The organism is Nostoc favosum CHAB5714 (genome assembly GCF_020829495.1).
Lineage (GTDB): Bacteria > Cyanobacteriota > Cyanobacteriia > Cyanobacteriales > Nostocaceae > Nostoc > Nostoc favosum.
Window position 1 is genome coordinate 1 of record NZ_JAIVFQ010000039.1, and the last position, 57,671, is coordinate 57,671.

General features: G+C 41.0%; 52 protein-coding genes and 6 pseudogenes. 18 read left to right on the plus strand and 40 right to left on the minus strand.

Annotated elements, in window-relative coordinates; all coding sequences use genetic code 11:
- From LC586_RS22235 to LC586_RS22245, 3 genes are all read right to left on the minus strand, one after another.
- On the minus strand, window positions 1-868 hold an 868-nt coding region (locus LC586_RS22235), incomplete at its 3' end, for an IS4/Tn5 family transposase DNA-binding protein (protein WP_267921712.1).
- A 172-nt stretch (window positions 869-1,040) separates the two neighbouring features.
- Entirely contained in the window at window positions 1,041-1,340 is a 300-nt protein-coding gene (locus LC586_RS22240; protein ID WP_229486858.1) for a hypothetical protein, read from the minus strand.
- A 136-nt stretch (window positions 1,341-1,476) separates the two neighbouring features.
- Window positions 1,477-1,704 carry a hypothetical protein gene (locus LC586_RS22245; protein WP_185592847.1) on the minus strand — a complete coding sequence of 76 codons (228 nt, stop codon included), beginning with the start codon at window positions 1,702-1,704 and terminating at the stop codon, window positions 1,477-1,479.
- 591 nt (window positions 1,705-2,295) lie between these two features.
- On the opposite strand from LC586_RS22245, the gene LC586_RS22250 reads away from it, so the two are divergent.
- The 3 genes from LC586_RS22250 to LC586_RS22265 all read left to right on the plus strand — a co-directional run bounded on the left by LC586_RS22250 (window position 2,296) and on the right by LC586_RS22265 (window position 3,486).
- Window positions 2,296-2,559, plus strand: coding sequence for a hypothetical protein (locus LC586_RS22250; RefSeq protein WP_229486859.1), 264 nt, complete (start codon window positions 2,296-2,298; stop codon window positions 2,557-2,559).
- 195 nt (window positions 2,560-2,754) lie between these two features.
- Complete coding sequence (locus LC586_RS22260; RefSeq protein ID WP_229486860.1) at window positions 2,755-2,946, plus strand: hypothetical protein; 192 nt, start codon at window positions 2,755-2,757, stop codon at window positions 2,944-2,946.
- Between the two features lie 306 nt (window positions 2,947-3,252).
- Window positions 3,253-3,486 carry a hypothetical protein gene (locus LC586_RS22265; protein ID WP_100904243.1) on the plus strand — a complete coding sequence of 78 codons (234 nt, stop codon included), beginning with the start codon at window positions 3,253-3,255 and terminating at the stop codon, window positions 3,484-3,486.
- 69 nt (window positions 3,487-3,555) lie between these two features.
- On the opposite strand, the gene LC586_RS22270 is transcribed toward LC586_RS22265, so the two are convergent.
- From LC586_RS22270 to LC586_RS22280, 3 genes and pseudogenes are all read right to left on the minus strand, one after another.
- Complete coding sequence (locus LC586_RS22270) at window positions 3,556-4,251, minus strand: MPN domain-containing protein (protein ID WP_229486861.1); 696 nt, start codon at window positions 4,249-4,251, stop codon at window positions 3,556-3,558.
- A gap of 1,737 nt (window positions 4,252-5,988) precedes the next feature.
- Window positions 5,989-6,548 (minus strand): annotated as a pseudogene (locus LC586_RS22275) (tyrosine-type recombinase/integrase).
- A gap of 81 nt (window positions 6,549-6,629) precedes the next feature.
- Complete coding sequence (locus tag LC586_RS22280) at window positions 6,630-8,189, minus strand: hypothetical protein (protein ID WP_229486862.1); 1,560 nt, start codon at window positions 8,187-8,189, stop codon at window positions 6,630-6,632.
- A gap of 9 nt (window positions 8,190-8,198) precedes the next feature.
- Here LC586_RS22280 and LC586_RS41390 point away from each other — a divergent pair, with 9 nt between their 5' ends.
- Window positions 8,199-8,348, plus strand: coding sequence for a hypothetical protein (locus LC586_RS41390; protein ID WP_229486863.1), 150 nt, complete (start codon window positions 8,199-8,201; stop codon window positions 8,346-8,348).
- An 89-nt stretch (window positions 8,349-8,437) separates the two neighbouring features.
- Here the strand turns inward: LC586_RS41390 and LC586_RS22290 are convergent, their stop codons facing one another.
- From LC586_RS22290 to LC586_RS22305, 4 genes are all read right to left on the minus strand, one after another.
- A complete protein-coding gene (locus LC586_RS22290; RefSeq protein WP_229486864.1) occupies window positions 8,438-8,683 on the minus strand; it encodes a hypothetical protein in 246 nt (81 codons plus the stop codon).
- A 213-nt stretch (window positions 8,684-8,896) separates the two neighbouring features.
- Complete coding sequence (locus LC586_RS22295; RefSeq protein WP_229486865.1) at window positions 8,897-10,339, minus strand: hypothetical protein; 1,443 nt, start codon at window positions 10,337-10,339, stop codon at window positions 8,897-8,899.
- Between the two features lie 877 nt (window positions 10,340-11,216).
- A complete protein-coding gene (locus LC586_RS22300) occupies window positions 11,217-11,522 on the minus strand; it encodes a fertility inhibition FinO-like protein (RefSeq protein ID WP_229486866.1) in 306 nt (101 codons plus the stop codon).
- Between the two features lie 12 nt (window positions 11,523-11,534).
- Window positions 11,535-13,046, minus strand: a complete 1,512-nt coding sequence (locus LC586_RS22305; RefSeq protein ID WP_229486867.1) for a helix-turn-helix domain-containing protein — start codon at window positions 13,044-13,046, stop codon at window positions 11,535-11,537.
- A 500-nt stretch (window positions 13,047-13,546) separates the two neighbouring features.
- Between LC586_RS22305 and LC586_RS22310 the strand changes: the two genes are divergently transcribed.
- Both LC586_RS22310 and LC586_RS22315 read left to right on the plus strand, forming a co-directional pair.
- A complete protein-coding gene (locus tag LC586_RS22310) occupies window positions 13,547-15,421 on the plus strand; it encodes a protein kinase domain-containing protein (RefSeq protein ID WP_229486868.1) in 1,875 nt (624 codons plus the stop codon).
- A gap of 93 nt (window positions 15,422-15,514) precedes the next feature.
- Window positions 15,515-16,525: a hypothetical protein gene (locus LC586_RS22315; RefSeq protein ID WP_229486869.1), complete on the plus strand. Its 1,011-nt coding sequence runs from the start codon at window positions 15,515-15,517 to the stop codon at window positions 16,523-16,525.
- Between the two features lie 13 nt (window positions 16,526-16,538).
- Here LC586_RS22315 and LC586_RS22320 read toward each other — a convergent pair whose 3' ends face one another.
- The 8 genes from LC586_RS22320 to LC586_RS22355 all read right to left on the minus strand — a co-directional run bounded on the left by LC586_RS22320 (window position 16,539) and on the right by LC586_RS22355 (window position 25,380).
- Window positions 16,539-18,677: a CHAT domain-containing protein gene (locus LC586_RS22320; protein WP_229486870.1), complete on the minus strand. Its 2,139-nt coding sequence runs from the start codon at window positions 18,675-18,677 to the stop codon at window positions 16,539-16,541.
- Window positions 18,634-21,012, minus strand: a complete 2,379-nt coding sequence (locus tag LC586_RS22325; protein WP_229486871.1) for a two-partner secretion domain-containing protein — start codon at window positions 21,010-21,012, stop codon at window positions 18,634-18,636. Before LC586_RS22325 ends, LC586_RS22320 begins: the two co-directional genes overlap by 44 nt.
- Window positions 21,013-21,057: 45 nt before the next feature.
- On the minus strand, window positions 21,058-21,702 hold the full coding sequence (locus tag LC586_RS22330) for a PAP/fibrillin family protein (RefSeq protein WP_229486872.1): 645 nt from the start codon (window positions 21,700-21,702) through the stop codon (window positions 21,058-21,060).
- Between the two features lie 301 nt (window positions 21,703-22,003).
- Window positions 22,004-22,465, minus strand: a complete 462-nt coding sequence (locus tag LC586_RS22335) for a hypothetical protein (protein ID WP_229486873.1) — start codon at window positions 22,463-22,465, stop codon at window positions 22,004-22,006.
- 51 nt (window positions 22,466-22,516) lie between these two features.
- Complete coding sequence (locus LC586_RS22340) at window positions 22,517-22,669, minus strand: hypothetical protein (protein WP_229486874.1); 153 nt, start codon at window positions 22,667-22,669, stop codon at window positions 22,517-22,519.
- 289 nt (window positions 22,670-22,958) lie between these two features.
- Window positions 22,959-23,252, minus strand: coding sequence for a hypothetical protein (locus LC586_RS22345; RefSeq protein ID WP_229486875.1), 294 nt, complete (start codon window positions 23,250-23,252; stop codon window positions 22,959-22,961).
- A 171-nt stretch (window positions 23,253-23,423) separates the two neighbouring features.
- Window positions 23,424-23,750: a hypothetical protein gene (locus tag LC586_RS22350; protein ID WP_306423278.1), complete on the minus strand. Its 327-nt coding sequence runs from the start codon at window positions 23,748-23,750 to the stop codon at window positions 23,424-23,426.
- Between the two features lie 127 nt (window positions 23,751-23,877).
- Entirely contained in the window at window positions 23,878-25,380 is a 1,503-nt protein-coding gene (locus tag LC586_RS22355; protein ID WP_229486876.1) for an aromatic ring-hydroxylating dioxygenase subunit alpha, read from the minus strand.
- 266 nt (window positions 25,381-25,646) lie between these two features.
- On the opposite strand from LC586_RS22355, the gene dinB reads away from it, so the two are divergent.
- On the plus strand, window positions 25,647-26,795 hold the full coding sequence (gene dinB / locus LC586_RS22360) for a DNA polymerase IV (RefSeq protein WP_229486877.1): 1,149 nt from the start codon (window positions 25,647-25,649) through the stop codon (window positions 26,793-26,795).
- On the opposite strand, the gene LC586_RS22365 is transcribed toward dinB, so the two are convergent.
- Together LC586_RS22365 and LC586_RS22370 are read right to left on the minus strand one after the other, a co-directional pair.
- Window positions 26,766-26,969 carry a ribbon-helix-helix domain-containing protein gene (locus LC586_RS22365; RefSeq protein ID WP_229486878.1) on the minus strand — a complete coding sequence of 68 codons (204 nt, stop codon included), beginning with the start codon at window positions 26,967-26,969 and terminating at the stop codon, window positions 26,766-26,768. The two genes, dinB and LC586_RS22365, sit on opposite strands and share 30 nt — an antisense overlap.
- Before the next feature lie 599 nt (window positions 26,970-27,568).
- The gene (locus tag LC586_RS22370) at window positions 27,569-27,712 is read right to left on the minus strand and encodes a hypothetical protein (RefSeq protein WP_229486879.1); all 144 of its coding nucleotides are present in this window, start codon (window positions 27,710-27,712) and stop codon (window positions 27,569-27,571) included.
- A 60-nt stretch (window positions 27,713-27,772) separates the two neighbouring features.
- Between LC586_RS22370 and LC586_RS22375 the strand changes: the two genes are divergently transcribed.
- Window positions 27,773-28,693 (plus strand): alpha/beta hydrolase, encoded by a 921-nt coding sequence (locus LC586_RS22375; RefSeq protein ID WP_229486880.1) that lies wholly within the window; start codon window positions 27,773-27,775, stop codon window positions 28,691-28,693.
- Window positions 28,694-28,867: 174 nt separating this feature from the next.
- Here the strand turns inward: LC586_RS22375 and LC586_RS22380 are convergent, their stop codons facing one another.
- Window positions 28,868-29,452 (minus strand): TetR/AcrR family transcriptional regulator, encoded by a 585-nt coding sequence (locus LC586_RS22380; RefSeq protein ID WP_229486881.1) that lies wholly within the window; start codon window positions 29,450-29,452, stop codon window positions 28,868-28,870.
- A 134-nt stretch (window positions 29,453-29,586) separates the two neighbouring features.
- Between LC586_RS22380 and LC586_RS22385 the strand changes: the two genes are divergently transcribed.
- Window positions 29,587-29,937, plus strand: coding sequence for a GNAT family N-acetyltransferase (locus tag LC586_RS22385; protein ID WP_229486882.1), 351 nt, complete (start codon window positions 29,587-29,589; stop codon window positions 29,935-29,937).
- On the opposite strand, the gene LC586_RS22390 is transcribed toward LC586_RS22385, so the two are convergent.
- The 3 genes and pseudogenes from LC586_RS22390 to LC586_RS22400 form a co-directional block, all read right to left on the minus strand.
- Window positions 29,911-30,972, minus strand: a complete 1,062-nt coding sequence (locus LC586_RS22390) for an IS4 family transposase (RefSeq protein WP_309143399.1) — start codon at window positions 30,970-30,972, stop codon at window positions 29,911-29,913. The genes LC586_RS22385 and LC586_RS22390 overlap by 27 nt on opposite strands.
- Window positions 30,973-31,278 (minus strand): hypothetical protein, encoded by a 306-nt coding sequence (locus LC586_RS22395; protein WP_229486883.1) that lies wholly within the window; start codon window positions 31,276-31,278, stop codon window positions 30,973-30,975.
- Between the two features lie 230 nt (window positions 31,279-31,508).
- Window positions 31,509-31,784 (minus strand): annotated as a pseudogene (locus LC586_RS22400) (cation-transporting P-type ATPase); the annotation flags it as partial.
- 159 nt (window positions 31,785-31,943) lie between these two features.
- On the opposite strand from LC586_RS22400, the gene LC586_RS22405 reads away from it, so the two are divergent.
- From LC586_RS22405 to LC586_RS22435, 7 genes and pseudogenes are all read left to right on the plus strand, one after another.
- On the plus strand, window positions 31,944-33,059 hold the full coding sequence (locus LC586_RS22405) for an ATP-binding protein (RefSeq protein WP_229486884.1): 1,116 nt from the start codon (window positions 31,944-31,946) through the stop codon (window positions 33,057-33,059).
- 263 nt (window positions 33,060-33,322) lie between these two features.
- Window positions 33,323-33,772 (plus strand): protein tyrosine phosphatase family protein, encoded by a 450-nt coding sequence (locus LC586_RS22410; protein WP_229486885.1) that lies wholly within the window; start codon window positions 33,323-33,325, stop codon window positions 33,770-33,772.
- 62 nt (window positions 33,773-33,834) lie between these two features.
- The gene (locus tag LC586_RS22415; RefSeq protein ID WP_229486886.1) at window positions 33,835-34,236 is read left to right on the plus strand and encodes a hypothetical protein; all 402 of its coding nucleotides are present in this window, start codon (window positions 33,835-33,837) and stop codon (window positions 34,234-34,236) included.
- A 130-nt stretch (window positions 34,237-34,366) separates the two neighbouring features.
- Window positions 34,367-35,653, plus strand: a complete 1,287-nt coding sequence (locus LC586_RS22420; protein WP_229486887.1) for an efflux RND transporter periplasmic adaptor subunit — start codon at window positions 34,367-34,369, stop codon at window positions 35,651-35,653.
- Between the two features lie 59 nt (window positions 35,654-35,712).
- A complete protein-coding gene (locus LC586_RS22425) occupies window positions 35,713-38,970 on the plus strand; it encodes an efflux RND transporter permease subunit (protein ID WP_229486888.1) in 3,258 nt (1,085 codons plus the stop codon).
- Window positions 38,971-38,973: 3 nt separating this feature from the next.
- A pseudogene (locus LC586_RS22430) lies at window positions 38,974-39,270 on the plus strand (IS1 family transposase); the annotation flags it as partial.
- 24 nt (window positions 39,271-39,294) lie between these two features.
- A pseudogene (locus LC586_RS22435) lies at window positions 39,295-39,528 on the plus strand (transposase); the annotation flags it as partial.
- 30 nt (window positions 39,529-39,558) lie between these two features.
- Here LC586_RS22435 and LC586_RS22440 read toward each other — a convergent pair.
- From LC586_RS22440 to LC586_RS22460, 5 genes are all read right to left on the minus strand, one after another.
- Window positions 39,559-41,748: a pentapeptide repeat-containing protein gene (locus LC586_RS22440; RefSeq protein WP_229486889.1), complete on the minus strand. Its 2,190-nt coding sequence runs from the start codon at window positions 41,746-41,748 to the stop codon at window positions 39,559-39,561.
- Between the two features lie 227 nt (window positions 41,749-41,975).
- Window positions 41,976-42,872 carry a DsbA family oxidoreductase gene (locus LC586_RS22445; RefSeq protein WP_229486890.1) on the minus strand — a complete coding sequence of 299 codons (897 nt, stop codon included), beginning with the start codon at window positions 42,870-42,872 and terminating at the stop codon, window positions 41,976-41,978.
- A gap of 15 nt (window positions 42,873-42,887) precedes the next feature.
- Window positions 42,888-43,229: a rhodanese-like domain-containing protein gene (locus tag LC586_RS22450; protein ID WP_190729540.1), complete on the minus strand. Its 342-nt coding sequence runs from the start codon at window positions 43,227-43,229 to the stop codon at window positions 42,888-42,890.
- 178 nt (window positions 43,230-43,407) lie between these two features.
- Complete coding sequence (locus LC586_RS22455; RefSeq protein ID WP_229486891.1) at window positions 43,408-43,803, minus strand: hypothetical protein; 396 nt, start codon at window positions 43,801-43,803, stop codon at window positions 43,408-43,410.
- Window positions 43,804-43,845: 42 nt separating this feature from the next.
- Window positions 43,846-45,171 (minus strand): NAD(P)/FAD-dependent oxidoreductase, encoded by a 1,326-nt coding sequence (locus LC586_RS22460; RefSeq protein ID WP_229486892.1) that lies wholly within the window; start codon window positions 45,169-45,171, stop codon window positions 43,846-43,848.
- A 206-nt stretch (window positions 45,172-45,377) separates the two neighbouring features.
- Here LC586_RS22460 and LC586_RS22465 point away from each other — a divergent pair, with 206 nt between their 5' ends.
- Window positions 45,378-45,767, plus strand: a complete 390-nt coding sequence (locus LC586_RS22465) for an ArsR/SmtB family transcription factor (RefSeq protein ID WP_229486893.1) — start codon at window positions 45,378-45,380, stop codon at window positions 45,765-45,767.
- Between the two features lie 65 nt (window positions 45,768-45,832).
- Here LC586_RS22465 and cobA read toward each other — a convergent pair whose 3' ends face one another.
- The 11 genes and pseudogenes from cobA to LC586_RS22520 form a co-directional block, all read right to left on the minus strand.
- Window positions 45,833-46,678 carry a uroporphyrinogen-III C-methyltransferase gene (gene cobA / locus LC586_RS22470; protein ID WP_229486894.1) on the minus strand — a complete coding sequence of 282 codons (846 nt, stop codon included), beginning with the start codon at window positions 46,676-46,678 and terminating at the stop codon, window positions 45,833-45,835.
- Between the two features lie 229 nt (window positions 46,679-46,907).
- Window positions 46,908-47,735: a phosphate ABC transporter ATP-binding protein PstB gene (gene pstB / locus LC586_RS22475; RefSeq protein ID WP_229486895.1), complete on the minus strand. Its 828-nt coding sequence runs from the start codon at window positions 47,733-47,735 to the stop codon at window positions 46,908-46,910.
- A 52-nt stretch (window positions 47,736-47,787) separates the two neighbouring features.
- Window positions 47,788-48,687 carry a phosphate ABC transporter permease PstA gene (gene pstA / locus LC586_RS22480; protein WP_229486896.1) on the minus strand — a complete coding sequence of 300 codons (900 nt, stop codon included), beginning with the start codon at window positions 48,685-48,687 and terminating at the stop codon, window positions 47,788-47,790.
- A gap of 5 nt (window positions 48,688-48,692) precedes the next feature.
- Window positions 48,693-49,634, minus strand: coding sequence for a phosphate ABC transporter permease subunit PstC (gene pstC, locus LC586_RS22485; RefSeq protein WP_229486897.1), 942 nt, complete (start codon window positions 49,632-49,634; stop codon window positions 48,693-48,695).
- A 57-nt stretch (window positions 49,635-49,691) separates the two neighbouring features.
- Window positions 49,692-49,891, minus strand: a pseudogene (locus LC586_RS22490) (IS5/IS1182 family transposase); the annotation flags it as partial.
- Window positions 49,892-49,903: 12 nt separating this feature from the next.
- Window positions 49,904-50,239, minus strand: coding sequence for a hypothetical protein (locus tag LC586_RS22495; protein WP_229486898.1), 336 nt, complete (start codon window positions 50,237-50,239; stop codon window positions 49,904-49,906).
- Window positions 50,240-50,259: 20 nt separating this feature from the next.
- Window positions 50,260-51,018, minus strand: a complete 759-nt coding sequence (locus LC586_RS22500) for a phosphoadenylyl-sulfate reductase (protein ID WP_229486899.1) — start codon at window positions 51,016-51,018, stop codon at window positions 50,260-50,262.
- Window positions 51,019-51,543: 525 nt separating this feature from the next.
- The gene (sir, locus tag LC586_RS22505) at window positions 51,544-53,325 is read right to left on the minus strand and encodes a sulfite reductase, ferredoxin dependent (protein ID WP_229486900.1); all 1,782 of its coding nucleotides are present in this window, start codon (window positions 53,323-53,325) and stop codon (window positions 51,544-51,546) included.
- Window positions 53,326-53,501: 176 nt separating this feature from the next.
- The gene (gene sat, locus LC586_RS22510) at window positions 53,502-54,674 is read right to left on the minus strand and encodes a sulfate adenylyltransferase (protein ID WP_438822923.1); all 1,173 of its coding nucleotides are present in this window, start codon (window positions 54,672-54,674) and stop codon (window positions 53,502-53,504) included.
- A gap of 348 nt (window positions 54,675-55,022) precedes the next feature.
- Window positions 55,023-55,487 carry a universal stress protein gene (locus LC586_RS22515; RefSeq protein ID WP_229486901.1) on the minus strand — a complete coding sequence of 155 codons (465 nt, stop codon included), beginning with the start codon at window positions 55,485-55,487 and terminating at the stop codon, window positions 55,023-55,025.
- Between the two features lie 1,373 nt (window positions 55,488-56,860).
- Window positions 56,861-56,941: an AAA-like domain-containing protein gene (locus LC586_RS22520; protein ID WP_229486912.1), complete on the minus strand. Its 81-nt coding sequence runs from the start codon at window positions 56,939-56,941 to the stop codon at window positions 56,861-56,863.
- Between the two features lie 17 nt (window positions 56,942-56,958).
- On the opposite strand from LC586_RS22520, the pseudogene LC586_RS22525 reads away from it, so the two are divergent.
- A pseudogene (locus LC586_RS22525) lies at window positions 56,959-57,477 on the plus strand (transposase family protein); the annotation flags it as partial.
- Window positions 57,478-57,671: the final 194 nt, after the last annotated feature.

A 57,671-nucleotide genomic window follows, 5' to 3' on the forward strand; every position in this document is an offset into this window, starting at 1 on the left:
GAGAAGGAGGATTTATTGATACTGGACAATACCTGATTTCTAAAGTCGCAGTTCTTTCTTTTCGCTTTTTAGTTTCAGGTAATTTAACCTCTTTGATAAACTGCACTTCCAGGGATGTTACATACTCCCATAAATAAGAGTTTTCTCCCGATAAACAACGATTTTGAGCGGCTCTGACAACTACACCTGTATTTTTATTTTTACGTTGAAGTGCGAATACTTCTGCAATATCTCCTTCACGGTCAAAGACATGAATCACTCTTGTGAGTAGTCCACCATCAGGCATTTCTAAACCCTTAAATAATTTGTTTACTTTCTGAAAAGCTTCAACCCATCGATAAGATTCTTTCTCTTTAAAAGCTCTATTTTTGGCAATTAAACGTTCTTTCTTTAATCGCTTTTTTTTTGCCGTAGATGTTTCCCCTGGTGGTGGAGATACCTTGTGCTGTCGATGCCACAATTTCTCCCATAATAGTCCTAGTGGCTGACCAAAATCTGGGTCTAGTGCTAAAGAAGTATGTAAAATTAGTCCGTTCCCACCATTACCTGTAGGCCCATAATCATCTCTTTTTTCTAAGATTTTTTTGTAATCAAGATAAGTTGTATCACCTACAGCTAATACTATTGGTATGCCATAAATTTCTAGAGAAGTCTGTTTAAAAGATGGTTGGGTCAATTTCTCAAAAGTTGTTTTGGGGTTAGAAAAGAATTCGTAACCACGTTTTAGGTCACTAGCGCTTTGAAATATTTGTGATAAAGGCTCACCATATTTTACTTTTAAAACCTCCGCAATCAAAACTGCTCTGTTGGTCAGACGTTTGTCACCAAAATCACAATTGCGGTACGGGTTTGCTTCTAATATTTTCATTTGCACCCCAAAATACTACACTACAAGCACCTTATATTAGAGGACGCAAATCATCTTAAGTTCAAAGGATTGGTTCGCGACGACGTATCGCGAACCAATCCCCTTTTCCACATCCCGTGAAAAGTCAGATTTTCAGATAGAGTCTAAATCCCATTTGAAATCTTTCCTATTTTTAATTTTTTCGGGTTTTCGATGCTCTTTGTCGAAACTCGCTTTCTATATCAGCTAAAGTATGCTCTCTAGCTAGAGAGCGAATCTCTTGAAGTACTGCGATGTGGCACTCGTATAGCTTGGCGTAACCATCTAATCCACCTGTCTTTTCATTGGTGAATTTCTTGAATTCCGGCAAGTACTTACGAGCTATATTCAAATAGGCTTGTAGTTGCCTTGCAGATACTTTTGGTGTCAGCAAGGACGCAACTTCTAATCTTGTTAGTTCTTCATGCTGGCAGGACAACCCCCTTGTTTCCATTAGTGCTTAGAACTTCTTGGAACTTCTAACTACATATAAAAATACCCGCTTTTTTGGGGTTGGTAATTGGCATTTGCAATAATACAGAAAATTCTTTGTGCGACCATTTACTGGGGAGTTATTTTAGAAAAAATCTTTACCCAGTAAGCATTTCAGAGATTAGATATCTTTTTCCTGGAACTTTCCCTTGATTTGTCCACTTTTCATCTAACAGGGCGCAAAGTTGATAGACAACAAAGTGCGGGTTCCGTTTCGCTTTTCCTTCTAGACTCCAACTACGAACTGTAAAGTCTGCGTATCCCAAAAGACGTGAAAGTTCCGGGTAGGTTAATTTCCATTTTTTCTTAAATTCTATTGGGTGCATAGCACTTATTCAGATATTTGCATGATGGCCTATTCTATATTTGTAGCATAATTAGTTCGTCTTTTATTAATGTGCCGTCTGGAAAATATGAGATATTTTGTCATCTTTTTTTACCTTAATCTTTGGGCATCAGACCATTAGCTACTACTAGCCAAAACGCACTTATCTATAATAAAAATATGTACTCAGATATATTAATTTTTACAAATCGTTTCAATTATAAAAACAAAGTTAATTAGAATGATGCTCCCCAGGCGATTGGCTAATATGGCAGGGGAGCATCAATGACTTGTCGCTGATTTGTCTTTGCATTTATTTGAAATACATCAACTACAAACAACTCTAATCCACTCGGAGCATCAATACTCGCACTATATTGTTCGAGAAATGCTCTTCTTCCCAAAACTGCCAAACTTCTACCATCTTTCTATTATTCAGAACGATATCAATATTCCATATCTGCCAATGGCAAAGAAATCGACAAAGGTACGGAAACAATCCGTACTTCCGCCTCTTGATTTTTCACTTTTATTTGTTATATATTACTAAATTTGCTTTGATTGTCTAGCTCTTGTATGACACCCAAACTTCATGAATAGCCCCTTTCCTTTATCACCTCCCCAAAAAGCAATCGAGTCATTATTAGCATTGCGAGATTACTACGCGCCTCTTGCAGAAGAGTACGAAAAATTATATACCTTAGCCAAAGCAAATCTCACTCATGTAGAAGCTCTATTATCTAACTGGCCTTTGACTGAGGAGGTGGATAATGATAATGAAGAATTCACCTCTGAAAAAGGAAAAAACTTCTTCTTATTCTTTTTAACTTTTTACACTCTTTTTGACTCGCGCTAAGAAACTGGCGATTGTCATTGGTTCCAAGAAAGCTATTTCCCTTACTGTGCGTTTTACTGATGACGGGCATCGATACACGAGGTTATGTTCTAGGTTAGCTTCAAGCACCAGGGCGACCGTCAGCCCCAATCTGAAAACGGATCTTCACTGGGAGCTGACGTATAGCACAAGTTAGCCTTGCGCCACCACACCACTATGACTACTACTAAAATTTACTCACTTATCTGCATCAACAACTCTATTTTGGTCGTATTTTACACTCAAGCGCATTGCTGGCAGTTTCGGATCATTAATGACGATGGTGCAGTGTTTGGCGAACAAAAGCTTTACTATACGCCTCTTGCGGCTCTTACTGCTGGGCGTGATTGGATATGCTTTGGTGGATGAAGAGGCGATCGCTATGTTCACCAATCCACCTCTGCCTGAGCAGTAGTTGAAAGAATATGAAGATGTAATTGTACTAAAATTTATTCCCCAAACCTTTTGCTCAGGTTGGGGTTTTTTGTTCGCTTGTTATATATTTGCATCTGTGGGAATCACCAAGAGTGCTTAGTTAGATGAATCATTGTGTTAATAATTGCAAACAAAGCGCAGATCAACTCACTGTCCAACTTACGAACAGCGATCACCTGGGCGTGAGCGCTTGAGCCATCGCATCCAAAGACTACTGCTTAACTTACACTTTTAAAATCTATGGCTATTCCAGCAACACAGTTAAAGATCGGGCAATCGGTGAAGTATCTAATCGGCACTCGAAGCGGTATGAGTGCGGCAATAACCGATATCAGCAAATCATCTCTTAGTCTCAAAAATACTCATATTGTTACTTTGACCTTTGATGATGATTCACTACCAAATCACTTAAAAACACAACAACTAACTGTTTATGACGAATTGCTTGAAGGTTGTGAAATAATCACATTTTAAAAAATGAAAATTGGTAACAGCAACAGTAGAGCGCACATCCGCTGCCACAAGTTGAAATTAATCAAAATACTAACTTGCTGGCTGATATAATCCCGTATTTTCGTTTAATTCCCACCCAATACCGGATCTATCTTTGCCCTTACACCATGCTACAAAAAGCGGTGGGGGGAGTTTAATTCGCTCCTTGCGTACACTTTCTTCACTGACGCCAAGTCTCTTGGCTAAACCTTCTTCAGTTAACGGTTGCATTCTAGGAGTATGCGCTTTGAAGGATGAATTATTGTAGTACGATTTCTGTCCTCGCTTTTGTTGGTTGTTGAGATAGTCTTGAATTTTAATGATCGCCTCAGCCAACTGTGTCATTCGGGCACACATCCCCTCCACTTTTTGTTCTAAATTGGCGAGATTATCAATTGCTGTGGTTTGGTTGCTATTAGATTCATTTAAAAACTCTGACTCGAGCTTATCAAGTCGTGAGCAAATAGCTCTTATCGTTTCATTATTTGGACTACTGTGACTTTTATTACTCACAATTAAGTACTTCTCTACACTTGCCTTAATCTTTGAGTCTAAGCGTTCGTCTAAATCGTTACCACCTATTGCATCAAGCTTATCTTGGGAATCGCCTAAGTAGAGATCGATAAATTCGAGCAGCGTCGCTGTTGCTGTTGTGCCTTTTGAGTTGCAACAGGCGATAAACTGCTCCCACTTCCTTTGGTCACAGTTGAAAGATGCCAGCTTTTTTTTACGCCCTGTATTGCTCATGTTCACGTGTCATCTAGGTAAACTGGGACTGGCCACGCTTATTAAATCGTGTAATTCATCATGATGAATTACCTTGATAGTATCATCGCCAAATGTGTCAGCGCATTCTTCAAGCGATGGTTTTTGTAAAGAGATGCTACTGCCAACGGCTACCATTGGCGATCAAAAATTATCTCAGGCTTAAACACTTGCAGGATTGCTTTATCTAATTTTTGCTCATCGAAACAGTGCTGAGTACCTAGTTAGATTGCTGAGTAAGAAAGCAATAATTGCATCCAGTACAGTAAGTCTGTACCCCTACGGGGATCTTGCTACGCATAGCGTCTCTAAAAGTTGCCCCTGCTTTTAAGCCCTGGTGTCCATTAAAGAATTAGTTGTCAGTTTTAAATAATTAGTGTCCAAACGCTCGATTTTTTAGCTCTGTGCAATTTAAATGATGGTCTAGCTCTGTAAATCCAGTTTTTTAAAATTAATGTCCCTTTCACTTACAACAAAGGCCCTCATTATCCACTCAAGCTTTTCCAGTAAAATCGCGATCTGGCTTCCCGAGCGAGTTTCTGACACTATACTTTGGGTTAGGCTGATACTAAGCCTAAGCGATCGCTGCGCCACGAGATAACCGCAATAGTCAATACCTTATTCGGATTTCCCAAAAAAAAGGCATTTAATCATTTAATTCTTGAGGAGTCAGTTTTAAGAGAAAAGGCATTTACTTGTTTAAAACCATTCAAAGAATATACGAGTTGCTAAAAGACCGAAATCTCCGTATTAATAAGCTTTATAGCCTCTTACACAGCAAGACATTAATTACTTAAAATTGACAAATAATTCTTTAATAGACAACATCATAAACTAACTCGCAATCACCTAAAGTTCCTTCGCCCATCAGGGAGCATCTTGGCTTCAGGCACTTACAAGTAATAAAATGCCCAGCCGTATCAAGGATATTTTGGCTACACAACTATATTTCTGGCGCTTTCGCCCTTCTCCCAAAGGGAGACGCACTCGCGTTCGGGGCGAAAGCTAGGCTCATAGCATTTTATTATTTGGATCTCCCTCACCCTGAAAATTGATTCAGGACAAGTTCGGAATCAATCGGAGAAAAGTTTGAGTTTTTGGTACGCAAGTTTTACCCGTCCGTTTTTTGAAGAATTTTTTATAGAGGAATTAAACCACTCTCAAAAAATAAACTTAAAATGACTCTATAGTTTTATGGCGTGATAGCGATTAGATAGCGGGCTATTCCGATAAGCTTGATTTGGCATGAAAGCAACAGATGCAGGAAAGAATTTTGTACAAGTTTCTTAAAATAAGCACCTTTGCCCGTTTTCTTTGACCCCAACCTACACCTGTAATATTTGTGTAGTTAACTGTTAGGAGTATGCTCTTTAACCTGTTGCATTACTTCTTAACTATAAAGTCATTTTTAGTTTATTTTTTTTATCGATTTTTAGGTTTTTCTTTTAAAGGTGTATTTTTAGGGGGAACCACAAAAAAAGATACCAGCCGTGTTCTTAATTGCTTGTTGTGTGGCGTGGATCTCGATCATACTTTTGTATCTTTCTTTATGAGCGGGTAAGTGCCTTACCACCCAAATCGGGAAAATTGGCTTGCATGAAGATGAAGCGATCGCCTCGCTCCTGTGCTACTTGGGACGTTTATCAAGCGTGCCAAGTAGCAAAGCGTGCCAAGTAGCAAAGCGTGCCAATGTTAGAAGTTAAAAAAACTTGCTGAAGGTTATCTCCTTCGGGGAGTATAGGAAATATCTAATTTTTCCACAGCCCTACGTTTAGGCTCCTCTCCTCGGCGGTCATACTTGGAAGTTGTCGCAGGCGTTGCATGTCCGGCTAATTTCTGGACAGTGACAATATCAGTGCCACAGTCTAGCAGGTCTGAGCAGAATGTCCGGCGAAAGTCATGGGGAGAAAATGACTCAACCCCAGCTTCAGTAGCCCGTTTTCGCACAATCAGCAGTACCGCTTGAGAAGTCATGCGTCGCAGCTGTACTTCTCCGCCTTTGCGAATCGGACACAACAGCGCTCCAGCTTTGCGACCCCGAAGCAACAGCCAATCTTCTACCAGCGTATGGCCGCAGTGTGCTGATAGCGTAGCGCTGCCCAGTCGAGAGTATAAGCATCACACTCCCCATTGGTGAGTAAAGAAGCGATTTTGTTTAATGCCTCTTCCATTGTCCGCTTAGAACCTAGCGACAGCACAGACAGGTACACCGCAGCCGGGTGAATTGTCAAAGATGGGGGATTGGTCAGAACTAATGATGTAACTGACTGGCGGGGCATTTGCTTATCAGAACTGTCCTTCTCATAAGTAATTTTCCCACCAATGGCGACACCGCGATCGCCTTGCTCCCAATTAATCCCTCACCCCTCCATTGGCAACACCTCTTCATTCAGCAAGGCATAAAATTCCGGGACTTGAGATTCCACAAGTCGCAGCTCATTTGCCGCGATCGCCTCAAGTTCCAGTACCGTCTCCCAGCGCAAATCACTCTGCCATCGCTTGAGAATGCCTTTGATTGCGTCCACTCCACGAGAAATACCAGAGCGAAGTATTTCTACGCAGTGGAGTAGCGTAATTCGATCGGTCGGAGGCGGTTCGGGAGCAGGGGAGCAGGAGGGCAGGGGGGCAGGGGGGAAAGAAATTATACAAAAACTCTCCTCAACTCCTCTGCTCCTCTGCTCCTCTGCCCCTCTGCTCTCATCGGTAGTATCCTCCCCTTGGCAATGGGAGTTCCCTATAGCATCAGGGGGGGGGACGGATACGGGCTGCTGATTAGGGTTTACACTATACACAGCAGGGGTTTGGGGGGCATAATAGGTTCGATTTTCTTTTTGATTACGCTTTTCTACGCGATGAGCAATTACATGCATTGCAAATTCTAATTCCTCTTTAGATAAAGAGAAAAGTTTCACCTGTTGACCCCGTTTACCCTGCTTACGGAAAGTCAGTTTTAGCCCCAGCTGCTCTAGCATTATGGCCAGCAACCAAATAGGTTTACAGTCACCCGGAATAGTAAACCCAAGAATTGCTTTGACCTGAGCTGCACAATGTATAGCGATCTCCCTCATCTTGAGTAAGGTGGAATCGTCGGCGGTAAATTCCTCACCCCTCACTAGGCGCTTAAGAATCTGATGCAGTCCCAGGTTAAATCTAGCCAGCCAGCGTGCGGAATAATTGCCCCAGTCGATGCACAAAGGTAGATTGTCGCGCTCGGTGCGGTCTTTTTGGGTGACAATTGTTGGTGGGGTAGGATAAGTTTGCCCAGTTTTGGGGTCAGTAAACGATTCTTCGGGTGGGGCTAAAATGGCCTCAAGTCCAGCGATCGCTCTAATTAAGCGGCCACCTTTATCCATTTCTACGAGTGATTCGGTTACTTCGATGCCGTAAGAATCAGAAATGCGGAACTTTTCACATTCAAAAATTTCATTAGGGTCAAGGTAATCTTTGCTCTGACGGGCGCGGTACTCACTCAAAGAAATATTCTTAGCCTTGGCAACAGCCGAATTGTGGGCACTATCCAAAGCTTGTGCTGCTGCTTTTAGACTTTCAAGAGATTGAGGATCTGAATCATTTCCCACATATATAAATGTATTGCCCATTTCTGTGAGGAGCGATCGCAAGTCATCGCGCAGATTATTGAGAGAATAGTGGCGGTTAGCCATAATTTGACAATAGGCATCTAAGGCCCAATCTTTCTCCGCTCCCCGCTTACCCGTTTCTCTGTCAATTCGCAACAGAAAAGCGGTCATTTCATTGGTTTGGAGCAAGCGCTCTTTAATCTTGGATGCGTTTGTATCCTTGTAACCAAAGGGAGGACGCGGGGCCACCCAAATATGAAACGGGACTTTTGGACGATAACGGTACAGTTGCTGGGCACACTCAGTAGCTGTCTGGCTTACGCCGTGAAAGACACCGAACACTAAATCAAAATGATACTCAGAAATATCGACACCAGTCCCCAGGCTAGGGGAAGTGAACAAGGCATCAAAGTTTTTGACGGCGTTGGTGATATCTTTGATGAAAGCGACATTCTCATCACTGCCAGAATTATCGGAATGAACCGACCAAATGCGCCATGAAGCCCTACGGGCTGGGTAAGGGGTAAGGGGTAAGGGGGAAAGGGTGGAGGAATCTGTTAATTCTTCCTTTTCCCCTTCCCCTTTCCCCTTTAAAGAGCCAAGTTCACTTGGCGAACTACTAGATTCTTCGTATTTGATAGTAAAGGATTTGTCGAGTTTTTTGATAAAACGCTTACCGCACTACCAACTGTCATCTCATGGTATTCGGCAAGCGTGAGATTGTTTGGGTATTCAATTGGGTGTTCCCTCTGCTCAACTGATACCTTGCAATCTGGTTTAGGCTCAAAGAACTCTTTGTTGCCACCGTTAAGTGCAATATAAGTTGTTGTATTCACTTTTCTCCTAAATTTTTCCATGACTTTGTGAGCGACTTGCAGCACCTATGCCGCAGTCAACTCGCTTCGCTCCAATTCAAAATTCAAAATTTAAAATTCAAAATGATAACCACATAAATAAATTTAGGGGCTTGCATTCTTATTAAAGAATTCAAAATTATTTCTTTAATTTTGAATTTTGCATTTTGAATTTTGAATTTCATTAAATGGTCATCAAGTATCCGCATTATCAGTTATCACTGTTAACTGTTCACTGTTTTTTTGGGCTTGTGTGATTAAATCAGTCTCCTGGGTGGTAAGTTCAGCCCAGTAGTCAGGTTTTATCACCTCGTATTTTTCAGCCACAGCCCAAAATTCCTGCCATGTAAACTCAATACGTGCAAGTACTTGCCTAATTTCCCTAATAGCCTGGGGTAATAGTTGTAATTGCTCCGTCCTTGTTGCGACGGCTGACTGTGTGGGACTAGTACCCAAAATTATCGCCGCAGCTTCCAGCGCTTGGGTATTGTTCATGGCAACGCTTAGGTTTTTCAATGCCATACCCATGAGGCGCAGACATTCAGTCGCATTTTCTTTAGGCGGTTCAACAGCAAGACTTCGCAAATCAATTGTTTTCTCCAGAGCAAGTTTAACTTGTTTGTTCAAAGCTTTGGTCGCTTGCTGGGTCATGGTATTTCCCCACTGTTGCGAAGGACGTTGCTCTACAGCGTTTTCCAAATCCTGAATGCGCTCTTTTAGCTGCTGGTTTTCAGTCTCCAACTGCCGTAGCGATTCCATCTCGTCTAAGCGCTGCTGCAACTGGATGTTTTGTTCCTTTTGCTGCTTGTACAGGTTTTGCAGAGATTGGATTTGCTCACTGACTTGGGCTTCGGCTCTAGCCTTAACCTCTGCTTGTAGTCCAATCCTCAATTCCTGAGAGAGTCGCTCTAACTCTTGCTTATGTTGCTCTTTAAGTGCGGCAATCGCTTCGGAGTACTCTGGTGGATAAGTTCGCTGATTCGATTGGGACACAATTGCGCCATCCAAATCAGCATTGTTTACCAGCAGCCTTTCACCATCAGCGAAAGTCACAATCTGCTGCGAATTATTCGGTGCGTCTGCACAAATCACTCCCGATTGCCCATATCTGGGATGTTCTGGTGATGAAATTGTGATGACATTTTTGGGAACCAATGGTTCCTGATTTTTGGGAACCAATGGTTCCTGATGGAATTGCTTTCTTTCTCTTGGCATTGGAGCAACAATATTAGCCGCATCTGCGAAATCTGATTCGCTAGGCTCTGGGTTTGATTCAAGAGCCAGTCTGATCGCAGCAATAAGTTTTTCAGGTTCTTTGACTAACCTCAAAAGAGGACGGGCTTGGCGCTCATTTTTAATCTGTGACCCTAACTCCCCTGCTGCAACAATAACTTTTGATGCCCCTAATAGTTGATTTATACGCCGATAGCCGCCATATACATGCAATTCGCCTTGGCAATATTGTTCAAAGTTTTTGTACCCAGCGATTCTGTACATCCGCTCATGATGCATGAGGCGAATCTGTTCTACTGCTTGCAACTCAAATTGGTCTATGGTAGCGAAGGTGTCTTTGATACTGCTGTTAAGATCATCGTAGTGAAGTGCTGATTTGGTTTCTTCTCTATCTAGTGTCAGCATATTTCTCTCCTGCCATGAAGTTGGGTGCAGGGGGTAGGGTGTAGGGTGTAGGGGATACAACATTGAACGCGGCTTGAAACCCAGACCTTTGCAATCGTCCTAAAAAACGGGGCAAGTGACAATCGGGTTGTAGGGGCTATCTCTTCTCCTACACCCCACACCCTACACCCTAAACCCCGCCCCGACGGGGCTTGGTCATTATCACAAAGAGAGGGGTTTAAAAAAAATTTTGATGTCACCTTAGCCTGGACACCAAAGTGTATTGGGCATAAGTCATTTTTCACGATATTTTTCCCTGATAACTTGGTTGACAAGCTTTGCTAGGGGGTTACATCAGTTATCAGTCAACAGTTGACAGTTATCAAGGACTGTAAATTCCAACTGATAACTGGTAAATTCCAACTGATAACTGTTATTCGCGCTGCTACTGCTTTTTGCTACGAAATTCGGGATATTTCTTAATCAAACTTAACTTTACCTAAAATTCATGAATTTCGACAGGCAAAACACACCCCAAGGAATGGACTTTCCAAGCGGCAGATCCTATAATGGATATTGCAGCGCGGATTATACTCTCGGACAAATTTAGTAGTCGTCTCCGTTGCCAAACTTCAACGGCCACTTATTTTGTTCCTTCGAGATCAACCCCGCTCTGAGGTTATATGGAATTTAAGACCCGCACAAAGCGCTACTCCTTAGTGGCGCTTTGTACGTTAAATTCTGGTACTGTTGTATCTTCATCTCCATACCTCCTTTCAATTAGCTTGATTTTACATAACTTGTGGTCTTTCCGTATCTAATGAGATTCTGATTTTGTTTGATTCCTCCATATTTACCAGTGTTTGTTCCAGCTTACCCTGATTGGGTAATCACTTTTTCAAGAAGCAGTACCTAACGCAGAGGTCGTTTCTGCTTTGGGCTTGCACTTAAAAACTTGTATGTTGGGTGACTCTAACACGAACCCAAGCTCATTTGACTGACCAAGTTTGTCAGCACTCGCTGCTACCGACTGCGGGTAATTACTGGTTACATCGGTCAGTTTATTGTAAATCTTTGGTTGAACTGTGATTATTGTGATGCGTCCGCCACATTCTAGATGAAACTGCTGCCAAGCATTCTCTACGTCCTTAAGCTGTGGCAGCTCGTTGATTTTAATTGTGATTTCTAGTTTGCCTGCAATCATAGTTACCTCTTTTTAAGATGCAATCGCTAATGTTGGTAAAGTATCAGATGTATGGACTAGCCCCATCGGATCTGTCGTAATATACTTTTTAATCATTGGTTGTAGAGTGAAACTAATTTCTTTTGTAACTGGGTCTTTGCTGCTTTCAATTAATGACTGTCTTTCCAGTTGTTCTAATGCTTTAATCACCTCTGAAGTAGATACAGGGGTTTCCTGGCTTTGACTTGTATCACTTAATAGTTGTTCAAAACTAACGGGTTTTAAATTTAAAGTTATTTTCTCTGTCAAATAAATCATGATCTGCCTCTGAGTTTCACTCAATATTTCGCCAAACATTTCGTCAAGCATTGCTTGAAACTCGCTGCTAACAAATGTAGTATACTTCCTAAAAAATTTTTCCGTACTGCTAGCGAAGTAGTGGTGAATTTTGTCTACTAATGTCTCTAATTCCAAAGGATTGCCACGATATGTATGAATTAATTTTTGACACTTCTCTTTATCGGTTAGTCCATTCGCAAATAAAAGCTGCATTGCTGCTTCTGAATCTAAACCTTCAATTCTAAGATATTGAATTGGACGTTTAGCCTTCATTAAAGTACCAAACTCTTCAGGGAAAATTCGATTAGTTAGAAGCAGACAGCTTTGGTGTTGCTCCTCTAATAATCGACGAAAGAGTACTTTGTACTCTAGCCTCTGCTCCAATCTATTTCTATGGAACAATGCATCACTCTCATCCAATACCAGCAAACAATTACGTGATTGCAATTGCTTCACCAAAACCGAAATCATTGCTTGCGTATATTCAGGTAAATTTGAGGATGGCTCTAGGGGATCAATTAGCTCAATCAAATCAGCTACTAAGTCTTGAACTCGTGGTGCATGAGTAACTGATTTCCAAATTAAACAATCAAATCTAGATTGAGATTCTGTACTAAGTTCTGCTAATAGTTTTGCCGCTAATGCCGTTTTTCCAATTCCTGCCACCCCTACTAATGATATACAGCGCTGCTCTACTATTAATTCTTTTAAATGAGCCAGTTCCTGTATACGTCCATAAAAAGTAGATACATTAGGCGGTTGACCCTTAATGCTCTGCATAAAACCAGTGTCAAGAGGGACTTGCCCTCGATTTGAAGTAGACTGAGCAGGATACTTTTTAGCTACTTGCTCCAAAAAATACCGAAGCTTCCTTTTTCCCACTCGTTGCCCATCTCCAATTATTTCGGAGAGCAAATCCCACAACTGAGGAGCTAAACGTCGTTGCAAGTAATTAACGCTGTAAGGTGAGTTTTCTGCTATCTCTACAAACTCACGACTATTCCAAGCTCCTTTCATGACAATGATTTCAGCTTCAGATAGATGTCTACCCAGTTTGGCAAACACTAAATCATTCACTGCTATCAAAGCTTCTTCAAAAGTCATTGTTTCTGAAAACCTTTGTTTTGGAGGTTCTTCTACTGTTGTGACGATGGATGAAAAAGAAGGGACTGAAACTTTTAGTTGCCGTAAGCTACCAAAATCCATGATTATACTTGTCCTGTTGAGATAGTGAAGTCCCGTAAGGGAAGTTCCATAGATTCAAGTTAATTTAGATAGTATCTTGGATTACACTCAATATTACTAGATTTTTTCATTTTTCATTGTCTAATTTGAAATAAGTATCAATACAAATTTCTAATGATGTTACTTGTAGCTGAATGACGGCAAAATGACGATTCGTTTGTTGAAGTAACATTATTTTTGTAAGTAAATTTAATGAAATAAGTAATTTAATATACTAATATTTTGCAATTTATTACTGATAGCTTATTTTTTTTACTTGCTAGCAGTAATTAAATAACAAGGACTAGATTAGTGATAGATATGTAGAATAAGGCTTGGTATAAGTTCGCAGCGTTATTAATTTACTTAGATACCTACGATTTAGTTATTGAATTGTCCACAATTTCATACAAAGCTAAGGTTAAACAATTGATACTCATCTAGTAATAAGTAAGCAATACTTATGTATAAGTTTTCTTAATATGTCGTCTTACTGTATTAATCCCCTTTGTGACCATCGTCAAAATCCTGATGACACAGAACACTGCCTCTCTTGTGGCACTTTGCTGCTAATTAACGACCGCATCCGTCTAGTCAAACCACTGAGGCCGCTTACCGATGATCCGTTTAATTATTTTGAAGTTTTTGAAGTAGATGATGCTGGTACTCGTTGGAACCCTGTGCGTAAGCAACGAGTCATCAAAGTTCTGAAATGGAAATCGCCTAAATTAGTTAAATTAATTGAGCAGGAATCTCTTACTCTGCAACTAATTCAGCATCCAAATATTCCTGAAAGTACTTTAGATGATTTTTTTACTTTTGTTCCTAAAAATAGTCCCTTAACGCTCCGTTGCTTAGTTATGGATAAATTTGAGGGACAAAACTTGGAGCAATGGATAGAATTTAATGGGAAAATTTCACAATCTCTAGCATTAGAATGGCTTAAGCAGCTAGTTGAAATTCTTGATACAGTACACCGATCTAATTTTTTTCATCGAGATATCAAACCTTCTAATATAGTTCTCCAACCAAGTGGTCAACTGGCATTAGTTGATTTTGGTACTGCACGGCGAGTGACTGACACCTACTTGGCAAAAGTTAGTGGAAGCGGGGGGACTAGTGCAGGTAGGGAAGGAATATATGAAATTACCTCCGTCATCACGCCTTGTTACACTCCAATAGAGCAAATCAATGGTCGAGCAGTACCTCAATCGGATTTCTTTTCCTTGGGTTGTACTTTTGTAAATCTAGTTACTGCAACTCCTCTAAGTAACCTACCTACAGAGGAAAAAACAGGAAACCTGATTTGGAGAAAAGATGCACCGCAGATTGACAAACCTTTTGCTGATTTCATTGATGAGTTGATGGCTCCCTTGCCGGGGCAGCGGCCGCAAACGACTGAAGTAATTTTGCAGCGGTTAGAAAACCTGCCTAAGCAAATTAAAAATTATAGATTAGCTAATTCTAATATTTTTAAATATAGCAAATATACATTGATGGTTTTGGGATTTGTTGGGGGTGTCTTTTTATCTATACCTCTAGCAGCTAACTATCTAGTAGCTCAAGGACAAAAGTTAGAAGCAGCAAATAATTCTCAGAGCGCACAAGAGTATTTTGACTCAGCTATAAAAATCAATCCTCAAGTGAAAAATTCTATTTCCAAGTTTTATTTTGATAAAGCATCTCGTAGCACTCAAAAACTGCGCTCTGCGAAAAAATATTATGAATTATCGATAAAATATAATAATCAAGATGTAGACACTTACAATAATTTAGCATTTGTTTGCCAGTTATTAAATGAATTTGAATGTGTAACGACTAATTATGAGAAAGCTTTGAAGTTGAAGCCTGATAGTTGGTCAGGACATTATGGATTAGGAACGTTTTATGATGACCAAGGAAAAAAAGATTTAGCAGAGCAGCAGTATCAGTTGGCCATAAAAAGTAATAGCCAAGCAATTCCAGTTATTAATAATCTGTCAAGATTGAAAAATCTAAAAGGTGACTATAATGCGGCGATTGCTCTAGCACTACAAGGGTTACAAAAAACTAAAGAACCAAAATTACAAGCTGCATTGTATAAAAATTTAGGTTGGGCAAAGTTAGAGCAGAAGAAGTTGAGTCAAGCAAAGGAATATTTAGAAAAAGCCGGAGAATTAGATCCTCAAAGAGCAGACACTTACTGTTTGCTGGCACAAGTTCAAGAAGCTTTGGGTGATAACGATAATTCCTGGCTTAATTGGGAAGCCTGCTTGATACTTGAGTCGAAAGTGCCAGAAGTCTTTCGTTGGCGGGGGGATGTATTACAAAGAATTAGGCTTAAGCCTGATTCTCCACAGATCGGGACAAACCCATAACAGGCTTTGACGCTATCAACTAAATTTTATGCTTTATTTATTCTCTACTTAGATTAAACTACAAAAAAGTAACTAGCTTTTTAAGAAGTTGTAATGCTTACCGTATCTAGTCCAATTAAAAAAGTCTTTGCAGTCCGACTTACAACGCTGGTATCAATACCAACACTAATACTTTTGTTGGCTAGCAGTGCATGGGGACAGCAACGAATATTACTTCATAATTTATGTGATGAACCAAGTGGTCGAGTTTATAGCATGGGCGATCGGTTCCTAAAAACAGGAAGATATCTGTGTTTGGGAGAGCGGATCAATCCTCAAAACGGAAGCGCGGTCAAAGTTCTCTGTTTCTTAAATCGAAAAATTTTGTATTTGAAGCAGAGCACTGTTTTTAATACACAAATATGTGCGCCACCACCTAACGAAGCTGTACAGTGTTCAGTATTAAATATAGTTCCTTGTCCACATGACTATAAGGGGCCAGATGATGAAAAAAATGCACCGATTGTAACTAGTCCTTACGGCAGTTCAATTATAGATAATAGACCAGAAATTTCTTGGCGCTCAGTGCCAGGCGCTGATAGCTATACAGTAGTAGTACTCGGCAACGGTGTTAGCTGGGAAGCAGATGTAGTAAATGCTACTCATCTATCATATCCGAAAGAGCAAAAAGAATTACAGTATGGCAACACGTATACAATCACTGTAATTAGTAACTATAGCGGCCAACCCCTGAATTATAGTCCCTTAGTAGTCCATCTTTTACCTCTTGATGATGTTCAGCAGATAAGAGATGAAGTCAAGCAAATTAAAGACTTGGGATTGTCGCCTGATGAAGCCGCTTTCCGAGATTTGGATGCTATATATATGTCAAAGCTTCTTTTAGATGAATCAATTAAGACATTAATTGCACGAGTCGTGGCAGGTAGTCAAAATCCAACTTTATACAGAGTATTAGGCGATCGCTATTTAGGAGGGTTATTACCAAACGAAGCGGAGCAGACTTACACCATAGCAGCTCAATTAGCTTTGAGCAGTAGTAATACATCTGAATTATCAAAGGTACAATCAGGGTTGAAATTGGTGAACTGGTTGAAAAATCGTTAACTTGATCATGAAATTATAGCCAGCCGCCAATAAGTAAGAATGCTGCCCAGTGTGAAGGGTGTTGATATTGAGGGTTTGATATCAGTTGCAATTGTGCAAGACGTAGTGCCTCGACTTTAGTCAAGCCATCTTTCAATCCTTGATAAAATTCTTTCATTAGTAAAGCGGTGGAATCAGCATCTACTTGCCAGAGAGTAGCTATCGTACTTCTGGCACCAGCTTGTACTGCCACTCCAGCCATTCCTAGAGCTGATCTCTTATTACCTTTGGCAGTTTGGCAAGCACTCAAAACTAATAACTCAATTCCTTCTTGGGTAGACTGAGTTTTTTCTTTGAGTAAATCATTAAATTCGGAAACAGTAATTGGTTTATCCCAAGCAAAAATCATTGTTCGGTCAGGAATAGAACTAAATTGAGCGTGAGTAGTTAGGTGAATTATTGAAAAATCATCTGTACTCAATTCTTTATCTAGCATTGGGCTAACAAAATCTTCGTTTAACAATACTTTTGAAGAAGTAATTCCTTTTTTTACATTTGCTATTTCTACTTCCACCCCTGGCAATACTTTGAGTCCTTTGGGAGCATTTGGAGCGTAAAAACTAGGGCTGATCTCGCTGAGTCCAGCAATGAAAGCTTTTAACTGTTTCTCTTTTAAAAGTTTAGGTGGTTGCATTCGAGAACCCAGAGTACCTGTAATGCCGTAGCGCTCGATCAGATAATTTTTTCCATCATGAAACAAGCCCATCGGTAAACTTTGCAAAGATGCATCTAAAGTAAATACTAGTGTTCCTGATGTTGGTAAATATTTGATAGGTGCAATCAATAGATTATAAAGTGCTTGTGAATGGTCAAGAATCACATCTGCACCAACATAAGCAAGATTCTTGTCTTGTAAAGTGTCTACAAGATTATTAATATGCCCTCTAATTAGCTGAGATTCAATAGAGTGGTGATGAAGAGGCTGTTTAGGAGATTGAGAGATTACTTCTACACTATCAACTAAGTCGATTATATGAATAATTGTTGGGCTAGTATCTAAGTTTTGAATTTCATTGAAAGCTACCAGATTAAGCTTGCGACATTGAAGATAATTTTCTAGTTCTGCTATTTGTAGCCTTTCATTAGTCTGAATTATTTCTGACAAATTGGGGTTAGAATCTGTTAGGAGCAATCGCATATAGTCACGATACAACGGCTCGACTTTTTCATGGAATGAGAACTGTAAATCTGTATTAGTTGACAAAAGATTGTTGCGAACTAAAGTGACATTTTCAATTGCTGCACTATATGCTTGTAGAGCTTCTTTATATTTTCCCTGCTCCTTGTACAAAATTCCTAATTCCTGCTGCCATTGATAGGCAAGATCCCATGCGTGAACTGATTGAGCCAATCCCAAAGCTTCTTCAAAATATGGTTGTGATTGCTCTAGTTTTAACTTTCCTAAAGTGCCAAAACTCTCTGACTGTAATCTCTGACTATTAGTACTTTTAGCCATTTTTAAAGCAGATTCAGCATACTCAATAGCTTGGGAACGGAACTGTTTGTCTGGAATTTTATTCAGACTCTTAGCAAAGTTCAGTTTTGCATAAACATAATAGCTGGCTGGTAATTGAGAAAATGCCGAATGATTTTTTAAAAGTAAATCTACAGCAGGCTGTATCTGTTGATTAATTCTAGTCCGAAGGGTGGCTAATTTTGTATTACCTAATTTGGACTCTACTGCTAACCACTTCTCAAAGTCTAGCATTAAGCTCAAGTGATGTAATTGAGCTTGCAATTGTACTTCCTTTGGAGTATTTAAGCTGTTAATCAATTGTTGATAAATATTAAGTGAGTCAAGTGCCTGTTTTTGAATCAAATTAACAAATTCTTTTTGAAAAACAGGTTCTTCTATTTCTAAATATTGATTTCGTGCTTGCTTGTAAATATCCTGGCTAGTACTACCTAATGAAAGCAGAATCCCGCTAGTCTCAATAGAGGGTATCGACTTAGCAGCAGATAATATTTCTGATAAGACTTTTTTTGATTCATCAAGCTTGCCCAACCGACGCAAGGCTTCTCCCAAGTTGTGCAATCCGAGCAAGTTTACGGGTGAAAGAGTTTGCTTATTAATGGTGTCCCTGACAAACCGATGCAATCTCAGGAGTTGCACGAATCGTTTCTGGTTCTGCTTTAGCCTGCACAGGATTAGTAAATAAGGTGTTGATCTGAATCGTACCATTCAATCCAAACCGTGAACTAGCTGTAATTTTGCTATCAGGAGAAAGGAATATTCCTTTGGTGTTGATTCTGATATTACCGCCTTGCCCTTCAAAAGCATTCGCTGTGATGCTGCTATTTTTGATTGCAACTAGGATATCTGTGTTGATGATGATGTTGCCGCCGTCACCATTAGTACCTTGTTGTCCAGCAGTCGCAGAAATACTGGCATTGTTTAGTTGAACATATTTTGAGTTAACAGCAATATTTCCACCTTGACCAACAGCAGTAGTAGCGGTAAGACCTCCGTTATTTGAAATGTTGATTGTATCAGCGTTAATATTAATTATTCCAGCATTGCCATCACCATCATTCTTGACACTAATTAATGCACCATCTCCAATATTTAACTTGTTAGTATTAATCGTTACACTTCCCGAATCTCCTCTCAATTCTGAAGGCAGCAGATATAGCTCTTGAAAAGTTTTATTGGAATTAATAACAGATGAATTTATGAGACTGGGATTTAGAGCGCCTGGAACTCTACCTATTACATCGATAGAATCAGAAGCATTAATGACAAGGCTATCAGCTTTCCCAGTTGAGCGAGTAGAAGTATTAATTATTCCGCCACCACTAACTATTAACTTTTTTGTATTAACTGTTAATTTACCACTATTACCACGGCTATAAGTTGCAGTAACTAAAGAGCTTGGAGTAAAAACATTTGGTACTACTCCAACAATTTCTACAGAGTTATTAGAATTTACAGTTACATCCCCTCCAGAGCCACTTCCCAGAGCTAAAGAACCAATAATACCCCCATTTTTGGCACTTAAAATTCCTGTTGAAAGGATTAGATTACCCGCATTACCAGAGCCAGAAGCTCTAGTAAGAAGAGTACTAGAAAGCTGTGAAGCTCCCGATAAGTAACCAATTACTTGAATAGATTCAGGAGTATTAACTGTTAAGTTACCACCTTTGCCAGTCCCAAAAGTTGAAGTGAGGATTTCTCCACCACCTTCTACAGATAAATTTTTCGTAACCAGAGTAAGATTGCCACTATTTCCAGAGCCAAAGGTTGAAGTAATGATATTACTAGGTAGTTGAAGAATGGAAGAGGAACCGTCAGCAACTTGAGTAAATTCGGAAGCATTCACGAAGACATCGCCCCCCCTACCTACACCATAAGTTTTAGCAGCTATTGCTGCTCCATCCTGAAGAATTAGATTTTTAGTTGAAATTTCGATTTTTCCTCCATCTCCTACTAAAGTTTCATTAACCAAGCTAGTAGGGATTGTTCCATTCCGAGAAGTTCCTATTATTCTCAATTCTTCAGAGGCATTTACAATAATGTCACCTGATAATTTCTTCCCTTGGTTTTGAATTAAAAATATTGAGCCACTTCCTAGCTCCACATCAGCAGCTTGTGCTTGAATGAAACCACTACCAAAGCCACTAACATCTGCTATTGACTGTTGAGATAGTTGAATATTTTTGAAGCTAACGGCATCTTCATAACTGAAATTCCAACCATTAGAAGCTGGATTAATGTGTACTATTCCTTTATCAACACTACCTAACTCAATTCGCCCTTCACTTGCCTCAAGCTTTCCTCCATCTAAAGTTACGTTACCGCCCACTAAAGCTAAAGTCTTCTCTGGCTTTACACGCAAGCCATTTGAGCTAATGGTTCTAATAAATGGTGAGAATGGATTATTAAGAGTCAGATTATGTCCTGTACCTTGAGCTTGAATTACGCCTGGATTACCATCAAATCCTAAGCCAATAGGTACGCTTACTGTTAATAAGGGTTGATTTTGTGGAGCTTTTGCGCTGAATTGGCTGCCATCAGCAAAGTTAATCCTGTTAGCAGTGCTAGCTAAGAACGAGCCACCGATATTTAAAGCGGCATTGGGGCCAAAAATAATCCCGTTAGGATTAATTAGAAACAGGTTAGCGCTGCCGTTAGCTTTCAGTAAACCATCAATGTTAGAGATAGATAAACCAGTTACTCGACTAATAATGTTTTGAACATTTGAGGCATTATTAAAGTAAGCGGTGCTACCTGTGGATAGAGAAAATTGCTCGAAGCTGTGAAATAAGTTGTTTCCTGCTTGCGTTCCTCCAGTAATATTGCTGATATTGCCTTGTGGCGTAACTATAGAATTGACAGGTAATCTATTATCTGGAACAACCTGTGCTATCGCCGATGAGGAGAATAACACATAAAATAGGGAAGCTAAATGCTGACAAAAAACAAGAGAAATATTTGATTTTTTTTTCATCTGAGCTTTTAATTAACTCCAGTGAGCAAAACTTCTCTTTTGTAACTAAGTTGACGGCGTTACATCACGACGAAATACAAATAAATTATTTGTTGCACCTCGTCCTACCCTAATTTCTTGATCTAAGTAGGAGGTTATCCATAAAGCTTCTTTCTGTAGGAATTCTAATACTGGTATTTTTAACTCAGGAAAACTCCAATTAGACAACGCAAAGGGTTTTGTCCCTTGCATGGAAAATGAGTCAAAGGAGACTGTGGTAGTTTTCTCATCTGTGCCCCACCTCCAATGTCCATTAGCTTGTAACTGCCACTCACCTAAAATGGGTAATTCAAGCTGGGCGCTGTTAGAGGCTAAGATGTTTCTGGTATTGCTGCTACTAGCCAATGTTTGCCACACTCGTTTAATTTTAATTACACCCCAAAAATCTGGAATTGATGCGATCTGGCGTGTGACAATTGTCCCTTGAGATGCATACACTAATTGCCAGTTACCAAATAGAGAAGGGAGATAGTTAGGCTGGAGTACTTGTGGAATCGGATTTATGCTTTCCAACTGTCGCACCAGTTTATCAATAGAATTATCAGGAATTGGAAATAGGCTTTGCTGTAATCCTAAATTATCTATGCATTGCAGAAGCTCAGATTTCAAGGCAAGTCTCGTTGCGTCATCCTCTACCATATCTTGATTCATTTGAATGCGGTTGTATACATTGCTGAGAATACCAAACGCTAGTAATCAATGATGTTTATATCTCCTACAAGTCAGTTTGGTTATTTATTTTTATGAGTTATATAGTCCACGTTCCATGCTGAACCCCAATAATATGCTGTAAAAACCTCCCAATTTGAGAATTGGCATCTGTTATGGCTGAATTTATTATGCGGTATTTATCAAGAACTTTAGTAATTATACCTGTATTGTAGAATTATAATAGTGGCAAATAAAAATGTTAAGTATTTATAAGAAGTAGTGTAGAGGTTAAAGTCCTGATTCAACAGTGGGGTTTCTCTGTTGAAACTCTTGACAGTTGAATTGCATAATTTCTTATGTGTTTATTCGCTGAAGTATCATAGTTTTCGTAATAACGATATATATCTATAGACGCATATAGACAAAGCAGTTGTACTACATTATTAATTACAGCAAAAACTCTCGGTGTCATTTCGGATTGACGAAGTATTAACCACTGTGAAAAAGTGAGCATCACACCAAAGATGACGGCAGCGATTGCACAAAGAATAACATTACCTGGAAAAGTGAACGGATCTACTGTAAATCTAATGATTAGCGTGATAGTAATCGGGGCAGAGAGCAAAAAGCTCAGGAGTAAGCTAGCGCTAATCGCAAGAAACCAGTAACGACCGAGATAACCCAGGCGAAATTCTAACAACGACTCTTGTACTCCAAACAAAGTCATCCAAAATGCAACACCCGCTGTCAAATAATCAAGCATTAGCCGTTGTTTTACCCGTGTGTTGAAGAGGGTATTTTCTAGAATAAGCCCCTAGCTATCTAATTGGTATTTCAGGGCTTGAGACTCAAGCACAGTAAGAAGTTCCGTATGTTGATTGACCAAAGCTTGTTCTGAGTTGGCACATTTTTTCCCCTTGCCTGCCACAAACACTGCCCCCTCTAGAGTTTGAATTGTTTTACGCATGTGCCAAGATGGAAGGCTAACTAATGTGGTGTCGCAATGTATACACGAATTTAACTCACATTTCACAATTATTCGTTTGGCATCCGGGAAATGTCTTTGTGGGCGGTGGCGAGGTAACTTTACTATCACGGAGGAATGGCTGCTGCTATATGTTTTTTCAGCTTACCTGCAAACAACACCAATTAGATAGCTAGGGGAATAAGCCCAAATCAACTGTAGTGTTGGATTGATTTTCGTCAAAGTATTCTTTCAACGATGATCTCCAAATAGACCTGTTTGACTCCTAGTATCACCCACAAAAATCATCCACTCGGATATCCCGCCAGACATCAGAAACTTGCCAGCCAGAGTTGCCCACAGATTGTACTGGAGGATTATCAAGGAATGGAATATAGTCAGGAACTCTAGGCTCTGAAATTGCTACTGGTTTCTCCTCAACCTCAACCACAGGGGCAGTAGAATTGTCAGTATTAGCTTGAAGAAGTTGGTCTTCAGCCTCCTCGATTAGCTTCATCTGTCTCAGGGTAAGCTTGTCGGATTTTTTGATGATCTTCTTGGTATATGTATCATTAGAAGTTTTCATTGGCTGTTCCCTCGAAGGCATTGGCTTAAAATTTGTCTGAGTAAATTTGGGAGAAGTTAGGTATTAATAATTGCACGGAATAAACACTCTACTGCAAAACTATGGAAAATACGAGTCCCTAATTGTAAGAATTTATTGATTGGACATAAATCTCTTTTTCGGACAGATGCCTTAAGCGATCACAGCTGCATTTTTTAAGCGACCATAAATCAGTTCATCTTGAAGTTGTTGCTGGTAGGTATCTGCTGCTTTTGACCATATATGAATATAACCAACTTTCTTGCCATCTTGCTCAATTAGCTTAATACTGGCTGTCTGAGCTTGCAAGAACATCGTGCTAGGATAAAAATTTTTTGGTACGACAGCAATTTCTTGCTGGCTGCTCGGTTCAGGCGATCGCTGTATCAACATTTTGACGGTTTGGCCTGCTTTTCCAGCAAAAGAGCGTATTGGATGATATGAATAACCATCAACACTTAAAATACAGCCAATGTTCATACTAGCTAAAATAAATCTTAGAGTAGGCAATAAAAATTAATAAACATCAAAAATGTTTGAGAAAGAAGTTAATGTCCAGCTAACTGAGCCTTCTGAATAAATTTTCTTAGGACTCACCTTGAGTAGATTAATCATTGTGTGCGTGTTCAAACTCGTAAACGTAAAATAGGCGACTAAATTTATTAAGCAAGTATCCTAAAAGTACAAATAATGTTGTACCCCCAAGCGCCCACCAGAATCCTGCATGAGGAAAAACCGTTAAAAGTGATGCGGGCATTTGGTTGCTCCCGGCTAATGTAGCTTTTAACGCTATGGCTCTAGCATCCAGGATAACAGCAACACATAAGCACAATATAGATAACCCGTAAGCTAACACCCGTAGACGTTTAATATTTTTCAAAGCATCTTTGCAAACTTTGCAATGTTGGGTATGAGTTGTCCAGACATCAAAAAGCTTTTGTTTGTCCAATTCCAGGGAGGGAAGATTGGTATTACACCCTGAAGCCCAAGGAATACTACCTCCAGCTTTTTTCTCCAACCATTGGCGAAATGTAATTACCATTTTATCTTGAGGATTGGGTGTATAAACTGCGTTCACCCATTGGCCCTTTTGGCGTTTAGCTAGAATCTTCTGTTGATAATGAAGAAATACTAAGTCTTGGTGTAAGAACAAGGATGACAAAACATGTCCTAGCCAAGTTGGCATTGGTAGCCCAAAGACTCCTAATCCTTTAGGAGTCTTACCCATCTCGTTCTTAACTAAGACCTGACAGCCAATATGACGACACCACCCTGGGCGTGTAGGGGTAGCATACAATGCCAAGATCAGCTTACCACCATCTTTGGAAGTAGAAACAATCCTCATCTGACAAGGTGGTTGGAAGTCGTGAATCGCTTGTGAAATTGTGGGGGCAGTCGGTGTAATTTCAAAAGAAAATCCTTCTTGAGTAGACATTTGCTTGATGCAAAGCATATCGTAGTAATTAGCATCTTTATAGCGATTGCCAACTAGACCGTGGTGGGAAACAGGGACATGGGCTGGGTCAGCTACATTTTCCATGAAAAAATCCCATCCATAGGGTAGGTCACGTATATTCCAAAATAGATGAACTACTCTGTTGGAATTTTCTTCAAGTTCTGGAATAATTCGTGGTGTCCTCAATTGACTTTCAAGCTGTGCCTCAGAACCAGACTCAGCCCAAACCCACAATAAACCCTGCCGTTCCTGTGTTGGATAACTAATTGCAGATGACTTTGAATTTGAGCAGTGCTTAGAGGATGTCTGCTGATCTTTCGACTGGGGAATGCTCACACAGTTTCCCTGCGAATCAAAACGCCAAGCGTGATAAGCACATAAAAGTGTGCCATCAGACTCAACACGCCCTTCTGAAAGAGGAGCTAGTCGATGGGGGCAACAATCTTCAAATATTGACCATTTACTTAAACTATCTCGCCACAAGACTAAATCTTTTCCTAATAACTGTATTGCATGTGGGCGAGATGGATCTAGAAAATCCACAACTGCTACAGGATACCACTGCTTTGTCCATTGAAATACTTCTTCTTTGTGTTGATCCAATGGAACGCTTGCGTTATCCATATCCCCTTGAAAATCTATTTTACTGGTCATGTGTGTTCTTTTATGTTTTTGAACTAATAAAGTTAGAGCTGTTTAATATTTAATATAGTTGCAATTCCAGGTACGCTCTTTTCTACTTAAAAAACTTTCTTCGCTTGCTTGATGACATAAAAACTATGTATCCCCTCAAACACCCCTTCAGGAGACAGTTGCTCAAAACGACAGCAGGTAATTTTATCTCTTATCTAGTACTGTTATACTATAAAACTGATGTTGTATTTACTTCCTTGAAAGTGGTGTGAAAAGCGAGACTGTTTGTGGTGGAGCTACCCTTGGGACAAGAATCTGTCGCCAGAACTAAGAAAATAGTTCACGTAGATATGGATGCCTTTTACGCATCGGTAGAGCAGAGGGATAACCCTAGCTACCGAGGCAAACCGTTAGTTGTCGGTGGCAGCCCGAATCAGCGAGGCGTAGTTGCAGCCGCCAGTTATGAAGCTCGTAAGTTTGGTATTCACTCTGCGATGCCGTCAGTAACAGCGTTCGTCTTTGACGTTGCCGCAGGCATCGCAAAATGCCCTGGGCTTATCTTTGTCAGACCAAGATTCGACGTTTACCGAGAGATTTCCGCAGCAATCCACGCCATATTCAAACACTACAGTGATTTCGTGGAAGGGGTTGCGCTAGATGAAGCATATTTGGATGTTACTGAGAATAAGCAAAACATCCCTTACGCTTCTACTATCGCAAGACACATTAAAACTGCGATTTTCCAGGAAACTCAATTGACGGCAACCGCAGGCGTGTCGATTAACAAGTTTCTTGCAAAAATGGCATCAGGCCAGAATAAACCCAATGGATTAACAGTGATTTTACCGGAGGATGCGATCGCCTTTGTAGAGCAACTGCCAATTGAAAAATTTCACGGCATTGGAGAGGTGACGGCAGCGAAGATGCACTCACTCGGCATTCATACTGGCGCAGATTTGAAAATGCGATCGCTGACTGAGTTAACACACCATTTTGGGAAAGCTGGTCATTATTACTACAAGATTGCCAGAGCAGAAGATGATCGCCCAGTTGAAGCAAATCGAGTTCGCAAATCGATTGGTGCAGAAACCTCATTTGCTAGAGACTTAACTGACCATAATGAGATGTTGCAAGAACTTGAACAGATTGCCCAAATTGTCGAGCAACGGTTAGAGCAACATGAAACACGAGGACGCACATTAACCCTGAAAATCAAGTTTTCTGACTATCATCAGATAACCCGCAGTAAAACAATGCTTGCTTCCATCAGTGAACTCTCTACGATTTTTGAGATAGCTAAAGCGCTGTTTGAGTCGATTGATCTGGAAAATCGCAGTATTAGGTTGCTGGGCATTTCCTTGTCAAATTTGGATAACGCCAAACAAACCCAAGTAATTCAACTGCCACTATTTCAGAATGGGAACATCATATTTTAGGATAGGTGTAGTCTGTTCAGACGCTGACAACTCGGTTGTGGAGAGAGAGCGAATCAACTCCCGAATCACATCAGTTGCAGGTCTACCTGTACTTGCACAATATTTTTCAAGTTTTTCGCTTTCAGCAGATGCAAGATTTATTGTGATTCGTTTGACAGCCCATTTTTTGTTCATAACTTGCTCTATTGCTCAAATTTAATGAATTATCTAGACTTTAAATGCCAGGTGCAATACTTAACAAATATATAGATGTTAACCACAGCATACTTGCCGTAAAACTATTTTTAGCACATCTTCTACGGGGTATTTACTTGTAGCCCAAAACTTCACTGATAAATCATTTATATGAACTTTAGAACATTTGAAACGAGCTTGTATTTTTGGTAAATATTGTTAAGCAAAGCGCAATTGAAGTGAGCCTTGCAAGAGGCGTATAATCAGTAAGTATTGCCAATTTAATTTAGTAAACCTTATCTTCATACAATTGCATCTAATATTCATTTGCTCTTTACCCAAAAGTGAAGTTGACTAACTACTCTGGATATAGACTTTCATTCAAGCACTATATTTAACTCTACAACTTAACGAAACCTTAATGCCTCGAGAAAATTTTCTAGGAGCATTAAGGTTTAATAATTTTGGTTCTTCAGTTTCTGTTATGCCAAATTATTAGTTATACATCAAAACTAGGCTCTAAGGGCAAAGCACTGCTGTGCCCCTATATTGCAGGTGTATTTAAGATTAAACAATAATTAATAAAAGCCTGAAACAACCTATTTTCGTAAATGTATACCATGATTAATTTGTACAGTACGTAAGTCCTTAAAACTAGATGGTGGCATCATGAACATATATTTAGCCAAGTCTTCTGTGATATTCCATCTGGGGTTACTCCGCCGCTTGTAGATTTCAAACACTACAGAACCTCCGCTTAATCACGCACTAACCCGGCAGTAGTGGAAAATAACTTTAGGAACATGGTATATAGCAATCCTCGAAAACTGCTGCTAACAAGCGTAGGAGTAATAGCGATCGCCTACATTTCAACTTGTCTATTTTTGTTTGTTCGGCAGCCTTATTTGATATTTCGCCCCACACCAAAAATCTTAACGCTACCTAGTTCACCGGACTTTCTTCTTCCTTACAAAGATGTGCGTTTACCTATTGCCGACTCTAATGAATATATACATGGCTGGTGGATTCCAGCACCATTACCAAAAGAGAAAGTTTCTTTAATTCCAAATGAGCCTGTAAAAATTTTAAAATCACCTAAAACATTTTTATACTTTTGTGGTGCTGCTAATAATAAAGGTTACTACAATTATATAGGCAGACTTCAAGCAATGCGGCAGTTGGGGTTTTCTGTGTTAGTGATTGACTACCGAGGCTTTGGTAGTAGTAATGGGAGTTTTCCCAGTGAGTCTCAGCTTTATCAAGATAGTCAAATAGCCTGGAATTATTTAGTAAAAATCCAACAAATACCTCCTGATAAAATTGTTATTTACGGCGAATCAATGGGGGGAGCAGTTGCTATAAATTTGGCAGTAAAACATCCAGAAGCTAACGGATTAATTGTGCAAAGCTCCTTTACATCAATGGCAGAGCAAATCAAATATAGAGATTGGTTACGGATGTTTCCAATCGATTTGCTGCTAACACAAAAGTTTGATTCTCTTTCTAAAGTTCGTTCTCTACGTCTTCCCGTTTTATTTATTCATGGAACTGATGACAGCATTGTTCCATCCTACATGAGTCAGCAGTTATATAATGCTGCCCTTGAACCCAAACAACTTTTATTAATTCCAAAAGGAAAACACGTCCAAATTTATCAACCTGGAAGTAACTCGTATTTACAAGCAATTCAGAAGTTTATCCAAAAGATAGAGTCTCAAGAGTAAGAAATAGATCCATCGGGATGGGCTTCGACACGATTCAAAAATAGAGTTTTCTCTGAACTAATCTATAGAATAGGGGTACAAATAAATTTCTGACTCACTACACCCAACACCTGACACCCGACACCCAAAAGCCTTATATATAATGGGTTTGCCGTTAACAAGCGTGCCATTCGTTCAAGATGATGCAAGTATTGCATTAATATGTCGCCGCACAAGATATTTTTGTTGCTCTGCGGAGAACTGCTCAGGACAAATGACAATACCAGTGCCAATCCCATCTACTAGGGCGATGAGTGCATTGGCTTCGAGTGTTAAATCGAGATCGGCTCGAATCACCAAGGCTTTTTGTAACTCAGCTAACTCTTGACAAATAAGTTGCCGTAAAGAGTCATAGCGTTTTTGGTGTTTCTGAACGAGGCGTTCGCGCCCGACAGAATAGCCCAAAAATGCCACCCAAACCTTCCAATCAGCTTTGTCAATGTCCTCTAGAGGTAGAGCCACGAAAATCATCTGTACTAGTCTGTCAATTCCTTGCCGTCCCTCGGCACAGGTTTTCATGTCCTGTAGGACGTTTTCAAATACTTGTTCCAGGGCAAATAGGGTAAGTTCTTCTTTATCTCGAAAGTAATGGGTAACAACCCCGGTTGAAGAGCCAAGTTCTTGCGCGATCGCCCGCATACTGGCACGATCCAATCCTTCACGGGCAATCACCCGCCATGCCGCTTTAGTGACTTCAATACGGCGAGCGTCATAACTCATACCTCTCCTCGGTTTACAGCAACATGAAACAAGTCTCTTGACATCTTACCACAACAGTTGTTATGTTTTATCGACATAACAACTGTTGTAATATTTTTTCCAGAGGCTAACCAGTTTTACACACGGAGTTCGCAATGATTCGACCGACCATGCCCGATGATACAACCGCGCTGATTGCCTTAGCCGATGCAACCGGACTGTTCCAACCAAACCAACTTGAGGAGCTTGGCGAAATGTTGTCCGATTACTTCAGTGGTAGCAGCGACAGAGGTTCTCTGCCAGACGGCAAAGGCGAATGCTTTTGGATTACCGACGATGACAATGGGGCGGTCGGGGTCGCTTACTGTGAGATGGAACGGATGACTGATCAGACGTGGAATCTACAGTTGATTGCTATCCGACCCGACCGCCAAGGACAAGGGCGGAATGGCACTAAGAAAAGCCGAAACACTTGCGGGTTAAGCAGTTTGCAATTGGTTTCGTAATTCGTGCCGAGGTTTCGTCATTAAAGGGTAAGCTTTCGGGCGACGTTTACGAACTCGTGGTTCACTTCTTGCGGGGCGATCGCTGACAGGCTTGTGGGCAATAACTTTTAGTAAAGTACGATAAATTCGCTGACGTTTTGTTGAAGTTGCGGCTAACAGTTCGGGAATAAAGTTAATTAAATGGTGGCGAGTACCTTGCAACGATAGACGTAATGGAGGAGTGGTGTAAGTAGTTCCGGCATCCCACATCAAACTACGAAGTAGATTGTAAGCCAGTAAATAAACATAAATTTCTTTGCGTACCATTGAGGGACTTTTACACCGCAAAACATCCATTCCCAGAGTAGTTTTAAGATGCCTCAAATCCGATTCAACATCCCAACGTTTACCGTAAAGTCCAACAATTTCGAGAGTAGAATAAGTTGCTTTATCTAAAAGAGTAGTAATTAAGCTAACTTGTTGGGTGCGAAAACCAGGAATAAGAATGTAGTAGTAAATCTCTCGGACAGTTATGGAAGGAGGTAAAGCTAAAAAATCCTCTTTATTCAATCCTTTTGGACAAATTTTAGGTTTATACCAAGTAACTAATTTGTCGCAATCTCCAACAATTTTACCTTTTCGCATAGTTGTTGTACGAGATTGATGTTTACGGAATACAGCATCACAATTAAGTTTTTTGATAGTAAACATATCAGCATAAGCGCAAAAAGCTCTATCTCCTAAAAGCACATCATTGGGTTTGAGAAAACTGTACAACCTCCTAGCTAATTTAATATCATGAGTGTTCAAAACGTCTATACACAAAGCAATGGCGGCTCCTGTCACCAAACTGAATACCACACCGATTTTAGCAATTGGGAAGCCACATCCAGCTTTTTGAGTACTTGGCTGAGGATATTCTATTTGGTTCTCTATAGTGTCCGGCATGGAGACAGTCGAGCCATCTATTACTTTCACATTCCGTCCACACCATAAATGTTCTTGAGTTATTCTTTCTTCTAAATTATGTGCAGAATAATTGAAAAGCTTCTCTATTTATTTTTCTGATAATCTTACTCGTGCTTGACAGTATGCACTCGTATCTGTGGACGGAATTTCTACTTCTGATTCTGCCAAATGTGCAATTATTTTACTTACAGCATTGTGGCAAGTTTTATCCGTATCTAAAACCTGTGATAAAAACGCCCACAATGTTACGAATGGGTCAAATAATCGCTTTTTATATTTGATTTTTAGCTCAAATATTGTTTCTTTAATCACCGATTCCGGTAATAGTTCTTTGAAAGGTAAACCTAAACTTTGGTTAAATTTATCCTTGAGGATTTGTACTCTTAGTGTCACAGTAGTGTTTATGATGTTGGCTTATTCGTCTCAGAAAAGTATTTCACGGACGAGTAAGCTTTTTCTACCTCCAAAAATTTTTTAGGCAACTGTACATCATCTCTTCATCAGCGATCGCAGCTACTTATGCCATTAATTACTGCGCTCTCTGGCATTAAAAGCTGTAACCCCTATTCCGCATACATTAGAGCTTTTCTTAGTGCCATTCGTCCCTTTACCAAAGATTCGCGCACATCCAGAACCATCGAAATAATAGCTACGGCGATCAGCATTAGCAACATGATGTTTTTAAACTGATCCCAGAAAATTTCTAGGGGCGATCGTCCACTCGTTTCGACCAGTTCATTTGTACCGTAGTGCTGTAAATTCTGGTCAATCTGTTCCTGAGTTAAACCATGCGTGCGATCGCTCTTGAGCAGCCAAAGAGTTTTTTGAGCCTCAATAGTATGCCAGGCATGGTTCTCAACCGGTTGATCAACTTGAGGATGCGATAGGTTAGCAGACATGGATAAAATGAATTGCACTAGAAAATAGTTCTTATATCATGACACTGTACTAGAAAATAGTGCAAGCAGTTATACATCGAAAATTCTTCTGGCGTTGTTAGAGAAAAGTAGATAGTTTTTCAGTTCAGGTTGGCTCAAAGTGAGGAGAATTAGTTGACAATGATGAACAATGCTTTTAAACCACAAAGGTTAATTGGCAGACAGCCTGAGCTAGAGCAAACCTGTAAAATTTTGGCGGCTGACCAAGATTTGATGCTCACAGGCGTGACGGGAAGTGGGCGGCGAGCGTTGATTCGCTATGCCGCACAGCAAATGGGAGCCAGGATTTTGGAGATCGACTGCTTGCGAGCCACTACCTCTTCTCGCTTCTTAGAGTTGATGGCTTCAGGGATTGTGCAGATATTTGGCACATCGCAAGAACGAACTTTTATTCAACAGTGGGCTTGTGCCTATCCCTTGCAATTAGAGCAACCAACCGCACATCAAACCCGCTTGGTTTGGCAGGTTCCTCCAAATGATGAATGGCTGATTCTACAAGCCTTATTAAACTTACCTCAGATGATGGCAGAACAGTTAAGCTGTCGGGTAGTGTTTGTCTTTCAGAATTTTCCCCATATTCGCTCCTGGGATCGGGCAGGCCGATGGGAATCATATTTGCGGCAAGAAATTCAACGCCAAAACCGGGTTAGTTACGTTATCTTGGCTACAACTCCAGAACATTGGGTGGAAGATAGCTCGATTCAATTTGTCTCCTTGCTCCCAATGCCAGGCCAAGAAATTCAAACCTGGGTTGTTGAAACAATGGCAGCAGCAGACTTAAAGTTTGAAGTGGATGCCTTAAAACTATTTTTAGACTATTCACAAGGACATGTTGGAGATGCCATTGCTTTGGCGCGGCGAATTTGGAGCGACCATCATTGCTTCTATCAGGATGAACAAACCAGTTTTGCGCTCCAATCCTCCCCAAAACTCGTCCAACTTCATCACGTATATTGCAGCACGTTACGATTGGTTGAAGATTTGTCTGTTACCTTTGAATCTCTCCTTTTACTGCTGCCTCCCATTCAGGCACGGGTACTGGAAAGTTTAGCTATCGATCCTACTGATAGCCCTCATTCACGTCCCTATCTTCAGAAACACCAATTTTCACGAGGTGGTGGTTTTCAAGGTGCTCTTACAGGATTGGAACAGAAAGGATTAATTTATGGAGCCAAAGGCGGGTATCGAGTGGCATTACCACTTCTATCGTTTTGGCTCAAACATCGCATTTTGTAGTTTTGAAGGTGTCGGTGAAAGTTGAGCAAACCGTTTTGAAAGCATAAAGCAAGCAAATTGCTTATATTATACTCTCAATTACATAGGTATTAAGCAAAGGTATGAAATTTTCCCAAACCCAGTAACATCCACCCCAACATCTTGCAAAAGTAAAATTACTTTGTCTAAATATTATATTACTATATAGTAGTATGATAGTTAAATGAAAAATAGTTTTTCTTTTGACGCTTCGCAGTAGGCAAACAGAATTCGAGGAGATATCAATGGAAAACGTTAAGAAGATTAATGATGAACTAACAGTGGCGGGACAGGTGACACCGGAGCAATTGAAGCAGGCAGCACATGAGGGTTTCAAATCGGTCCTGAACCTGCGTGCACCTGACGAGAAAGGCTTCCTCAGCGATGAGCAGCAGCAGGCAGAGGCAGCGGGACTGTGCTACGTTAACATACCAGTCAAGCTAGAAGAAATCAGCGATGAGTTGATTCACGAGGTGTTAAGGCAAATTGACAAGTTGCCCAAACCGGCGCTGGTGCATTGTGCTAGTGCGATGCGTGCCGTTGTAATAACGTTGATGAACATTGCCATCTGGCAAGGGATGACACCGCAGCAGGCGTTTGAGAAGGCCGCTGAAATCGGCTTCGATCTTAATGCTCAACCGCAGATCAAGCAGTTATTTGATCGCTACGTTTCAGAGTACTTGAAAGCGACTTGAGAACCCATAGCTGTCTTCAGCTATGGGTTCTCAGTTGGTAAACTTAATTTTGAAGCGAAACAATGGCGAACTTGTTTTCATTGGAATGGATGCAGTCTTATAAAGTTTGCTGGAATGCAGAGCCTGAATTAGTAGATGTTCTAGCGAAAATTAACTTTAGTTCTGTAATTGGCTATGGCTTTATAGGAAACCCTCAGCCCACGGGCGTAATTATGATAGTTCAGGAGCGAGCTATGAGTGCAAGCGGTTATGAGGGGCAACCCCTGAACTGGGATCTGCGGCCAGACCATAAGCATTGGCAAAAGTGGCTAACTAAGGGCTTGGATATGACGGAATCAAGTATGGCCTGTGTAACGCGCAAATTGAAATTTGAGGTAGGAGATTACCTGGCTATAATTAAATACCCCCGCATGGTAGGACCATTTATCAAGTCCTTCATCATAATGGGTCTGGCTCGGAACTGAGCAATAGAATCCACTTAAAATATCGCTCTGTCGCCCTTCCAGCCCGAATCATACTTTCATTCAGCAATGCCCAGGATATTCCACATAGCGGGGCAATCAATCATAAACAACAGGAGCAAGCATTATAGTGATGGATAAGCTATCTCACCCTCTCTCGCATTCACCTTTCTGGCTTCGGCACCTCCCCAGGATTGGGTTGCTGGTGGGAGTGCTACTGGTTTTGGGTGGAACTGGTTGGTGGTTCAGTCAGCCTGGAAAAAATAGGGAATCATCAGCAATTCCGGTGTCGGCAAACGCAACGGTTCCACTACGGGTGAAGACTGCAATTGCCCGCCTGCAAAGCGTCGAAACCAAGCGAGTGCTGACAGGAACTGTGGAACCTGTAGAAACCGTGAATTTAACCAGTCGGGTTACGGGAAAAGTTCGCCAATTGGCTGTGCAAGAAGGCGATCGAGTCAAGACGGGAGACACCCTTGTGGTAATTGACGTTGCCGATATTCAAGCACAGAGCGGTCAGGCATTAGCTGGGGTAAATATGGCCCAGTCCAATTACCAGACTGCCCAAGCACAGTGGCGGGAAGCCCGTGCCCAGTTACAGGAAGCCGAAGCTGAACTGGCAGATGCCCGACTCGAACAACAGCGGATGGCAATGCTGCGGTCAGAAGGAGCGGTTAGCCAGCAAGTGTTGGATAAAGCCAATACACGGGTGCAGATGACCCAGGCACGGATTCAACAAATTCAAGCCGGAATTAGCCAAGCTCAAGCGACGATGAACCAGGCACGGGCGCAGGTCAAGCAATCGCAGGCGCAGGTGTCACAGGTATCAGCCAATCTTAATTACGGAAAGATCACGGCTCCCTTTAATGGCACAATTACTCGCAAGCACGCTGAAGTAGGAGCAATGGCAGGGCCAGGGCAACAACTAGTGACGCTGGAAAGTAGCGATCGCCTGCGGTTTAGTACCCAAGTTCCAGAATCACTGATCGTCCAGGTTACGCAGGGCCAACCGGTGTCTGTTCGTCTGGATGCTCTGAATCGAAGCGTATTGGGTGCTGTCAGCCAGATTATTCCTTCTGCCGATCCAAAAACACGCAACTTTGAAGTGAAAGTCGCCCTCAATAAAGTTTCAGGAATGATTCCGGGGATGTTTGGGCGACTGCAATTGGCCGATGGAGCCGCTGCTACATTTGGAGAACGCATCGCTCTAGTGATTCCTAAATCCGCAATCATAAAACAGTTTGGCGTCACTGGTGTATTCAAAATCGACGACAAAGATCGGGCAATCTTTCAGCCCATTACTACAGGCAAAACCCAGAATTTTGAGATTGAAGTGTTTTCAGGTTTGAAAGCAGGCAATCGGTTGGTACTGGAACCAACAGACAATTTGAAAGAAGGAATTGCTCTTCAGATCGATTAAATCACTCAGCATGATTCCTAAAAGTGGAATGACTGCATCGTTCAATCCAGATTCTAATCATGACTCACTTCACTGAAAATTCTCAGAGACATAGCATTATTGGGCGGATTACCGCTTATTTTATCAACTCCCAACTCACAATTTTGGTGATCGCTGCTCTAGCAATTTTTGGCTTGGCGGCAGTGATGCTGACTCCCAAACAAGAGAACCCGCAAATTGTAGTCCCATCTGCAGACATCTACCTGCCTTATCCAGGAGCATCCGCAGAAGTTGTGGAAAAGACTCTGACCACTCCGATCGAAGCAAAATTGCGAGAATTGCCCGGAGTTGAACACATCTACTCCACTTCTCAAGATTCTGCTGCCAAAATTACGGTGCAATTTTTTGTCGGACAAAACTGGGAAGATTCTCTGTTCAAGCTGCAAAACCATTTGTATAGCTATCAGGATTTGTTGCCACCTGGCGCACGATATTTGGTGAAGCCTGTGATTATTGACGATGTACCGATCGTCACGCTAACGGTAACAGGCAAAAACTACAGTGATAATCAACTGCGACGAATTGGCGAACGCTTACTGGAAGACTTACGCAGTATTCCCAATACGGCCAGCCTAACAATTACAGGTGGACAACCCCGCACCATTCGGGTAGACCTCGACCCCGACAAACTCGCTAGCTACAAACTGTCGCCTGCTCAGATTACTCAACGCCTCCAGGGGGAGAATTCTCGTATACCTGCAGGGGATGTGTCGGTAGGAACCAACCGCCTATTCATTGATGTGGGTAATCTGTTTCAATCAGCAACAGACGTAGGAGAAACTATTGTCGGCTTTGATCAAGGTTCACCCTCTCCTATTTATCTGCGAGATGTGGCAACAGTCGTAGATGACTTTGGCGATCGCACTACCGTATCCCGCATCCATTACCGCCAGGATTGGGATACCACTATTCCCTATCCCTACTCGAAAGCCCGACCGACGAGCAAATTTGTATCCCAACCTGCGATTACAATCGGCATCGCTAAACAAAAAGGAACGAATGCTGTCAGCGTTGCTCAACAGATATTTCAGCGCCTAGAGGAGTTGAAACCGCAATTACCACCGGGAGTGGCGATTGCTGTCACCCGCAACGATGGTCGAACAGCAGCCAGAGCAGTGGGCGACTTATATCAGAGTTTGGCCATGTCGATTGGCATCGTTGTTGGATTGTTAATTCTCTTTCTAGGCTGGCGGGAGTCTTTGATTGTGACGTTAGTCATTCCCTTAACGCTGGCAGGTGTATTGATCGTCGGTTGGATTTCGGGGCAGACGATTAACCGGATCACTTTGTTTGCTTTGATTCTGGCATTGGGGACGTTGGTGGATGACGCGATCGCTGTCACCGAAAATATCCACCGTTACTTTGAAGAAAAACCAGGAATGAGTTGGCGCGAGAAGACCCGTGCGGCAATTGATGCTGTGAGTGAACTGGGTAGTCCGATCGTTCTTTCTAACATTACTGTTATTCTCGCCTTTATTCCAATGGCATTTGTCACGGGCATGATGGGTCCGTACATGGGACCAATTCCGTTTAACGTTCCGGTGGCAATAATTGTAAGTACAATTCTGGCACTTACGGTAACACCATTTTTTGCACGGCTATTGATTAAGATCGACACGCCATTCAATCATCAGGACGGAAAAGCGAGTCCAAATGCAATCGTAAATACTCGTATTTATCGCTGGTATCACAGCATTATGGCTCCCCTTCTAGATTCCGCGAGTCGTCGTCGCTTCGTTTTGTTCTGCATCACCGGATTATTGCTGATATCCTTCATTCCAGTGCTAACGCAAACTGTCAAGTTTAGAATGCTGCCCAAAGATAATAAGGACACCTTTCTCCTGCAGTTAGATGCACCTTTGGGAACAGAGTTGGCGGAAGCCGATCGTATGGTGCAGGATATTGAGTCCATTTTACAGCAAGACTCAGAGGTAACCAATTTTGAAACCTATGTTGGAGTGGGAGCTCCGATTGACTTTAACGGTATGTTACGCGGTGCAACTGATCGCATCGGCGAACATTTTGCTGATATCCGGGTACATCTGACCAACAAGGATGCTCGCTCGGTTCAATCAGAAGATATCGTGTTCCGGTTGCGTCCTAAACTCACGGAAATTGCTCAACACTACAACGCAATTGTCAAACTGGTAGAAGATCCCCCCGGACCTCCCGTTCGTTCAACGATGCTGGCAGAGTTATACGGTCCAGACTATACCATACTGCGGCAGCTTGCCAAAGAGGTGCGGCAGGTTTTTGTCCAGACGGCTGAAGTTGTAGACATTGACGACTCGGTGAAAAACCAGATGCCTCAGATGCGGATGGTGGTGGATCGGGAGAAGGTGAACCGCACTGGGTTGACGACGCAAGACGTTGTCCAAACGCTCCATATGGCGATTGCGGGATCTCAAGTTTCCATCCTGCAAATACCGGGAGAACTAACTTCAGTAGGAATTCAGGTACGCTTTGCCGATACCAATCGTCAGAGTATTGACGATCTCACCCGAATTCAATTACCGACCACGAATGGTTCCTTAGTGCCATTGACAGAGTTAGTCACACTTCAACCCTCAACCGTCGATCAACCAATTCTGCATAAAAATCAGCGTCCCGTTACCTATGTCATGGGTGAAATGGGTGATCGCTCCTCGGTGTATGCAGTGCTGGATCAACTCATCTATTTCCTACGCCATCCCTTACCGAAAGGCTACTGGATTCAGTGGGATGGGGAATGGAAACTAACACTGGATGTATTTCGCGATCTGGGGTTGGCAATGCTGGTGGCAATCGTGCTGATTTACCTGATCCTAGTTGGGCAGTTCGGTAGTTTCAAAGTGCCCTTGATCATCCTCGGCAGTATTCCCCTGGCATTGATTGGTATCTTGCTTGCCTTTGCCGTCAGTGGAGTCTACTTCAGCGCTACGGCAATGATTGGCGTGATTTCCCTGGCGGGAATTGTGGTGCGGAATGCGATCGTGCTACTGGAATTTGTGGGAGACAAGCTCAAAGAAGGCGCAGAGTTGAAACAATCCATCCTGGAAGCTGGAGCGGTTCGTTTCCGTCCAATTCTTCTAACCAGTGTGACGACCATGCTAGGAAACCTTTCCATCCTTAACGATCCTGTTTGGTCAGGGTTGGCATGGGCAATGTTGGGCGGAATGTTGACCTCCTCTGTCCTTACCCTGTTTGTAATTCCGCTAATGTACTATGGAGATCGTATCAGCCATAAACGTGATCAAGGCGATTGGCATTCCAAAACTTGGAACACAACTATCGGGTAAACTTTGTGGCAGATAATAAATTGTTGGCATTCTTATTTTTATGTAACTGACGGATACCCTGTTTATCCATGTTTTATCAATAATGAAGACCAGATCGTTAGCAAAACGTAATTGACTTGAGTAGAAGGAGAAAACAGCCGTTTAAAGCATTATCTAGCTCGACTACATCGTAAAACTTTTTGTTACTCTAAAGCCGAAGAAATACTTAAGTTTTCAATTCGGTTAGTAATACATTATCTCAAGTATGGATCAGTGGCGCTGCGGGCGCGTAGCACCCGCAAGCTTAAGGCGATCGCTTGATTCATATTTTGGTTCAGCAACGCCAAAAATTCTGTTCATTGGACATTGGATGTCACTTTCGGTGAGGATGAATGTCGGATTCGTTCTCTGCACAGCCCACAGAATTTTGCTTTACTACGTCGGATTGCTCTCAATGCCTTAGAACGAGAAACATCTTTTCATCGCAGTATTCGCCAAAAATCACGGCGAGCCGCGATGAATGATCAGTATATGGTTTCTGTCTTGGCGGCGGCTCTCCCAAACTCAGCACTCTCCTAGAATCCACCTGTCAATAGGGTTTGAGACGCGCTAACCCTGGTTCTTATTCCAATCATCTAAAGCAGAAATGACAAAGCTAGCTGCGGGATGGCTGAGAAGTTGTTCTAAAGCAGCTGTACTTCCTGCACTTAATGCACTAATTGTTTTCTGCATTAAAGGTGGATTATTTTCAATCCGTTGCACTGCTTCTGTAGCTAATGCCATTTTTCCAGATATTGTATTAGTAGGATAAGATTGGCTTAATTGCTCCAGTAGCTGCTGAATTTCTGCTGCGGCTTCTACAAGGTTGTGTTTTTGTTCTGGTGCAGCAATATTTTGATTGAATGTCTGCTGGCTACCGGATTGGGCAGTGTCAATAAAACCGCCAATATTGGCATTGCTTTGATCATATTTAGTTTTGTAGTTTTCGTTATTACTCATAGATTGCTGACTTCTATCTCCTTGCGCTGCTTGTTGTCCTTGATCAAATTGGCTATTATTTGCACTTTGGTTAATTCCACCTTGATTAGAATTCATACTGCCAACATCTTGTATTTGAGTACTTGAATAATAGCTAGGGCGTTGTAGCGCTGTTACCACCATATTTTTTAATTCAGTAATTATGTAATCTTTTTCGGCTATTAACTTTTGGACTTCTTGCTCTGCCAAAACTTTTAGCTCGTTATAAGTATCAAAATATTCTCTACTCAGTTCTGATTTATCAGCAGTTCCTGCACTTTTGGCACGAAGTAAAAACTTGTCTTCACCCCGTACTTCCATTCCAACAATTCGCAAATCTGCTTCTGGATGATTCTGGGCTAACTGTTTAAACGAAATGGCGATCGCACGTGGGTCAACTCCTTGGCTATGATAAAGGTCAAGTGTATCGAAGATTGGTTTGATAAAATCTCCAAATTCCCCATCAGCGAACACCTCCTGTCTGTTGTCAGGCTTGCGATAGGGGTCAGGGTTTTCTTTCGTAGGCAGGCGCATATAAACGTACTCGCACCGTACCCCGTCAAATTTAGTGTCACTGGTAATGCCCCAGTCTTCAATGTATGCCCCAGTAAGAGTAGCGCCTGTAAAGTCGGTTCCGTCAAGTTGCGTTTGTACTAGTTTTGCTCTAGATAAATCTGCGTCTTGCAAGTTGGCTTTACTTAAATCTGCGCTAAGAAAGCTGGCATCTGTTAGGTTAGCTCCTTTAAAATTTATCCCTCGGAGGTCTAAACGGTCAAAATTTTTGTTTTGCCCTAGTTGTGTAACTAATACTTGGCGAAGTTTTGTATTTTGAAGGTAAGTTGTGCCAGCGCGAACACGGTCAAGTTTATTGGTTTTATGGAAGTAAGTACGAGTTAGAATAGCCTTTCTAAAATCTGTACTTTTGAGGGTGGCTTCTGTAAAATTAGCATCAGTTAAATTTGTGTTGCGGAAGCTTGTCCCTTTAAAAGCTGCAAAAGCAATAGCAATGTTGCGAATTAGTGCCTGCTTTGGGTCTTCCTTCAATGCACGCCAACTTATATATGTGCCAAATAATACTATAACTACGGCTATGACGCTGGCGAAGATTTCCGCGAAGGCTCCGGTAACCGGGAAAGTGCCAACAAAGGCTCCGGCTACGGCTCCGGCTACGGCTAAGGGGAAGGCTAAGGCTAAGGCTAAGGCTCCGGCTACGGCTAAGGCTAAGGTTCCGGCTACGGCTAAGGCTAAGGCCACGACTACCGCTCCAGCAAAGGCAAAGGCTCCAGCAAAGGCGAAGCCGGAGGCTATAGCAAAATCTCCGTTTAGGACAAAGATTTCCGCGAAGGCTCCGGTTACGGCTACGGCTAACGCAAAGGCTCCTGTTAAGGCCAAAGCTAAAACTCCAACTATTGAGCCCCGTTGTATTCCTTGGAAGATTGTAACGGAAAAGAAGATAACTAATATGAATATAGCAGTTCTGCCACTGATATGATATATCAATGGATAAGATTTATGTGTGAAAAATAGTAGAGACGCTACTAAAAAACCAGCAATAGATGAGATAAATCCTGATAGACCCATTAGCACCCACGAAATAAGCACTAAGAAAATAGCCCACCGCCTTTCCAATCCAGCTTCAGCATGACTAAAATTTGCACCTACAAGGATGGCATCGCTAAAATCAGCGCTTCGGATATCTGCATAGCTAAAGTTCGCTCCCTCAAGGTTTTGACCTTTGAAGGAACGTCCTCGAAAATTCTGCTTGGAATAATCTGCTTGCATAGTTGGGAAAGATGGTAAGACTCAAACTCCACTAGTAGTCTGCCAACCCAAAAATGCTGGGTAAGGGCAGGGTAAAGGGTAAGGGATTTAAAACCTTTCCCCCTTCCCCCTTCCCCTTTACCCTGCAAAGTTCACTTGGCGAACTACTAGACATAGGTATATCATTGACTCGTTCGTTTGTGATTATAGATTCATTGGTAAATTCTTTCTCAGAAATCACCTTATTCCTAACACCAAGATTGTTCTTCCAAAGGATTATGCAGTAACTCACGAATATTGGCTTCGATGACTCGGTAACCTACATTGCCGTTGAGTCTTTGTCGTCCTTCATTGAAAATTAGGGTGGGGCTGACCGTAACCGTATAGTCTTTGACCAGTTCAAAATCCTTGAATAGTTGAGCGTATGCTTCACCACTATCGATCTGAGCTTGGATAGCGGCGATCGGGAGCCTTAACTCCTCCGCAATTTCAAATTGTACCTTGCGGTCAGAAACGTTTGCCAGTTGAGTAAAAAACGCCTTCCGAAATGCCCAGGTTATTTTTTCAAATACCTGTTGAGCTTCCTCTACCAAACCCTTTGCTTCTAGTAGTTGAATTGCATGGAGAAATAAATGACAGGATGTGGATGAAGGTGGTGTAACTTTAATCCAAATATCAGGATGAACGGAGATGTGATCAAACTTTTTCGCAACCTCCTGAATATGATCGCTGTATCCTTGCAATCCCCCCCGATCTCGCCATCGGCTATTTAACCTTTCACGAGCAATACCAAAGATGGGGACAAAGTGATGTTCGATCGCAATCTTGTCTTGAAAGGTAGTTTTCAATTCATCCAGACGGATCTGAGCAATATAAGCCCAAATACAGAGAACATCAGAAAAGCAAAAGATCCGAATAGGTTCCATTGGATTTTGAGGGTGAAAGGGTGAGATATCAAAATAATTCGTAATTGATAATGACGCTCGCGGACTCGTTGGCGTAGCCTCTCCAAGAATTGAAGCTGAGAACACTGACAGCGTGTTGTAGAGAAGACGGTAATTCGTCAGTTGCAATAGTTGCTCTATCCCTCCACTGTCTTGTTGACCACTAAGTGAGAGCAGTTTAGGGAACAGCTTTATGCTCATAATACTGAGGTTTCATTAGGGACGGTTGCCGCGCTGTACGGGATACCCTGTATTCTGCCATGCTAGTAGCCCACCTTGCAGGTTATAGACCTGACGGTAGCCCTGAGTCACGAGCCACTGAGCTGCCATTTCGCTCCGGTGTCCTGACAGGCATATGATAGCGATCGCCTGATCTTTAGAAATGTTTTTAAGAATGCTATCACGGCTCAAACGTCGCGATTTTGGCACGTGTCCCATCCAATATTCCAGCCAACCCCGCACATCAATCACCAATAGTTGATTCTGGGACGATTCCAGTTGAGCAGGTGTTAGTAGAGTTGGATTTGAAACTCCTTTAGCAATTGATCTTGATTTCATAAAGTATTCTCTCAAGATAAACTAGGCATTGCAAGTAGGGCAAACGCATCTAAAGTATAAAAATCCTTTAATAGCAAGGGTTTCGTCGTTTTTAAATTTAGCCTATTTTTTCGTCAAGATCCTTATCTAGCAAGGGTTTCAGAAATACCGTGCGTTCGCCCTGGCATTGCAAGTATGCTTAAACTTTGCTCATGACAGAAAATGACTTAACAAACGGTCTTGCCATACGAGGATCTTTGATCATGGCAGTATAGTCTCCAACCTGAAATTGCAGTCTGCGGGTCATATACGCCATACTCAACCCCATCATGTTTAACCCTCTTGATATCCACTGATGCCAGTCTTGTCGACCTGCACGTAAGTCCCAATTCAGCTTTTGCCCCTCATATGTATTCGCAGAAACCACCCGTCCATCTTTAACTGTGATAACTCCCATCGGATTTGCTTCACCCTCGAAGCCATAACCGATCACGGAATTGAAATGGATTTTGGCAAGAGCATCGGCTAATTCCGGTTCTAGATTCCATTTCTCACCAAAAGCCTCCATCCATTCAGCTGAAAATAACTCTGCCATTAGACACTCTCCAGATTAAAAGGAACTTGTGAGACTGCTCTCTTAGGGAATTGGGTGAATCACCTCAAGGCTAGTATCAGTTTGGATAGGCTCCACCAACGGCAGTCCGATTGCCCGAAAAGCCCATCGCTCAAACCAGGGAATAGTCCAACCCAATCGCATTTTGGTTAAAAAATATTTCTCAAAAGCTGACTTTATCCATGACACCCAAGCTCCTTTATAGGTAATGGCGCGGTGCCGATTACCTTCAGTGTCAGGTAACAGAGGATCTGCAAGGAAAAGCGCCCCAGTATTTCCAAAATCAGCAAAGCAAACTGCTTGTAATGTTGGCTTGATTTGATACCCTGAAATTACACCTAACTCCAGTGCGATGTTATGTGCGACTGAAAGCGTCATCTCTTCTGTCATTAGTCCGACTTTGGGAACGCCAATCGGAATTGGTGTTTGTTCTATTGGTTTAAGTTGAGTGACCACACCTACAGCATAAATAGAGTCAAATTTGGGGTGACGATAGCTGGGTAATACAGGCACAAATCCCTTCGCATCCGTCAATCCTGGTACTTCCCGCAAGAAGCGCGGTCCCCGGAAGGGAGGCAAGACCATCGTGTACTTAGAAGGAATTATGCGTCCATCTACTAAGTGGACGGCTTCTGGTTCAAACTGAGAAATTGCTGTATTTTCCATTAGATCAATTTCCCGATCCGCCAGGAATTTGCGGATGAGCCAGCGAGAATTTCCCATACCGCTAATCCCTAAATGTCCAGCATAGGGTTCTGATGTGACAAAGGTTATAGGGACGTAATTGTGGGAACGGTACTTACTACTATCGCGCAGACCCTTCCGTTTCAAAACCTGGTGTGCCAATAATGCAAACTCATAAGCGGGACCAAAACAACTGGCTCCCGGTGCAGCACCTACTACAATCGGTCCTGGCTGTTGTAAGAATTTCTCCCAAGCTTCATGAGCCAATAAGGCATGGTGAGGGTTGCAAATCGACTGGGTATATCCCCCTTCAGGTCCCAATCCTGGCAGAGCATCTAGTGCCAGTTCCGGTCCTGTTGCAATAACTGCATAGTCGTAGTCCAACGTCCGATCCTTTAGCCTAATTTGATGAGACTTCGGATCAATAGCAATGACTGAATCATGAATGAATTCAATTCCATGCTGAGGAACGATATTGGCTAACTCTAACTGGATGCGATCAAGTGATCGTAAACCCAACCCCACCCAAGGTAGTGATGGGATAAAGGTAAACTTCGGTTGATTAGAAATTAGCGTTACCTGATGTTCACGAGGTAATATATGTCTCAGTTCGTAGGCAGAGGGAAGCCCTCCCAATCCAGCACCAATAACCACAACGCGAGCCATGATTGCAACTCCTAAACGTAACTATTTAATGAGAATTTTTAAGTCCAAGTGTGGTGGTCAGCTAATATGTAAAATTGTCATAACCCTACCCTTGTTTAATTTTTACATCTTGCCCTAAAGTTAAATTTTTAATAACTTCATTATATTACTATATAATAGTATAGAAGAAATTTAAGTAGAAGAGTTAAAATTAATCTCCTGAAGTTATGATTCTACCTCCCTCTGCCTTAACTCAAGTTGCGGATTATTTCAAAGTGTTATCAGAACTCAGCCGTTTGCAGGTGCTGTGTTCCCTACAGTCAGGGCCAAAGAATGTTACCGAAATTATAGAAGACACAGGGCTGGGACAAGCAAATGTCTCGAAGCATTTGAAAATTCTAACTCAGGTAGGAATTATATCCCGGACTCCTCAAGGAGTCAGTGTGTATTACGAGATTATAGAACCGTTGATCTTTGATCTGTGCGAACTGGTGAGTGATCGCCTCTTCATTAGATTGGAAGAACAGTCCCAACAGTTGAAGCAATTGAAAGGTTTGCGGCGGACTAAATTGGTAGATATCACTAGCGGATCTGCCAAAGTAAAAGCGAAAAAATAAGCGCTCTTATGTCTAATTCTCTGTCGCCTTGGCTGTCTACTTGGTATACAAAGCACGTCGGATAGCTAAGACAATACCACTGGACGACAGTTAGATAAGGTAGCATGCATATTAACCACTGCACCAATAATAGCAATTGCAGGTCCTTCAAACCCGGTTGTCTTAACTTGCGACACAATTGTTCCTAAAGTCCCAATTAATTCTTCCTGCTCTGGTCGCGTCCCCCAACGGACTAAAGCGATGGAAGTATCTAAACTCAGCCCAGCATTGTGCATCTGTTCAATAATGTAAGGTAAATTATGAATTCCCATATAAATCACAATCGTTTCTGAGCCTTGAGCGATCGCCCGCCATTTGACAAATGGTCGATACTTGCCACATGTTTCGTGACCTGTGACAAATGTAACCGAAGAGCTATAAAGCCGATGAGTCAAGGGAATCCCTACATAGGCAGGAGCTGCAATTCCAGAAGTCACGCCAGAAATTACTTCCACCGACACTCCAGCTTTTACTAACTCTTCCATCTCCTCACCACCGCGACCAAACATAAACGGGTCGCCTCCCTTTAACCGTACCACTACGGCATTAGTCAGTGCCTTTTCAATCAACATCTGGGTAATCTCATCCTGGTTTAAGGAATGGTATCCCCTGCGCTTCCCAGCATAAATTTTTTCCGCCTGCGAGTTAATCATCATCAAAATTGCTGGGCTGACCAAAGCATCGTAAATTACCACATTTGCACACTCTAACAACACCTTTCCTTTAAGGGTGAACAAACCTGGATCTCCGGGACCTGCACCGACTAAGTATACTTTCCCAAAATATTTATTTTTATTTTTTTCTGTGTTTGATTCAACTTTTAATGGACAGAAGGCAGAACTCAAATTTTTTTCTATATTTCTGTAGTTCATTTCCTTATTAAACTCCAAATAAATTACAATTAGTTGACGTGCCTAAAATAATTACATTCTTGCAAATGTAATTATTTTAAGCTTATCCAAAATTCTAAAGATGTTTTTCGTAATCATATTACGTCATTGCTTTAACCATCGGTGCGACGAGCTTTTTGATGCCCAGATTTCCCTACAGAACTGTAACGAATTCCCCACCCCCATTACGAATTAAGAATTACGAATTATTTTAGCCAAACCGTCCACTGATATAATCCTCAGCTTCTTTAGTTTGAGGAAAATTGAACATTTGAACTGTTGAATTAAACTCAACTAATTTTCCGCGACGTTTACCATGCTCGTCAGTTTCTGTATTAAAGAAAGCCGTAAAATCTGCGATTCTAAAAGCTTGCTGCATATTGTGAGTCACCATAATGATGGTGTATTGCTGCTTAAGTTCTAAGCAGAGTTCTTCTACTTGGCGGCTAGAAATTGGGTCGAGAGCAGAACATGGTTCATCCATTAATAATACATCTGGCTTCATAGCGATTGCACGAGCAATACAAAGTCGTTGCTGTTGTCCGCCAGATAATGCAGTACCCTTCTCTTTGAGTTTGTCTTTAACTTCATCCCAGATAGCAGCGCGTCTGAGGGAATCTTCCACCAATTCATCGATGTTACCTTTATAACCGTTAGCACGCGGCCCAAAGGAAATATTTTCGTATATTGATTTGGGGAAAGGATTCGGTCTTTGAAAAACCATTCCGATTTGGCGGCGTAATTTTACAGAATTTACCTTAGGATCGTAAATATTGTGATCGCGGTAATTTAGTCTACCCTCAACTTTAGCTCCAGGGATTAAATCATTCATCCGGTTGAAACAACGCAGTAAGGTACTTTTACCACATCCGGAAGGCCCAATAAAAGCAATAATTTGTTTTGCAGGAATCTTTAGGTAGACATCTAAAAGTGCCAAAAGTCCCCCATAATAGACCTTTACACCTTCAACATTGAAGACGTTATTATCGTGGTCGATTGTAGCACTATCTAATTTACTTCTACTGTTACTATAAGTCATGAAAGCGTATCTCCTAATAACCGTGAATATATCCAATTAGATATTTAATTACCTAATGTATTGAGAAGCGTTGGCGGATATAAATTGCTACACCATTTAACGCTACAATTAAGAGTAACAACGCGATAATTGTTGCTGCTGCTGCATTAGCAAAACCTGGTTCAGGACGACTAATGTAACTATAAATTTGAATGGGTAATGCCATAAATCTCTGGAACAAACCAGGATTAAAGGTGAGAAAACCCACAGCACCTACAACAATTAGAGACGCTGCATCACCAATAGCACGGGATACAGAGATAATTACCCCTGTCAAAATACTAGGAACAGCATAAGGTAAAACGTGACTGCTGATAGTTCGCCATTTAGCGACACCTAATCCATAAGAAGCATTTCTTAGGGAATCCGGGACGGCACGAATTGCTTCTCTAGCTGTCACAATAATTACTGGTAAGGACAACAAAGATAAAGTAAACGCACCAGAAACCAAAGCGGGGCCGAACCCAAGCAAATAATTGAAAACTCCTAAACCTAGCAATCCGTAGACAATCGAAGGTACACCTGCTAGATTGCTGATATTAATCTCAATAACCGCTGTCCACCAAGCTTTAGGTGCATACTCTTCTAGATATAAAGCTGCTCCAACACCAACTGGTACAGTGACTAAAATTACAATAATTCCTAAAAGAATACTACTGATAATAGCGGGACGGATGCCACCTTGGTCAGGAAAACGAGAAGGAGTTTCTGTTAGAAAGCCGGGTGTTAAAAATCTAGCTAATCCATCTCGAAAAATATCAAAAAGTAGCAAAGCCAAAATAAATATACCAATCAGCAACCCTAATAAAAAAAGTATTTCAAATACTTTTCCTAATGTCTCCCTACTCTCAACATTCTCAGTAAATTCTGCCGCCGAATCCAAAGAATCATCTCGTTGATAACTTGTCGTCATACCTATTACTCATACTTTTCTTTAAAGCAATTAGCAATCCAGTAACTAACAATATTTAAAGCTAGGGTTATTAGGAATAAAAGAGCGCCCACAGCATATAAAGTCTTGAAATTAAGGCTACCACGCGGACTATCCCCGCCAGAAATTTGCGCCATGTAAGCTGTCATTGTTTCTACTGATTCCGCAAAGTTAATCGTCAGTTTTGGTTGTTGACCTGCGGCGATAAGGACAGTCATCGTTTCACCCACAGCACGAGAAATACCCAAAATTATTGAGGCGATAATTCCAGAAAGTGCTGCTGGAAGAACTATTTTAAAAATACTTTCTAGTTTAGTAATACCTAAAGCAGAAGCTCCTTCCCGCAAAGAACGTGGAACAGCTTGAATCGCATCTAAGCTAATAGAACCAACAGTTGGAGTAATCATTACCCCCATCATTAACCCTGCGCTCAAGGCATTAAATATTTCTAGAGGAATAATATTCCGTAGCAATGGTGTGAGAAATAACAGTGCAAAGTAACCATATACTACTGTAGGTATTCCCGCCAAAAGTTCTACTGCGGGACGTAAAATTGCTGTTACTTTTAGTTGAGCATATTCACTCAAGTAAATTGCAGAAGATAAACCCAAAGGAATAGCAACCGCCATAGCAATAGCTGTAGTTAAGAAAGTGCCAGCTATCAAGGGCCAAACGCCAAAATGTCTCTCGGCAAATAGAGGTGTCCATTTAGTATCAAAAAAGAATTCGGCAAAGGAAACTTCTTGGAAAAAACTAAATGCCTCCTGAAAGATTATTAGGACAATACCAAAGGTTGTTAGAACCGAAACTAAAGCACAACTAAATAAAATTACCGCAACAATCTTTTCTGAGATATCTTCAAATGCATTTTTCTCCAATGACTGTCTGAACTGAAAAGAAGAATCGTCTTGAGAATTGCGATTTTGCATAAATTAGTTAAGCTTTTACTAAATTCATAGTACACAGATTGGTATTTATTTAAAGGATTATGAAGATGCTGATTCTGACTGCGCTAGTCGTAGCATCGAGCGAATCATTATCGTATAGATCATTGCTTCACTAACTTCGGGTTGGGAAGTAGTTCATAATCTTTACTTTAGTAACGATAGTCATTCCAGCATCCGAAAGTTCGTTCTACAATCCAACGCTTCAGTAACACAACAAATTCTGGTTCAGTGCTTTTAATAGCATTTTGTACCTAGATAAAGTCTAGGTCTAAGTTTTGATCCATCATCTCTAAAATCTCTTTGCTTGCCGAGACTTCTTGATGAAAGACTTCTTTCAGAAAGCGATAGTAAGCTTTATAAACATGGCTAGAACCGTCATCATTATTGACAATAAAAAATGGTGCCGCCTCTACTTTGTGCTTTAACGCTAAGATGAATCCTTTACTAAGTTGCTCACGTTCATCAACCGCAACAATTTCGTCTATGCAATCTAACAATCCCAATTTTTCAAGATCTTCAAGTACATTTGCAGATTTTGGGCATGGAGTACCATCTAGCTTAATCTTCTTAACTAGTGTTATGTTCACTGTTTTTCACCTGCTAATGATTAATTGGAGCTATTTTGAGATAAGTTGATCTTGTGAAAGCCGCATTCTTTCTCAACTGCTTCTTCCCACCACCAACGTCCTTGACGCTCATGCTGGTTTGGTAAAATTGCTCTAGTGCAAGGTTCACAGCCAATGCTCATGAAACCTTTGGTATGTAACTGGTTATACGGTATATCATTAGCTTCGATATAATGCCAAACTTGGGCAGAACTCCAGTTAGCTAGAGGGTTAAACTTGATCAAAGTACGATCGTTAGTTGAGAAAGCTGTATCTATTTGGATAAGCGGTACATTAATACGAGTAGCAGGATTTTGATCATGGCGTTGCCCTGTAATCCAGGCATTGAGAGTACTAAGTTTACGGCGTAGCGGGCTTACTTTACGAATAGCACAGCACTCTTTATGACCATCCTCATAAAAACTAAAAAGCCCCTTTTCTCTGACTAATAACTCAACTTCTGTGGGTTCTGGGAATACCACATCTAGCTTCATGCCGTATTGTTTTCTCACTCTATCTAAAAATTGGTAAGTCTCAGGGTGAAGACGACCTGTATCGATAGAGAAAACTTGAAACTTCTTCCCTATCCTATATGCCATGTCGATAAGAACAATATCCTCTGCACCACTAAAAGAGATAGCAATATTGTCAAACTGTTCCAAAGCAAATTTCAGAATATCTTGAGGATTTTTGGTTTGGTACTCTAATTCTAGTTTGGCAATATCGAGTTCTGTTATGCAAGATGCCTCAAGCTTTGTCATAAAATCTCCCTGTTGATTGATAATTTTACAGACTGTTCAGGCTCTCAAATGTAGTTTCTAAAACAGCAGTTTAGAGCCTCACAAACGTTGAATACAGTTGGGTATTTTGAATTAATACGTGCAAATCTGGGCAAAATGTAAAAAAATGACAGTAGCATAGTCAGAACGTTAAACCCGCGATAGCTATGAACTAGTGCAAGAAGGCAGGAGGAAGAAAAGCCTTTACAGTAGGTTTTTCAGCTTTTTTTAATCTATTGGAAGGTTATTTCTGCCACACTGTACTAAGTAAGCAACTCGACTTTATTTACATTTAAGGTAGGTCAAGAGTGCCATCGTATATTCTGAAATCCTTTAATATTAGCGGTTGAGGCTTTTTAATATTGCCTATATCAAAAAGTCCCATGTATCTTGACTAAATATTGAAAGAACCTCATTTACAAGACATCTTTGAATAAAGTCGAGCTTAGATATTAATTCAAAACAGTTATTAAATATGTCAGATGCGGCCTTCTAATTTCATTTAACTTACCTCCATCTAGAGACAAATTCACTAATGGCATTAAAACCAACACGAGCGCAAAAATCACCAAAGCTTTCCTCAGTTTGCCGCGATTGCTTGAAGAATACAAAAATCGGCTCTAGCTGCGTTTCTATGTCGTTGTGGTGCAGCCTTTCCATGTAAGGTAACGCTAATCTAGTTTGATGTGGCGAACCCCCCAGCCATACTTGGTAACTTTCTGGAGCACTACCTACAAAACCCAATTCTGCCATGTAAGGACGAGCGCAACCGTTAGGGCAACCTGTCATCCTCACCACAAAATGCTCGTTTTCTAAACCTATATTATCTAACAACGAGCGAATTCTTTCTAAAATGCCTGGTATTGCCCTTTCTGATTCTGTGACTGCCAAACCGCAAGTCGGCATCGCAGGGCAAGCCATCGCATAACGCACCAAGGAGTCTATTTTACTAGGCTCTGTGACGACACCGTGACGCTCAAGAATCTCTTGAACAACTTGTTTTTCCTTTAGTTCAATATCGAAGAGAATTGCATTGTGATGTGGTGTCAGACGGATGGGCAAGTTTAATTGCTGGACAATTTTCCGTAGTGCAGTTTTGAGTTGCAACGGCCCTTCATCTTTAATGCGACCATTTTCGATGGAAACGCCTAAAAACAGCTTACCATCGCCTTGTTCGTGCCATCCGAGGAAGTCTTGATATTTCCACTCTGGTAGCTCTTTAAAGGGTGTGAGTGATTTGCCAAAGTATTCTTCAACTTTTGAGCGGAACTTATCAACGCCCCAATCATGGATTAAATATTTTAATCTTGCGTGACGACGGTCAATGCGATTGCCATAATCTCTTTGAGTCGCGACAACTGCTTTAACTATCTCGTAAACGTCATCTTTCGTTACATAGCAAATAGGATCAGCCATCCGAGCAAAGGTTTCTTCTTTGTTATGTGTTTTTCCTAAACCCCCACCCGCAAAGACGTTAAATCCTTCTAGTTTGCTTTCATTATCGGTCATTACCACCAAGGTGAGGTCTTGGGTATACAAATCAATGGAATTATCACCGGGAACCGTTACGCAAACTTTGAATTTGCGCGGCATGTAGTGAGTGCCATAAATTGGCTCTGGGTTATCATGAACAATCGACCCCTTACCATTGGTTTGCCGTGCTGCCTTAACTTCTGGCTTTTCTTCGGCACTAATTATTTTTTCTCCATCCAGCCAAATATCGTAATATGCACCAGTTTGAGGTTTGAGCAAGTCAGAGATATTTTTGGCATATTCAATCGCATACTGATACTCTGGACGGTTCTTAAAGGGGGCTGGGGGAGCCATGACGTTACGATTGACATCACCGCAAGCCGATAACGTCGAACCCATACTTTTGACCATACCAGCGATCGCGGCTTTGAGATTCTTCTTTAAAATCCCGTGTAGCTGAAACCCTTGACGGGTAGTTACACGCATTGTATGGTTGCCATATTCATCAGCCAGCTTGTCTATAGTTAGATACAATTGTGGCGGAATAAAGCCACCTGGACTGGTAGTTCGCAGCATGAACTGGTAATCTTTTTCCTGTCCCTTTACGCGGTTGTCTCGGTTGTCCTGCTGATAAGAACCGTGAAACTTAAGAATTTGTACCGCATCTTCGCTAAAGTGAGTTGTCTCCTGAAGTAGTTCACTGGCAACAGGTTCACGTAAAAAATTACTACGTTCTTTAAGACCTTCAACTTTGGAAGGCTTACGGTTTTTGTTTCGGGATGGAGCAGATTGATCCGTTGTTTTGATGTCGGTCATAAAACTCTTCTTGTCGGTTGATTGTGAAATTTATTTGTACTTTCTAACCAAGATGCAATAGGATATTGGCTACCCAATCTGTGAGCTAGAACTTGAGATTTTTCTAATATTGATCATTTGCTGTGGGCAAGTTAATTCCTGGGACTGGTAAAATTCACTCAAGTCTTTCAGAACAACTAGGCTTTAGCTTCACTCATATGTTTAACCAAAATCTCAGCAACCTCCGGTCGGGAAAACTCTGGAGGTGGGGTTTTCCCATTCTTGAGCATCTCACGTACTTTAGTACCTGATAGGTGTATTCGTTCTTCAGAATTGCTAGGGCTGGTTTTAGCAGTTGCCATTGATTGGGTACGAGTGCAGTAAAAAGCATGTTCAAAGTTCAAAGGGGTAATTCTTAACTCCTCTGATGTAAACTCACTAAAGATGTACTGTGCATCGTAAGTGCCATAGTAAGATCCCACTCCTGCATGATCTCGCCCGACAATAAAGTGGGTGCAGCCGTAATTTTGACGAGCGATTGCGTGCATAATCGCTTCTCTAGGACCTGCATAACGCATTGCTGCTGGAAATACACCTAAGAGCACACGGTTTTGAGGATAATATTTGCTCATCAAAACTTCGTAGCACTGCATCCGTACACTTGCTGGAATGTCATCAGACTTTGTTGTACCCACTAGCGGGTTAATGAACAAACCATCTATAATTTCCAAAGCAATTTTAGTAATGTACTCATGGGCACGGTGGATAGGGTTACGAGTTTGGAAAGCTGCAATAGTATTCCACTGGCGTTTTTGAAATTGATATCTAGTAGTCTTTGGAGTAAGACGATAGTCTAAAAATTCCTTGTGAGGGATTGAGTTGACTAATTTAATTGAACCACCTAGATAAACTTTTCCTTCTGCACGTAAAGCTTGTACTCCAGGATGTGAATCTTCACTAGTAAGATAGATTTTCTCAGCCTCAAAATCCTGATCGGGTTTAAACTTGCTAGTTATGATCATTACTGCCAGAATCTCACCATTGGAATGAGATAAGGCAATTTCATTATCTAGCTTGTAGTTGTCAGCAATTGACTCAGGAATTTGCAAAGTTACAGGAATGCTCCAAGCAAGACCACTACTTAATCGCATATCCTTGACTATCGTATGATATTCCTGTTCGCCAACAAAACCATCAAGGGGGCTGTACACTCCTGTAACAATACACTCAAGGTCTGCAAGATTACGATCGCTAAGAATCAAACGTGGCAAACTATGAGCATTTTCTAGGGCGATTTCACCCTCTTTGCCATATAAGTAGCAATCAACAAGCTTGCCTCCGTGAGGCTCAATCAAAGTTTTGTTCATCATATTAGTTAAACTCGGATTTATCACGAATTTTGAAGGAAAAAATTGACTGATAACTGTATATCGAATGGCGCTAAGAAAAGCCCAAAAGCTTGTGTAGCCTTGTTCTCAGTTTTAAAACTATGTATTCCCAAAGGCAGAAATTTTCGTCAATAAAGAGAAGTTTGAGCCTCCTAAAATGTGTTCTTAGAGCCTGTCAAGAAACAACTTTTACAATTTGCCGCCTAAAAAGCTTATTGAGAAAGCATTTCTAACTAAAAAGAAGGAAGGTTGTTTTGTGACAAGCTCTTAATCTGGAGACTAGGAAGCAGCCAGGGCAAGGGCTATATTTCAACTTAGTGCCATTCGATCCTATATCTGATAGTCCAATTCCCTAATAACTGTTTTAGCTTTCTGCATTGTTAGACGAGTTGAGTCAGGAATCACCATTACAGGACAGAGAGTTTCTTGTAGAATATAGTCACTCATGCTCTCTAAAAAAACTTTCTTCAATAGATTCTGATAATGATCACCCACTACCAGTAAATCAGAGTCTTGAATATACTCATGTATACTATTTCTAGTATTGACATAGCTAAGAGTACCAAACTGTTCGAGAGGATGAAAAATTTTTCTGAATTCAGCTTCACTTGTTAAAGGAATGGGAGTTTTAGCATCGGATACTTCTTCTTCATCAGAGTTAATGTTTGGCTGATTTATGTAGCACATAACGACTATTTCTCTGGCATTCTTCTGCCCCTCCTCAAGCCATCTCAAAAGAAAGTTTACGCTTGTCTGTGCCATAAAGCTAGTTTCTGCTGCAATGCATATCTTCATTGATGATATCTCCTTAACTTTTGCGCTTTAAACAGTGATTAATAAATAATGTAACTTTAGCTACTCATAAATCCAGTGTGCTTACAGAAGGTATTGCAGATATATTGGATGACCCATATTTCTGGTTTGTTGCCAAATGCACCCAGGATATTTCTATAGCTGAATTATTATTTGGAGTAAAAGCAAACTTAAAAACGTTGGAAACTTCGGTAACCACAATCATTCTTGCCATGTTGCAATATCCTCAGACTCAGCTTAGTATTCATATACTGTTTTACAATTTAATCATTATATTACAAGATAGTAATATAATATTTATAACTATATAATAACCTTGTTTTGTTTCTATATTACTATTTTATATTACAAGATTATTAGAGCTTATTTCGTGATTTATGTAATTAAAAAAAATTACAAGAGTTAATGATCTGAATGGGTGACAAAGGGTCTGAAACAATTGAAATAGGGTAGTTTTAAGGTCAAAAAGATAGATCACACAGGGCAAACGCACGGGATTTCTAAAACCTCTGCTGGATAAGGAGCTTGACGAAAAATAGGCTCAATTAAAAACGCCAAAACCCTTGCTATTAAAGGATTATTATACTTTAGATGCGTTTGCCCTGATAGATCACACATTCTTAACAAGAACTGACAAATGATAATACATACTAAATTTGGCGTTGCTGAACTAAAATATGAATCATGCAACCACTCCGAGCTTGCGAGCGCATTGCGTCGGTAGGGCCACTAAGTCATACTTTTTTAAACCTATGAATCAAGTGTAGTGTTATCAATCTCATATTAATAGTACCCCTTAGGGTAATATCAGGAGAAGCCGATAACAACCAAGATTAAGTTTCAGAAAGTGTCATCCGAATGAAATTTTTTGTATTTAAGACTAATGAGCGTTAAAAAATTCCTTGAGAGTTGAACGCAAAAAATCTTTAATGGCAAGGCTTTTGGCGATTGATCTGATTTCTTAGCGTACAAAACTCCCAATTTTGCACAGTCTAGCCTCCATTGGGTGAGCAGTCCTTTCAAGCTAATGGCACTATTGTAGGAAATAGGACTTAATATTCATAAGACAAATCTTGATATCTACACTAACTATAATTATCAAAATTCAACTAGAATACAAGGGGGAAAAGTCAGGCAAATATTCTATATAAAATTAGGTTTACAATTAATCAAAGAGTAAAAAATCAGGATTGATAGGTAAGAAATTTCAAAAAATAGGAATAAATCAGGTTTAGTAGGGTAAACGCACAAGATATTAAATGGCACTAAGAAAAGCTCTAACCTATACTAGGTAAGCATTTAAACTTTGATAGTTTTCGGAGATGTCTAATTTATTTCTACGTGAGTATGGCTACCTACAATACTCTGCGGAAATACTCACGGTACAAATTGCATCTAGGCATTACCTGATTGTCCTGTTGGTGTACTAATCCCATACTGTGCAACTTATAAAGGCATTAAATATACAAAAACTACAGGGTTTATTAGCTTTAATCTTGCAGGTAAATGGAAGCGAAAACGCTTTGGAGTTGCGCCAGAGGAAGGTTGGTTTATTCTCACTAATTTTGATACTTTGGAGTCTACTATTAAAGCTTACAAACAACGGTTTGATATTGAGGAGATGTTTAGAGATTTTAAAAGCAGTGGTTATAACTTAGAAGATACTAATGCCTCAGGGCAACGGCTAATTTCCTTAATACTATTAATCTCACATGCCTATACAGCTGCAACTATATCTGGTCAAAAAATTAAACGTATGGGTGTTCAAAAATATGTCGGACGAATTAAAGAATCTGGGCGGATTGTTCGACGACATAGTAGTTTTTATATTGGATTATATGGATCTAACTGGGTCAATTTCATGGAAAATTCTTATGAATTGGTGGCTGAGTTAATGACATTAGCTCCTAATAAGCGGAAGTATTATCAACAAGGGGAGAGAGCCATGAGGCTTATTTTATCTGCATCCTAGCCCTTTTTGTAGCCCCCCAAGATTTATAACTCTGAGAGCATTAGCTTGCCTATCTAAAGATTGATTTGCTAATCATCGCCAGTTTTGATAAAAGATTTTTGATTAATTTGGGTAATGACAGCAATCAGCAATCGCAATCAAAGCATCAAGTTGAAATTAAGTTATTAGTTTAGATAGTATGCCAGGGGAAACGC

What these genes read in the sequence shown, in the direction of transcription:
- LC586_RS22335 (WP_229486873.1), bottom strand. Translation starts at nt 22,465, where the DNA reads ATGCTTGATTATTTGACAGCGGGTGTTGCATTTTGGATGACTTTGTTT.
- LC586_RS22445 (WP_229486890.1), bottom strand. Translation starts at nt 42,872, where the DNA reads ATGAGCATAAAGCTGTTCCCTAAACTGCTCTCACTTAGTGGTCAACAA.
- LC586_RS22295 (WP_229486865.1), bottom strand. Translation starts at nt 10,339, where the DNA reads ATGCTGACACTAGATAGAGAAGAAACCAAATCAGCACTTCACTACGAT.
- LC586_RS22315 (WP_229486869.1), top strand. Translation starts at nt 15,515, where the DNA reads ATGCTTACCGTATCTAGTCCAATTAAAAAAGTCTTTGCAGTCCGACTT.
- LC586_RS22405 (WP_229486884.1), top strand. Translation starts at nt 31,944, where the DNA reads ATGATGAACAATGCTTTTAAACCACAAAGGTTAATTGGCAGACAGCCT.
- sat (WP_438822923.1), bottom strand. Translation starts at nt 54,674, where the DNA reads ATGATGAACAAAACTTTGATTGAGCCTCACGGAGGCAAGCTTGTTGAT.
- LC586_RS22260 (WP_229486860.1), top strand. Translation starts at nt 2,755, where the DNA reads ATGACTACTACTAAAATTTACTCACTTATCTGCATCAACAACTCTATT.
- LC586_RS22350 (WP_306423278.1), bottom strand. Translation starts at nt 23,750, where the DNA reads ATGAACATTGGCTGTATTTTAAGTGTTGATGGTTATTCATATCATCCA.
- LC586_RS22270 (WP_229486861.1), bottom strand. Translation starts at nt 4,251, where the DNA reads ATGAGCAATACAGGGCGTAAAAAAAAGCTGGCATCTTTCAACTGTGAC.
- LC586_RS22415 (WP_229486886.1), top strand. Translation starts at nt 33,835, where the DNA reads ATGGCGAACTTGTTTTCATTGGAATGGATGCAGTCTTATAAAGTTTGC.
- LC586_RS22305 (WP_229486867.1), bottom strand. Translation starts at nt 13,046, where the DNA reads ATGGATTTTGGTAGCTTACGGCAACTAAAAGTTTCAGTCCCTTCTTTT.
- LC586_RS22265 (WP_100904243.1), top strand. Translation starts at nt 3,253, where the DNA reads ATGGCTATTCCAGCAACACAGTTAAAGATCGGGCAATCGGTGAAGTAT.
- pstB (WP_229486895.1), bottom strand. Translation starts at nt 47,735, where the DNA reads ATGACTTATAGTAACAGTAGAAGTAAATTAGATAGTGCTACAATCGAC.
- LC586_RS22425 (WP_229486888.1), top strand. Translation starts at nt 35,713, where the DNA reads ATGACTCACTTCACTGAAAATTCTCAGAGACATAGCATTATTGGGCGG.
- pstA (WP_229486896.1), bottom strand. Translation starts at nt 48,687, where the DNA reads ATGACGACAAGTTATCAACGAGATGATTCTTTGGATTCGGCGGCAGAA.
- LC586_RS22250 (WP_229486859.1), top strand. Translation starts at nt 2,296, where the DNA reads ATGAATAGCCCCTTTCCTTTATCACCTCCCCAAAAAGCAATCGAGTCA.
- LC586_RS22500 (WP_229486899.1), bottom strand. Translation starts at nt 51,018, where the DNA reads ATGACAAAGCTTGAGGCATCTTGCATAACAGAACTCGATATTGCCAAA.
- cobA (WP_229486894.1), bottom strand. Translation starts at nt 46,678, where the DNA reads ATGAACTACAGAAATATAGAAAAAAATTTGAGTTCTGCCTTCTGTCCA.
- LC586_RS22385 (WP_229486882.1), top strand. Translation starts at nt 29,587, where the DNA reads ATGATTCGACCGACCATGCCCGATGATACAACCGCGCTGATTGCCTTA.
- LC586_RS22380 (WP_229486881.1), bottom strand. Translation starts at nt 29,452, where the DNA reads ATGAGTTATGACGCTCGCCGTATTGAAGTCACTAAAGCGGCATGGCGG.
- LC586_RS22365 (WP_229486878.1), bottom strand. Translation starts at nt 26,969, where the DNA reads ATGAACAAAAAATGGGCTGTCAAACGAATCACAATAAATCTTGCATCT.
- sir (WP_229486900.1), bottom strand. Translation starts at nt 53,325, where the DNA reads ATGACCGACATCAAAACAACGGATCAATCTGCTCCATCCCGAAACAAA.
- LC586_RS22355 (WP_229486876.1), bottom strand. Translation starts at nt 25,380, where the DNA reads ATGACCAGTAAAATAGATTTTCAAGGGGATATGGATAACGCAAGCGTT.
- LC586_RS22515 (WP_229486901.1), bottom strand. Translation starts at nt 55,487, where the DNA reads ATGAAGATATGCATTGCAGCAGAAACTAGCTTTATGGCACAGACAAGC.
- LC586_RS22375 (WP_229486880.1), top strand. Translation starts at nt 27,773, where the DNA reads ATGGTATATAGCAATCCTCGAAAACTGCTGCTAACAAGCGTAGGAGTA.
- LC586_RS22455 (WP_229486891.1), bottom strand. Translation starts at nt 43,803, where the DNA reads ATGGCAGAGTTATTTTCAGCTGAATGGATGGAGGCTTTTGGTGAGAAA.
- LC586_RS22310 (WP_229486868.1), top strand. Translation starts at nt 13,547, where the DNA reads ATGTCGTCTTACTGTATTAATCCCCTTTGTGACCATCGTCAAAATCCT.
- LC586_RS22330 (WP_229486872.1), bottom strand. Translation starts at nt 21,702, where the DNA reads ATGAATCAAGATATGGTAGAGGATGACGCAACGAGACTTGCCTTGAAA.
- LC586_RS22460 (WP_229486892.1), bottom strand. Translation starts at nt 45,171, where the DNA reads ATGGCTCGCGTTGTGGTTATTGGTGCTGGATTGGGAGGGCTTCCCTCT.
- LC586_RS22300 (WP_229486866.1), bottom strand. Translation starts at nt 11,522, where the DNA reads ATGATTGCAGGCAAACTAGAAATCACAATTAAAATCAACGAGCTGCCA.
- LC586_RS22245 (WP_185592847.1), bottom strand. Translation starts at nt 1,704, where the DNA reads ATGCACCCAATAGAATTTAAGAAAAAATGGAAATTAACCTACCCGGAA.
- LC586_RS22325 (WP_229486871.1), bottom strand. Translation starts at nt 21,012, where the DNA reads ATGAAAAAAAAATCAAATATTTCTCTTGTTTTTTGTCAGCATTTAGCT.
- LC586_RS22420 (WP_229486887.1), top strand. Translation starts at nt 34,367, where the DNA reads ATGGATAAGCTATCTCACCCTCTCTCGCATTCACCTTTCTGGCTTCGG.
- LC586_RS22410 (WP_229486885.1), top strand. Translation starts at nt 33,323, where the DNA reads ATGGAAAACGTTAAGAAGATTAATGATGAACTAACAGTGGCGGGACAG.
- LC586_RS22520 (WP_229486912.1), bottom strand. Translation starts at nt 56,941, where the DNA reads ATGGGATTAGTACACCAACAGGACAATCAGGTAATGCCTAGATGCAAT.
- pstC (WP_229486897.1), bottom strand. Translation starts at nt 49,634, where the DNA reads ATGCAAAATCGCAATTCTCAAGACGATTCTTCTTTTCAGTTCAGACAG.
- LC586_RS22345 (WP_229486875.1), bottom strand. Translation starts at nt 23,252, where the DNA reads ATGAAAACTTCTAATGATACATATACCAAGAAGATCATCAAAAAATCC.
- LC586_RS22240 (WP_229486858.1), bottom strand. Translation starts at nt 1,340, where the DNA reads ATGGAAACAAGGGGGTTGTCCTGCCAGCATGAAGAACTAACAAGATTA.
- LC586_RS22340 (WP_229486874.1), bottom strand. Translation starts at nt 22,669, where the DNA reads ATGCGTAAAACAATTCAAACTCTAGAGGGGGCAGTGTTTGTGGCAGGC.
- LC586_RS22440 (WP_229486889.1), bottom strand. Translation starts at nt 41,748, where the DNA reads ATGCAAGCAGATTATTCCAAGCAGAATTTTCGAGGACGTTCCTTCAAA.
- LC586_RS41390 (WP_229486863.1), top strand. Translation starts at nt 8,199, where the DNA reads ATGATACTCAGAAATATCGACACCAGTCCCCAGGCTAGGGGAAGTGAA.
- LC586_RS22450 (WP_190729540.1), bottom strand. Translation starts at nt 43,229, where the DNA reads ATGAAATCAAGATCAATTGCTAAAGGAGTTTCAAATCCAACTCTACTA.
- LC586_RS22465 (WP_229486893.1), top strand. Translation starts at nt 45,378, where the DNA reads ATGATTCTACCTCCCTCTGCCTTAACTCAAGTTGCGGATTATTTCAAA.